Here is a 56,347-nt window from a genome sequence, read left to right as displayed (position 1 = left end):
TCGAGCTGCTGTTTGATCTGCGGTTTTACTTCTTCCAATTTAGGGGGCTCCTGTCCTTCAGCACCACCCTGGCTTGCATATTCCTCATAGAATTTTTGAATTTCAGCATCTGTAACATTCTCAGGTTTAATCTCGCCTTCGATGTATTTCGTATATTTAATATTGTTGGCAATTTCCGTCTCTAATGAATCGGGATTAAGGCCAGCCTGTTTCATTGCTGTTTCAAATTCCTTATCATTCTTGAATTGTCCTTTTGTTTCTTCGAGCTGCTTTTTGACTTCTTCATCAGAAGCTTTATAGCCTTTTTTATCAGCCTCCTGGAGAAGAAGCGTCTGGCCCACTAGACTGTCAAGTGTCTGCTTCTTAATTTTCTCTGCAGCATCTTTTGTAGTAGGGTCTTGTCCCATTTGCTGATACATCATTTGTGAAGAAGTAAGCACACTGTTATACTCACGTCCAAGAATTTCCTGGTCATTCACAATTGCAACTGTCTTTTTTTCATCAAGCTTTTGCTTATCCATTTTCTTTTGCATTTCTTCCATTTGCTTTTGCTGGTCCTGCTGATCGGTTTCAGCTGTTTTCGGTTCTTCTTTTTTATCTGCACTCTTGCTTTTATCGTCAGCTCCACAAGCAGCTAAAACGGCAGATATTAATACTAGTAAAAAGGGATACATTAGTTTCTTCATTGATATTTCTCCTTCCGTAACCCTGTATAGTTTGATTCAACTAACAAATGAATCATATAGAGGGCATTATAAAGCATATAATCATAAAAAGATACCTTTAAGGTACAAAAGCCGAATTTGTAAAGGGAATGTAATCTGGTTATAAAGCTCTTAACCTGATAGTTTCTGGATGAAATATAGGTATTGACTTTTATGTAGTAGTGAAGTATATTTTATATTGTCCCCAATAGAGGGAAATATTCATAACGATTCCGTAGCTCAGCTGGGAGAGCGCTACCTTGACAGGGTAGAGGTCGCTGGTTCGAACCCAGTCGGAATCATCTGTTAAAAGCCTAGAGCCTCAACGGTTCTAGGCTTTTTCTTTATTCTTAAAAATATAGAGTAAACCCCAATTGTTGACGAATTGTTGACGAAATTTTTAAATGCTATTTTTTTGCCGTGTAAATATTGAGTCTAATTTGTTAGCTGCTTCTTGATCTGCAGTTTGTAAAGCATGACCATATGTATCCATGGTTATACGGATATTGGAATGACCAAGTCTCTCTGAAATAATTTTTGCGTGAACACCCTGATTTATTAATAGGGTTGCTGAAGTGTGTCTCAGATCATGTAACCTGATAAATCGGACCCCAGCCCTGTTGGTAAATCGTCTCCACCAGGTAGTAGGCGTAGTGGGATAATAGTGTTTTCCGTTTTCATTGCAAAAGACAAATTCATGCTCATGTTCAATCCACAAATCTCTCATACGCATTTTTTCTTTTTTCCAGTGTATATAGTATTTTTTAAGCTCTTCGACCATCATAGGTGGCAAAGAAATAACACGTTTTGAATTCCTGGATTTTGGACCTTTTAAAATCGGCCTTCCACCAGTACCTCGACTAATAATCTGTTTGATTTGAATAATACCCTTCTCCAAGTCTATATGAGACCATTCCAGCCCTAATAATTCACCCCTTCTTAATCCAGCAGCAAGTGCAAGAGAAGTAAATACACGCCAGTGTATTGGTTCATCCTGGACTGCATCAAACAATACTGCTACCTCATTCTCATTATAAACGTTGATTTCTTTCTCTAGAATACCTCGCTGGCTAGGTTTGCTGACATCTGCTGCAGGGTTATATTTAATAATCTTCCAATCTGCAGCTCGCTGTAGAATGTTTCTAAGGACACGATATACATATTGAGCAGTGGAGACAGCCATAGGACTGCCATCTACTTTTTTTAATTGAGATAAAAAGTTAACGATATGAATCGGCTTTATCTGATCTAGTCGCATATGGCCAAGAGTGGGGAGGATGTGGTTTTTAAAGTGGGTGAGGTACACATCCAATGTTTGTTCACTTAGCCCACCTTTTTCGGCGTATTTTTTTTGCCAGTCTTTTACGAACTCTGCAAGAGTCATTTTTTCAGGAGAAATGTACTCGCCTGACTCAATTTCCATTTGGAACTTCACTAACTCTGACTGTAAGTAGTCATTTAATTTCTTTTTTGTTTTTAATAAAGATTGATCCTTTATTCGTATGGTTTTGGTTTTCTTCTTTCTTTTGCCTTTTGAATCATAACCGACCTCTACAACAAGCATAAAAGAGTTTGTTCCTCGTTTTTGAACGCTTGCCATTATTTTATCCTCCTTATTAATTTTATCAAGATTTTTGATGAGGGAATATATGTTCTGTTTGGTGTTATAATAAAAATGCCTAGCTCAACAGGCAACTTTTTAGGTGGATATTCAATTCTCTGTTCTAAAAAATAATTCCTAATGGTAATATTTAATTGAACGAATAATATGGAGTGAAGTAGTATGCTTACTGATTTTGATATCAGGGCGAAATTAATTGAAAAAATTCATAAAGAAAACCGTGGCAAACACTACAGGGTAATTGAAGAACTAGTTATTTGCGACGGATTGGCCCGTGCTGATGTTGCATTAGCAAACGGAATTTTTCATGGTTTTGAAATAAAGAGTGATCATGATAGCCTGGAGAGATTAGCAAATCAAATAGAATGCTATGATAAAACGTTTGATAAAAATACAATTGTTGTGGGTCAAAAATTCGAAGATCGAATTGCTGACTATATCCCTTCACATTGGGGTATACAAGTAGCATATGTAAATAGGTATGGTACTATTTCAATTAAGAAAATTCGATCAACCAAAATGAATAAAAAGATCTCTTTACACAATCTCTTAGACCTGCTCTGGAATGTTGAGTTAAGGTCTTACCTTAAAGAAAATAAGGTAAGAGGTTATTCAAAAAAAGACAGAACAGGTCTCAAAGAGATGGCAATTGAAAACATTACATTTAAACTATTAAAGGATTATACGAGAGAGACCCTAAAAACTAGGACCGGTTGGAGAGAAGATCTACCATGAGAGTAATATGGTGATTCTCATCTATTGATACCCAGCTTTGAAGATTACCTGGTCCAGTTGTTTCCCCTGAGAATCTATCATAAATCTCAGTGTCTCCCCATGAGAAGTCTGGACCCTTAAAGTGTCCGGACTTTTCAATTATTGCTTTACATCCTTCTAGCACTTTATCAATTTTCAACCCCCCTTTTTTTAGAGTCAGGCCTTTATAGATGAAATATTCATTTTCCGCTGCATAGCGGATCTTGAAGGACATCTGCATTCCGGGAATAAATTCGAAGTAGGAATAATGTGAAATTGTATAATCAGAAAAAATCGGTGCAATGTCTTTTTGCATTAAAGCTTTTCGGATGTTTTCGAATAATATCTTTTCAAACCTTTGAATGGATACTAGTTCCTCTTTAGGTACATTAAGAGTTTCAGGGATCGATCCACTGGCAATGATAATTCGCCTGAATGAGGCAAGTTTAGGAATAGTAGAAAGAGTACTTTTTAACACAAAAATCTGTGTATTCAATGTGTCATTATTAATATACTGTGCGTCAAGTATAAGATCACAATTTGAAAGTTCAATCTCTCTCAATATGTCAGAGAAAGAAAAATCAAAGTCTGGATCGGAAAGCTCATTTGTTGTAACTCTAATCGCTATTCCGTTAGCAGAAATTTCTTTAACCTTTGCAACTTTTTCAGAATCGTCAGAAACATGTACCACTGGAATCATATCGGTCAATACATCATCCATAATGCATTTATCAATGAGCTCGAAATATTTTTCATTATCGATTTCTAGGGCAGCATGCAAGTCAAAGTAGAACTTCCTACTTTTCCAAGCCCTTGTTATATCTGAGAACTTAGAAACAGTATCTGGTGCAACTTCAAATAAAGGAACAATTTTGTCTTTTACATCATCCTTTAATTGAGTTAGTGCATCCTTTTCTCCTGCTTTACACCTTAAAATTGGTACATACAACATTGAAAATCCCCCATTTTGTTAATATTTTTATATTAACAGGAGTAATTAGGTTAAATATAAATGCTGTTCATGCAGTCCCTAACTTCCTGGAATTTTGTTTAATTTCCAATAGAATTCCATGAAATATATGTTCGTTTAAAGTTGAAAAGAAAAGCCCAAAAGGGCCAATCATTGAATCTCTGAGCTATAAATTTTCCAATGGTAATTCAAATCGAAGTCCCCACGTGATTCTAAGGTGCCTTTGATTGTAACACTATCACCTGGTTTTAGATCGGTGAGGAGATTACTCGTAAAATCTGCAACAAAAACATTATAAGCTTCGTTACCTGATGTACTAACATCATCCCACGTTTGACCGGTGTACTCTCCTGCACCTAATACCCAAATTTGTGAAGAACCTATTTCCATTATAGTGCCTGACCAAGTTACTTCTTGACCGTATAGGTAATTATCCCATGTAGGCTTTTTTTCTTCACCGAGTTCTTTATAATTATTTATGAACTCTGGGAAGTTATTGAGAGAGTCAATAGTTTTCTGTTGTTGCTCGGATATTTGTTTTTCGGTGTCACTCGGTTCTTCTGCTTTTTCATTAACTTCATCAGTAGGCTTGTTTACCGGCTCTTTAGTTTCCTCTGTACCTGAACATGCCCCTAAGATAAAGCTTAGAGATAGAACAGAGATAACTAGTAAAAACTTGTACTTCATCTTATCCAATCTCCTTTTTAATAAATTTATGTATTTATGGATTAATTACCCATCAATACTCAATATAAAAACACGCAAATCTACGTGTCACATGGTTTGGTTTTATGGAAAAAACTATCTATTGTTTAAATTTTTTTAAGTGAGCAAGTTCTCTTGGCACACCATATATTTCAGCAATTTCATAGATTGAAAGATGTGAATCTTCATATTCACTTAGACTTTCGTCTGGAAGTAACAACTCTACAGCGAATTGACTTGCTTGCCTTTCGTATTTGCTTTCTGGAAAGAAAGTATTCTTTTTTAGGAATGAAGCATTATGTTTGGGGTGAAGAACCGAGTGACCTAATTCATGTCCCATGACAAAATTACGGACTTTGCCCAAATTGTTATTTATGAAAATAAATTTATTTTTTCTTTCATATTTGTACATTCCCTGGACTTCATCCGTAAAATCCCATGGTACGACATGGACACCAAGTTTCTCAGCGATTAGAAAAGGATCTCTTGTCTTGAATTTCTTAATTAATCGTTGAACTTCAGCAACAATTAAATCCTTCATCTAATCAGTCCTGATTATCACGATATTTCTTTGGAATATACTTTTTGTTAATCCTGGTGGCTTGTCTAATTGCATATTCCATGGCATCCATGATTGATTCCTTTGCTTCCTCGCTAATTGGTTCCCCCATTAACATATAGCCATCGTCTTCAGAAAGGTCTTGACGAATTTTCTCCATTCTTTTTGCGATGTCTTTTTCGTCTTTTGTGGAAGATGTGCTTTTTGTTGATGTTTCTTCCAAGTAACCTGCTACTTTCATTAATTGATCGTAATCCGTCTTTAGAGCTTCTGCAATTTTCTTTATTGTCGTTGGCTTTGGTACTCCTCTTTTTCCTGTCTCTATTCTCGATAATTGAGCAGCGCTGATTTCAGAATAAAGAGCAACCTGATTTAAGGTTAGGTTTTTTGATTCTCTAATTTTCTTTATATATGTTCCGAATTCAGTCATAAGAAATCATCCATTCAACATTAATTTCCATCGATAACTTTATATTAGAGTGTAGCATTACCAAAAGGCAATAAACTTAAAAAAAATATGATAAAAAGTATTGCCTTTTGGTAAAATTGGTGATATTTTATTACCATAAGGTAATGACTTAAAGGGAAAAGAGGTGATAACTTGACTAATTCAACAGATATCATTGTGAGAGCAGAATTCTTAAAAAAGTATTTACTTGAAAAAAATATGTCCGAAAGCAAATTTGCAGAAACTATTGGTGTAGCTCATAGTACAGTTAATCGTGTTTTAAATGGTAAAAGAAATCCTGGTAGTAAGTTTATTGCTGGTGTATTAAAGAACTTTCAGGATTTAAGCTTTGAAGAAGTTTTTTCTTATAAACATGAATTACCAAAAGGTAATAACAGGTACACAGCCTAATGAAGGCAAGCCAGACAATTTTAATTATTGAGGTGCAAAAAATGGATCTCAAAAAGCTAATAGCTCAGGATCATTTCAAAGTGCAGCGAAAAACACTCACAGCTCAGGAAGTGGCTGATTATATTGGTGTCCATCCTGACACGATTTATACGATGGTCCGAGAAAAGCAAATCCCCCATTTCCGGGTTAGGCGAAGAATTTTCTTTTCTCTGGAAACGATCAATGCCTGGATGCGTGACCAAGAACAAAAAAGTCTGGAGGCGATGTAAATGAATCAACTGCAGCCTATTTGCCAGAGAGGTAAGCGAGTATTAACTACCACTCAGCTTGCAGAAGCTTTTGGAACAGAAGCAAAAATTATTAACCGTAACTTTCAAAGAAATGCAGATCGGTATGTTCAAGGCAAGCATTATTTTGCCTTATCCGGAGAAGAATTACGAGAATTCAAAGGGTCACGTCAATTTGACGACAGCCTTAAATTTACTTCTATTCTCTATCTTTGGACCGAAAAAGGAGCTTGGCTTCACGCTAAATCACTTAATACTGAGCAGGCATGGGATGCTTACGAAAGGCTGGTCGATGAATACTACACCATTAAAGAAGACATTGTTCCTCTTTCAAAAGATCAGGCTCTTGTCACGGTGTTGAGAACAACTGCAGATCTTATGGAGGATACTCAAATCATTAAAGCTGAACAACACAAAATCAGAAAGCTTGTCTATGAAATTGATCATAAAGTTGAAGAGCATATCACTCTTAGCAGTGGCGAACAACGCCGTGTGCAGAAAGGAATTGCTCAAAAGGTATATGAGCTAGAAAGTAATCCAGATTTCCGATCAAAGCTCTTCAGGGAACTACATCGGGAAATAAAGGATCGTTTTGGTGTAGCAAGCTACAAAGACATTAAGAGAAAGGAACTTCAATCAGCTCTCAGCTACATAGAAAACTGGTTTCCTAGAAAAGTTTCATGAGCGAAGGCACCGAACGAAGCTGCCAGGCTCAAAAAAATTCGGTGCACTTCCTTTCATCTATTAATTTTAATAGCAATCTATTAATTTGTCGGTTCCATACTGGAACCTTTCCAAATTGGAACATAGAAGGGAGGGAGAAAGGATTGACTTTCGGCGCAGTATTGAAAGCATGCCGGGAGCGAGCAGGTCTTACCCAGGAGGAAATCGCAGAGAAACTTCATCGTTCACGGAGTTGTATTTCAAAATTTGAAACAGATAAAAAAACATTAGATGTCGCTACTTTAATCAAGTGGGCAGATGTTACCTCAGCTAAAGATGTGGCATGTGCCATTGTGACAGGGGTAGATCCAGTGATGATATTGCAGCAGTTAATGCCGTTGATAGGAGGAATAATCCAATGGTTCTAACCAGAAAAGAGAAGCTGGAACAATTGATTAAGAAATTAAAGAGCCAAGGAGTAAAGATTGATTGGGCAGTTAGAATACGTACTTCAAAGGAGGGTTCTTAAGTGGACTTGGGCTATGTCCTAGCTATGATTTTTGGAACCTACTTTATTTTTATCATGGGAATTTTAATTGGAGATTTTACTTCAAATCAAAAAGAAAAGCAGTAAGCTCACCACAGCTCACTGCCACTAAATATCGATATGCTTATTCTACCACCACTAGAATAGGGCGGCAAGAATCTTTGTTCCTGCCGCGATAAGTCGGAACAAATATCTACCATTCCCCCATCATCTACGTTTCGGCTTATCGCGGTGTGAATAAAGCACCTAATACATAGAGAGGAGGATAAAAATGAATCATCCTATGATTGACCAAATAGAGCGGTCCGGATATCCGAATATGGTAACACAGCCTGAACATGTAGGATTCGATTATTTTGGTGACGAAATCCTTGATGGTGACGACATAGTGGAATATGACGGTGAAATCATCTTGAAGGACAACTTGGATCGGTTCTTAACAGAAGTGATGGAATTTGAATTTAGAACAGCATAAAAAATGACTCCTGTTGGCGCAGGAGTCGGTAATGATTGGCTAATTATTTTGTACCGTCATTTTAGCATATAGGCTCTTGACGGTAAAGGGGGGACTAGAATTGGCGCTAAACAATGCAGTTCCTACAAAGGATATGAGCCGGTACGAATGGCTGCAAGAACGGGCTAAAGGAATCGGCGGGAGTGACGCTGGAATCATTCTTGGAGTTAATAAATTTCGTACACCTTTTGAACTTTGGCTTGAAAAAACAGGCCAAGTCGAACCACAGGAAACTGATAATGAAGCAATTTACTGGGGAAATCAAATGGAAAATGTGGTTGCCAAGGAGTTTGAAAAGCGTACAGGTAAAAAGGTACGCCGAACAAATTTCATGTACAGCCATTCCAAGTATCCATTTATTAAAGCAAACGTTGACCGTTTAGTTGTTGGAGAATCAGCGGTTTTGGAATGCAAGACAGCCAGTGCGTATCTCGCTAAAGAGTGGGAAGGCGAAGAAGTTCCGGCAAGCTACCTTGTGCAGCTCCAGCATTATCTAGGAGTGACTGAAAAGGAAAAGGGTTATATCGCTGTTCTTATCGGTGGCAACAAGTTCATCTGGAAGGAAGTAAAGCGAGACCAGGAGCTTATCGATATGATTTTCAATGCTGAAAAGCACTTTTGGGAATTTCACGTACTGAAAGGGCATGCTCCGGTGTTAGATGGATCCAGTGCAGCTGAGAAGTATTTAAAAGAGAAGTACGCTTGTGCTGTGAAGGATAAAGAAATGGTCCTTCCATCTGATTATAAAGACTTGCTGGTTCAATATGAGAAAGTGAAATCTGATGAAAAGCTGATTAAAACAGCAAAAACCGAAATTGAAAACAAATTAAGAGAAGTATTGAAGGATGCTGAAACAGGTATTACTGATCAATTTATTGTCACTTGGAAGAATCAGAGTAGAAAAAGTGTGGATTCGAAAGCACTGAAAGAAAAGTTTCCGGACATTTACAAAAAAGTTTTGAAAGAATCCTCGTTCCGAAAATTTGCTGTAAAGGAGATTAATTGATGGCGACTAATACAGAATTGAAAAATCAATTAGCTAATAGGCAGGAGACAGCAGCAAAGCAGGTATCAGCTCAATCACTTGGACTTAAAAGTTTATTAAATACGCCAACAATGCAAAAGAAATTTGAGCAGGTATTGGCCAATAAAGCTCCTCAATTTATGGCATCCGTTCTTAATTTATATAACGGAGATCCTGGTCTAAGAGAAGCTGAGCCTATGTCCATAGTATCCAGTGCAATGGTTGCTGCATCTCTCGATTTACCAGTTGATAAAAATTTAGGTTACGCCTGGATTGTTGCTTTTTATGATTCTAAAAAGGGGTATAAGACAGCACAGTTCCAGCTGGGATACAAAGGATACATTCAGCTGGCATTAAGAAGTGGCCAGTACAAGGCCATAAATGTAATACCGGTATATGAAGGAGAACTCCTAAAGTGGAATCGTCTAACGGAGGAAATTGACCTTGATTTGGATGCCAGGAAAAGTGATAAGGTCATCGGTTATTGTGGCTACTTTAGGTTGGTCAATGGCTTTGAAAAAACGGTTTATTGGACCCGAGATGAGGTCGAGGCGCACAGGATTAAGCATAACAAGGCAAAAGATAAGAAGTCACTTAATAATGTTTGGCGTACTGATTATGATGCCATGGCAATGAAAACAGTTCTTAGGAACATGTTAGGCAAATGGGGTATCTTGTCCATCGATATGCAAAAAGCATTCTCAGAAGACGAGCAGGAGCGTGAGGTAAAAGATATTACGGATGAGGCTAATGAGTTTGATGAGCCAATTCAGTACGACTCTCCAAGCAAGCAAGAGCATGTATCAGATGAAGAGCCTGAAATTATTGACACGGATCAAAAGAAGAAAAAAACTAGCAAAAATATGTCCGCCCAGGAATCATTGGACATAGATTTTGAAGATGCAGAGTAACAAAACAAATATCCTCCTTCCAGCATGGATCTGGGAGGAGGCTAAAGATAAAGAACACTTGAAAATGCTTGTTTTAGAGTATATGCGGCGGTATCCGGATTACAAAGTAAAAGGGGTTAAAAACGGATTTGCTGTCTGTGAGAGGGAGTGAGTCACATGCTTGTTAAGACCATTCGTATACCAAACGGAGATGTATTTTCAAAGTATTTTATATTCAAATGTGATAGATGCGATGAAACTATCGGGGAATCTGATCCACACATACCAGAGGAGCAAAAACATTATTGTTGGGAATGCAGTTTCATTTTAGGAAAGATAACGGAAGTGGAGTTCCTAAAATGTTCAGGGGTGTCCGTACCAAATTCTCATGCTTCGGTAATTGATGGGGAAATCTTGATATGGATAGGCAGTAAACCACCCTGGGAGCAGACAAATAAGGATATTAGGAGCTCCGGTAAATATAAAGAATGGCGAACTTTGGTTTTGGAAAGAGACAAATACACATGTCAGCATTGTGGGCAAGTTGGGGGAGAGTTAAACGCTCATCATATAAAACCGTTTGCTAAATATGAGAATTTAAGATTCGAAGTTTCAAATGGTCTAACCTTATGCGTGCCATGTCATAAAAATGTCCATAGGAAGTAGGTGATACGGTGCCCGAAAGTTATCCATTTCCGACCTATTCAGGATTATTAGAGCCGAAACATTACAAAAAAATTGGATCAGCATTGTGGCTTTTTCTCTGGTGCGTCAGCTCCACTACAAAAGAAATTGAACGAGATGGAGTAACCTGGGGCATCGTGTTAGGAAATAAGCCATTAAAACGCTCCGAGTTGGCAGAACCTTTTGGAGTGAGCGAAAGAACTGTTCAAAGGTGGCTGGATGATCTGGAAACACATGGTTACATAAAGATCACCCGTGCTCCTTATGGCTACATTTTAACTGTGAAAAACTCCAAAAAATACAATAAAGAGAGAGTGGACAAAAATGTCCAGTCTGATGGAGACCGGACAAAAACGTCCAGCCCAGAGTGGACAGAAATGTCCAGTTATGTGGACAAAAGTGTCCACTCTAATAAAGATATTACAAAGATAAATAATACTACTATTACTATTACTAAAGAAAATGACCCAGTAGATATTATTGCTGAAAGATTCATAGAGTTACGAACGATACAAGAAGGACGTTCTGTTTACCCAACAACAAAAGATTATGAAGCAATCGCCCGGATTGTCGCCCGTGGTATGCCGTTGTCACAAACAATCAAATTGCTTGAACAGTGTTTTGCTGAATATAAAGAACGTCAGCCAAATGGAGCCATTAAAGCCTTCGGTTACTGTGAAAAATACATCATGGATCATTATGATGCCTTAGTAGCAAGAGAACAGGCAAAAGAAGCAGCTAAAAACGTTAAGCCTTTTAAAAGCAATAATTCTTATAAACCTAAGGGTATGCGATCCAAGCCAATACGGACGGAAATGCTGCCAGATTGGTTTTCTGATGGAAACCTACAGGATGAAAAGCCTAAACTTTTAAAGAATGAGCAGCAGGAACTTGCTAAGAAGAAAGCAGATTTGCAGGAAAAACTTAAACTATTAAGATCAGGGAGTTGATACTATGGGGATCCTTTATGAATCCGTTATGCAGCAGAAAAGGAATATCCTCATCAAAAGATTGTCAGAATTGAATATTTCTAAGGCTCAGTCAGGAAAGAGTATTAACGATTGTGATTACGAAGAACTGAAATATGAGCTTGTACTGGCATCCTTTCGGGAGATTGATGCGGAGGCTGCACCAAATAAATGGTTTTGAAGGGAGATATGAAAAATGACTATCACAAATGTTAAGTTAGTTACTCGCTGTCCAAAATGTCTGGCCAAGGGGACTGTGATCGGCCATCGAAATAACCTCTTATTACTTGAGTGCAGGGACTGTAATAAACGTTGGAATACTTACTCCAAGACTTGCAAGATTTGTGGAAAGCCAAATTACTTCTACGTTGAGGGTCCCTGCGTTAAATGTTATTCAGAAAAACATAATGCCGTCTGAAGTTAATAAAATCGGTATGCAGAAGTTTTAGAGTGATGAGCAGATATAATGGCTTTACACTTAGGGCAGGTGACATTATCTACTTTTTTAAATTGAATCTTCTTAAAATCACTTCTTGTAAATGTAGAAAAGACATGGTATTTAACGCCACATAAGCAATAGTTTTGATCCTTAATTATATGTCTTAGACCAGGCTCTTTACTGTATACTGTCGGGAAAATCATGAATTTCAACACCCTTTCTTTAGTTAAAAAAATAGGCAAACTAGAAAGGTAATGTATTGGTAATATATTGTGTGCAACTCGGCTGCCATGACAAATAAGCTGTTTTAGGCCCGTGGCTTTGCGTCTTTTACTTTCGTAAAATTTGCCCAGAGGAAATACTAGCATAATTTAGGTATAATGTCATATTTTGTAGGTTTTTGTAACAAAAATGTAATGATGTTTACGAATGGGAAAAATAGCATTATTAGGGGGACTAGGCGGTGAGGGAATGAAGCAATTAGATTTATTTTCCTTCGCCCTTGAGGATCAAATCGCTGAACTAAAACAAGGCGAAGAGTTGGAGTTTTACAGAGGGATGGAACGGCTGCTGATCCGTCATCATGAAAAATACAAGGGCGTTTGTCATTATCAGGGACCTGATTTCTCTGGTGTAGCATTTCATCTTGATGAAAGGGAAGGATTAGATTTGTTTGTTGCCAAGATAAATAGGTGGCTGGAAGAGTAAGACAAGGAAGCAAAAGAGTAAACTAGGTATTCTTTCGAATTCTAAAAGTATACTCCCTGCATTTTTTGTAAATGTTAAGAGAAAAACAAGGGAGGATTTTTAGTTGGAATGGATTTTTTATCTATACCTGATAAATACGTTTTTTATCTTAATCATAGCAATTCGGGATGTGCGTAGGCCTGCCAAGGCTTTGAATTGGATAATAATCGTCCTTCTTTTTCCTATCATTGGTTTCTTGCTTTATCTTAGCATATCAAATCCTAAGTTTATTCATCGGAAAAGATTGACCTCTTCTAAAAGTGAATCTAATAAATTACCTGATACATTTGGTGATTCAGCATCGGTAATCGCCGATGCTTTACGGCACTTCACTGTGAATGGGCTACGAACGGGCCAAGTCCAAGTATTTGACAATGGAATAGCAAAATATGAACAGCTCATTGAATCCCTCCAAAAAGCCCAAAAAACGATTGATCTGGAATATTTCATATTTAGGAATGACCAAATTGGTAGTAGCATCACGGAACTACTAATCGAAAAAGCAGTAAACGGAGTGCGGGTTCGTTTTATGAGAGATGGTTTGGGGAGTTATAAATTTCCGCGTGAAAAAATCCGACAGATGGTCGAAGCAGGGATAGAATGCAGGACAATATTTCCTTTACGATTTCCTTGGATCTTTTCTTATTGGAATTATCGGGATCATTGTAGAATTGTCACAATTGACGAAAAAGTAGCTTTTACTGGATGCATGAACGTAGGATATGAATATACAGGATTGAAGCCTGACGTTGGCTTCTGGCGGGATACCCACTTGCAAATCATAGGAGATGCATTGGTCGATTTACAGACTGTCTTTGATGTTCATTGGAATATGGCAGTGCCGGAAAAAATAAAATCAAAAACTAACCCGAAAACAAAGTCTGATGTAATCAATCCAATCGGAAGAGAAGATCATGTCGGATGGTCAGCCGAATTGGGATCGGAGTTGAGCACCCTAGATTATAATGAGATAGACATATCGCCAAAAACAAGGACATTGCAAAAAGCGTATATCCATACGTTGGAAGGAAACCCTGGAATTCCTACCCCATTTATTCGTCAAACTTACTTTATATGTATAACACAGGCGACTAAGACTATTGATATAACAACACCCTATTTTGTACCGGAAACAGATATTATCATGGCATTAAAGACAGCAGTAGCTCGAGGTGTGAGCGTAAGATTGCTGGTTCCTCGCCACAATAATCAAAAAATCGTGGAATTTGCAAGCCGTACTTATTATGGGGAACTTATAGAAGCTGGTGTACAAATCTACCAGTACGACAAAGGAATGATTCATACCAAGGTGTTGACTATAGATGAGGAGATTGCTGCCGTAGGCTCAGCAAACTATGATATGAGAAGTTTTCGCCTGAATTATGAGGTATGTCAAGTCTTGTACAGTACTGATGTGGCGAGGGAACTCACAGATCAGTTCGAACGTGATCTAATGGACTCTATTCCATTAAATATTGAAGACTTGCTGGAACGCCCCCTGACCGAGCGCATTGTTGAACAGAGTGCCCGCCTGCTTTCTTCATTATTATAAGTTGATGTATTCTGTTTTTATTGTTCTATCTTAAATCTAGATTTAAAAAATTTCATTGTTTTTATCATTTGAAAAAAGTCGAAAACCCGTGTTAGAAGAACTTTCAACATGGGTTTTTTTCTTATTTACGATGGAATTCATTACTAAAAAACGGTAATACTAAAAAGGCAGTTCAAAGAGTTTGAATTCAAAAATATCTGTTACCTTTTAATTTAAATATAGGGGTGATATCAATAGATAATATATTTGAAAATCTTAATGAAATACGTTTATTAGAAGATAAGCTGTATCATTTAGAATTAAATGGTTGGCTAAAAAATGAGTTTTTAACTTGGGAATGGTGGATACTAGTCGTTTTTTTAGTTGTGCCTTGGGTTATATGGGCTAAACTTGTTAAACGAGACAATATTTTAGAAATTTTGTTATTTGGTACCATAATTATCTTGACAACAACCTTATTAGATGTAGTTGGTGCACAATATAGTTTTTGGGATTACCCCATTGCATTCCTACCTTTTATTCCTCGGGCCTTTCCTTTTGATTTTTCAATGGTACCTGTAGCTTACATGTTGTTATATCAATATTTTAGAACATGGATGCCTATATAGGTGAACCCTTTTGCGAGTGGGTCAAACTTGTTAATTATTTAGAGTGGAGATACAGATATTCATTCATATATTACATCATTGTTGGAATTGTAACTCGAGCTTTAATACTAAAACTAGCCTCTTTATCTAAACCTCAAGATCTTACAACTAAGTAAAATTTAAATTGGAGGAAAAAACTTTGGAAGAAGTTAATATTGGTTTACTGACGATCAAAGTCATCGTTGGTTTTGCAACTTTATTTTTTATCATTATCATAACAGGCAGAACATCCATCTATCAGTTAACCCCGTTTCACTTAGTTTTTGTGTTAGTACTTGGAGATTTTTTAGGAAATACCATTTATGAAAATAAGGTAGGGATTTTTCACTTTTTATATGCCATCGGATTGTGGACGCTTCTCATGTTGGGGATAGAGTTCTTGACTCTAAAAAATAAATCGACACGTTCTCTCTTATTGGGCGATCCTAACATCATTATTCGGGATGGTGTAATGGATAGAAAGTTACTTAAAAAGAACAAATTGGATGTAAATCAAGTATTAAGTATACTTCGACAAAATCAGGTTTTTTCTGTTCGCGAAGTCAAATACGGTATATTGGAAGCTAATGGGCAAATAAGTATATTATTACAATCGAAGTATCAAAAACCAGACAAGCAAGATCTCAGTCTTCTAGAAAGTTCAGTATACCTCCCAACAGCGTTAATTATAGATGGGGAAGTATTAAGGGATAATTTACATGAACTCGGATTTGATCAACAGTGGTTAGATAATCAATTAACTACCAATGGCTATGATAATGTTAAACGTATACTCTACGCAGATTGGCGAGAGAATGAAGGAATTCATATTAGTCCATTTTAAAATTCTATTAGGATATTAGCATATGTTTGTGAATGGCCATTTGGATTTTAAATATTAATTAGTGTTTTTATAAAAAATGAAACAGAGAATTTGTATCTCGACTCTTATTTGAAATTTAAAATGTTATCTGCATTTTGATTGATACTTGAAAATTAATTTATCAAGAGATTGACTGTTTCTTATAGTTTCAGGGTCATCTAACCCTTTTCTTAATCCGGTTTCCAAAAGCACTTTTCTATAAAATTTAATCTTTTTTCTAAGCTCTCGGCAGAAACGACACATTATTTTGCTCCTTTAAATAATAAAAGTCCAGGAACCATTATTACAGATAAAGGAAAAACATTAAATGATTTCGACAAAACTTGTCAAAAAACGACAAAAATTAGTAATAAGAAAAAGCCAGGATTTCTCCCGGCCGACCTAATATAATTTTAACACATGGGAGGGGTTCCTGGTGAAAACCAATATAGAAAAAATGACAGCTGAAATCGATTTAATGAAAAATGCAGTGTATATCGTAAAAGACGGCCATCTAGTATTAGCCGATACCCCGCCAAAAGGGTATGGTAAACAAGTGATTTCCTGGCAATCAGGGAAGCCTTCTCATTATGAATTGAATTATTCGATCAAGTTATAGGTACAATTTATTTACCCCATAACTTTCTAAGATTAATTGGCACAATTTCAGTACCGTTTATTTGTTTATGTATTATTGGGTTTGCAAAGGGATCGTGTGTGAAAGTATTATCTAGTTCATTGCTGGAACGGGGGCGTACATCAACACCAAGGACACTTCGAATCATTTTGTGGTATGTCATAGCTGTTCATCTCCTTTGTATTTATTAGATTTATTATTTTTAATTGCTCAATAAAAAATTCATAAAAAAACAAAATAAGTCTACTGGAACAACCAGGGGCACTGAATGGCGTATTAAGCGTTGTTTGGTGTCCATTTTTATTTTATCCAAAGGAGTGTTTTTAATGAAAGAAGCTGCCAGCAAACAAATAGAATCCATTCTTAAGGACTATCATTGGATGATAAACTCAATTAAGATACTCAGGGACTCAATGAAAGGTGCAGGAGAAGGGCTCACTGCTCAATATGGAGATGCAGCTGGGATGCCAAAAGTTCAAGGCACCACAAGCGACCCTGTTTATAGAGAGTGTGTACGCAGGGAGAAGCGATTTTCAGTTATTCATAAGTACGAAGAAAAGATTTCTGTTATTCAGGATCGGATGCATCTTATTACGGATGATAGGGAGATCGAGGTTCTTCATTGGCTGCTTGAGGGGAAAAGTTATCGTTGGATTGCTATGCATATGGGGCTGTCACATACCCACATCGGACGTATTAAAGATTCTATTGTTAAGAAAATGAGTGAATGTGTTCCAAATGTTAAAAATGGTACAAATGATACGAAGTTGCTAAAACATAAATCTGCTTGCTAGACTTGAAGGCAGGACGGGGAGGCGGTAATAAGCTGCTTCCTCTATATTTGTTCGATGATACATATTCAAGTGAATTATTTACAGGAAAATATCTCCTTTTGTCGAATAGTGGTGTAAAGGGGGGTGTAATAGATGAAAAAATTCAAAGTAAGATTTAGCTTCGACCATGAGAATTCTAAAACTTTAGAAATAGAAGGGGAATCTGCAGAACAATTGCTTAACAAGTTAACCAGTCATTCTGGTTGGTACATTGATAGTAAAGCAGAGACTGCAATCAACATGAACCTTGTGACAAGAATAAGCTTTGCAAAACCTGCAAGAGCCTCTGCAGTTAGTGGCTTGTAATCGTGGTAAATATAGCATCCTTCGGGGTGCTTTTTTTCTTTATTCAAAACAAACACAAATACCAGGAGGTGGCGGGTGATGTAGCATGGCTGAGAAATATGTTCAAGCTGAAAAAGATTACGTCAAAGGCATGAAGTACAAAGACATTGCTGAGAAATATCAGGTGTCACTGAATACTGTCAAGTCGTGGAAAAAGAGATATGGCTGGAAACGTGAAAGGGGTGCACCAAAAGAAAAAGGTGTGCACACAAAAAAGCGAGGTGCTCCAAAAGGAAATATCAATGCAAAAGGCAACAGAGGAGGAGCTGCACCAAAAGGAAACTCAAATGCAGTTACTCATGGATTGTTTTCTAAGTTCCTTCCAGATGAATCATTAGAAATCATGAACCATTTGCAGGAGCATTCCCCAGCTGATTTAATCTGGGATCAAATACAGATTCAATATGCTGCTATTATTCGTGCACAGAAAATCATGTTTGTTGAAAACAAAGACGATATAACTAAGGTCTTAAAAAAGAAAAAGGACTCAAATTTTGGCGAGGAAAGAGAATGGGAATATCAATTCGCTTGGGATAAGCATGCTAACTTTTTAAATGCTCAGTCCAGGGCTATGGGTGAGCTGCGTTCCCTTATTAAGCAATTTGATGAGATGGCACACATTCATGATGAGCGCAGGATGAAACTTGAACTTATGAGGGCTAATATTGAGAAAACTAAAGCTGAAATCAAACAAGAGGGTGGAGATGCCAGCAAGGTCGTTATTGTTAATGACAAAGAAGCAATGAGGAAGGCGTTAGAAAATGACAGTCAACACAATTAATGTCATGGATCTAATGAACGTCAATTTCTATTCCCTCTGGCTTGCTGAACAGTCTCATATAGTCGCAAAAGGCGGCCGTTCCTCAATGAAATCCTCAGTGATTAGTCTTAAGCTTGTGGTTGATTTTTTGGAAGATGACCAGGGCAATGTCGTTTGTTTAAGGAAAGTAGGAAAATATCTTTCTACCTCTATTTATGAGCAGATTAAATGGGCCATTTACATGCTTGGTGTTGAGGATGAGTTCTATTTCGGAAAGTCTCCCCTCATAATTCGTCATAAGGCCACCAATACAGCCTTTTATTTTTATGGCGTTGACGATCCAATGAAGATTAAGTCGGCCAAAATAGCAAAAGGGTATGTCATGGCCCTCTGGTTTGAGGAAGCTGCTGAATTTGCAGGTGTGGAAGATATTGATATTGTAGAAGATACCTTTATCCGGCAGGAGATTGAAGGCAAAGAGGTTAAGGTATATTTCTCATACAACCCTCCCAGAAATCCTTATAGTTGGATTAATGAGTGGTTAGAAACTAAGGCCAGGGATGATGATTATTTCATTCATCATTCAACGTACCTTGATGATAAAAAAGGGTTTTTATCCGAGCAGATGATCCGGAAGATTGAGAAGTACAAAGAGAATGATGAGGATTACTGGCGTTGGATGTATGCCGGTGAGGTTATTGGTCTTGGTGACATGGTGTACAATATGGCTCATTTTAAAGAGATCGATGAGCTGCCGAAAGATGACGATATTGTTCTTATCGATATTGCCATTGATACAGGGCACCAAGTTTCTGCGACCACATTCTTGGCCTTCGGATTTACGAAAAAACGGAATGTAATTCTACTTGATACCTTTTACTATAGCCCGGAAAATAAAGTCGTAAAAAAGGCTCCGAGCGAGCTGTCAAAGGATTTAAGAGAATGGATGGATAAAATCCAGCAAACCTATCATCGGCACTTTGATCAGCAAACCATCGATTCTGCAGAGGGAGCTTTGCGGAACCAATTCTTTAAAGATTATGGAATACGTCTTCATCCGGTAGTTAAGAAAAAGAAAATAGATATGATCGACAACGTCCAGGACTTATTAGCTCAGGGGCGTTTTTTTGTGCTTAAAACAGCAGCCAATGAGATTTTCCTGACTGAACATAAAAAATACCAATGGGATGCTGATACCTTACAGAGCGATGATCCGAAGGTTATAAAGATTGATGATCATACCTGCGATGCATTCCAATATTATGTTCAGGATAATTTGAGGAAGCTTGGATTGAAATATTAAGGCGGTGACAACCGATGTTTAAAAACATGCTGGCCCGCATAAGGCAGGTGATGTACAGAATGGGATTAATTAAAGGTATTCAGAAGCTGGCTGATCACAAGGATATCCAGATTAATGAGGATTTCTACAAAGATATTGGGAATTGGAAAGCTCTCTATAAAGGGTATTTTAGCGAATGGCATGATATCAAATATACAACGATTTCTGGGCAGAAAAAACGCCGTATGGCTTCCTTGAACATGCCAAAGGTGGTTTCACAGGAGCTAGCCACATTAATCTTTAATGAGCGCTGCGAGATAAATATTTCAGACAAGACTTTGTCTGAGAACATTCATGATGTCTTTAAGAATAATAATTTCGTTAAGAAATTTCAGGATTACTTAGAATACCAGTTTGCTATGGGTGGCATGGTGATCAAGCCTTATGTAGAGGATGGAAAATTAAAGCTCTCCTATGTAACAGCTGATTGTTTTATCCCGATTAGCTGGGACCATAACACCATTCGAGAGGCTGTTTTCATAAATGAATTCTCTAAGAAAGGAAAGAAATACACTCACCTGGAATGGCACCTGTGGGATGGGGAGACCTATCTAATCCGGAATGAAGTCTATGAAAATAATCCAGGTGAGGAATTAGGGGTTAAGGTTCCACTGAAGCAATTTTTCCCGAATCTTGAAGAGGAGATTAGGATATCCAATTACAAGCGACCGGGTTTTGTCTACTTTAAGCCAAACATAGCCAATAACTTGGATACTACAAGTCCATTAGGTATTTCGATTTTCGCTAATGCACTTGATACGCTGCACTCCTTGGATATCGCTTTTGACTCCTATCAACGGGAATTCAAGCTTGGGAAAAAGAGGATCTTAGTACCGGATACAGCTATTCAAACCGTTATTGACCCACTAACTGGTCAGATGCACCGTTATTTTGATGCCGAAGATGAAGTTTACCAGGCAATGGCTCTTGGCGATATGGATGCCAATAAAATAGCAGACATTTCAGCAACACTTCGAGTAGAGGAACATATTTCAGCTATCAATTCCTTGCTCAATGTCTTGGCAATGCAAATAGGCTTCTCTTCAGGTGCATTCACTTTTGATGGCCAGGGAGTTAAGACAGCAACAGAGGTTGTTTCGGAAAACTCTAAGACTTTCCGTACGAAGCAAAGTCATGAAAACCTCATTGAAGCAGGCATTCAGGAACTAGTCGAATGTATCATTCAGGTCGCTGAGTTATATCAGTTATTTTCTCGGCCAGAAGGAGAATATGAAGTCACAGTTGCTTTTGATGATTCTATAGCAGAAGACCAAAACGCAGAGATTGCAAAGCAGGTTCAGCTGGTTACCAATCAACTGACTTCTAAGAAAAAGGCGATTATGAAGATCCATGGTTTTTCAGAAGAAGAAGCTGAGCAATTACTGAAGGAAATTGCAGAAGAAAATGAAACAGCAACGGCTGAAGCAATTGATTTCTTTGGTCTTAACAAAGATAGACAAGACCAGGGAGGGACCTAATGGAACCACTAAGGCAGCAGCAATTAACAATGCCTGTTATCGAAGTCTTTCTATCTATTGAGGAAGAAATCCTTTTAAACATAGCCAAGATCCTGAAACAAGGAAAAAGCCTGCTGGAAGAAGATGTAGAAAGGTGGCAAACCGAGAAGCTTGGACAATTAGGAAAATTAACACAGCAAAATATTATAACCATAGCAAAATACGCGGAACTTTCGGTAGAAACTGTAACAGCTATGCTTGAGGAAGCTGGATATGAGGCTGTCACTGATTCAGAAATGGAACTGATAGAAGCTGTTGCTCAAGGAATCTTGCTGCAACCTCCTTTACCTAAAGAAAGCCCTGTTCTTGAAGCGGTATTAGTGTCTTTTCAAAGGCAAGCAAGGGAATCTTTCAACCTGATCAATACAACTATGTTAAATCAGTCTCAGCAAATATATTTAAATATCTTGAATGAAACAACAGGAAAGGTCTTGGCCGGCACAAAAACACCAAGACAAGCGCTGGCAGAGACAGCTGCAAGATGGGCAGAACACGGAGTTCCTGCTCTTATTCGAAAAGATGGGGCCAAAATGTCAACGGAAGCCTATGTATCTATGGTTACAAGGTCAATGTCAAACAGTGTTGCCAATGAAATGCAATTTGCTCGAATGGAAGAATACGGCGCAGATTTGGTTGAAGTCAGTTCCCATATAGGAGCAAGGCCAAAATGTGCAAAGTACCAGGGGAAAATCTTTTCAAGATCAGGGAGCAGTAATAAATACCCTCCTCTTTCATCTACTAGCTATGGCGAACCCGATGGACTTAGGGGGATTAATTGCCGGCATGTTTTTTATCCCTTTATTGAAGGTTTTTCAAAGCGTGTCTATAGGCCTTACCCAGCTGCAGAAAACAGGAAGGCCTACGAGGAAAGCCAGAAACAGAGGCACTTAGAAAGGGAAATCAGGAAAGCTAAAAGACAATTAGCCGTTGCTGAAGCCCTGGGTGAATCTGAAGCCATTGATGCTGCTAAAAAGAAAGTACGGCAGCGACAAGCTAACATGAGAGATTTTATTGACGATACTGGCCGAACAAGGCGGTATGAGCGAGAAAAGGCTTATTAATAGTAGTGCGTCTTTTTAAAGGTTAGACGCCATAAAGAAACGGAACCTTTTGCGTGAGGTGTGACACGTTAAAAAACATTAAAAAGGAGATTAATATAGATGGATTTAAAAGAATTACTTGGTGAAGAACTTTATAAGCAAGTCATGGAAAAAGTGGGAGATAATAAGATTGCGATTGTTTCTGATGGAAATTGGATCCCGAAAAGCAAGTTTGATGATGCCCTTGATAACGCAAAGGATCTTAAAAAACAGCTAAAAGATCGCGACTCTCAGCTTGAAGATCTTAAAGCCAAAGCTACAGGCAATGAGGAATTAACAGCCAAGATTCAAGAACTTACCGACTTAAATAAAAAGACTGTTCAAGACTATGAAGCCAAGATCCAAGATCAGGCTTTTAATTTTGCCCTTAAAACGGCATTAACGGGTGCAAAGGCCAAGAACCCTAAAGCAGTTGAAGCTCTTTTAAATAAGGATTCTATCAAGCTTGATGGAGATAAGCTCCTTGGCTTGGAAGATCAGTTGAAAGCATTGCAGAAAAGCGATGCTTATTTATTTGAAACAGAGCAGCAGGTAAGTAAGCCAACATTCTCTCAAGGACAACACCAAACCACTTCAGGTGGTGAGCCTAGCACTCTTTTAGATGCACTAAATCAAAGGTTTTCAACAACCAATAATTAAGATTAGGAGATGATTGCTCATGCCAATTACTTTAGAGCAAGCAAAGGTTGGAATGGCAGACCATATTGACCAGCAGGTTATCGATGAATTTCGTCGTGCTTCCTTCCTATTAGATCAGCTAACATTCGATAATGCTGTTTCACCTGGTACAGGTGGATCAACTTTAACATACGGTTACACCCGTTTAAAAACTCCTTCAACTGCTGGTTTCCGTGAAATTAATAGCGAATACACAGCAAATGAAGCAGACCGCGAAAACCAATATGTGAATCTTAAAATATTTGGTGGAGCGTTTAAAATTGACCGTGTAATTCAAGATACTAGTGGTCAAATCAACGAAATGAATTTTCAAATGCAGCAAAAGATTAAAGGTGCTGCCAATCTGTTTCATTACACTGTAATTAATGGAGATTCAGCTGTCGATTCCAAAGCGTTTGATGGGTTAGACAAGGCGCTTACTGGTTCTAATACAGAATTAAACACTGATTCTGTAATTGATATCTCAGATGAAGCAGGATTAGAAAGTAAGAAGTTTGCTTTGTTGGATGAAATCGATAATTTCTTAGCGGAACTAGATGGCCGGCCAACGATGCTGATGGGGAACAGTAAATTAATCACCAAAATCAAATCGGTTGCCCGCCGGGCTGGTTATGCTACAAAATCTGAGGATGGCTTTGGACGCACAGTAACAGGGTATGATGGAATCCCACTGGTTGATCTTGAGTATTTCTATGACGGTACTTCAACAATTCCAGTTGTTCCAATCATTAATCGTACGGTTGGTACCGAGCAAACAGGATTAACAGATCTTTATGCTGTTTCCCTTGGAATGGATGGATTTCATGGTGTATCACCTACCGGTAATAAAGTAATTCGTACTTTCTTGCCTGATTTCAACTCTCCAGGAGCGGTTAAGACAGGCGAGGTTGAAATGGTGGCTGCTGTAGCCCTTAAAGCTACCCGAAAAGCCGGTGTTCTCCGAAATATTAAAGTTCAATAAAGAAGGGAGCTTTTTATATGGTTAAAATTAAAAGCCCTAACCCTAATTACAATGGGAATAGCGCATCCCTTCAATTTGTTAATGGAGAGGCTGAAACCGATAATAAATGGTTGGTCGAGTGGTTTAAGAATAAAGGTTATACAGTTGAGGAATCTAAAGAGCCTAAAAAGAAGAACCAAGGTCAAGCTAAAAAGCCTGAAGGTAAGAAGGATGAGTAGTCATGCCTTATATTGATCAGGCTTTTTATAATGATGTGTACAAAGGTACTCCCATGGATGCTGAAACCTTCACAATGCTTGAAGAAAGGGCTTCAGATGTCGTTGATATGATAACAAATTATCGGTTAGTCAGAGTAGACCTTTCACATAAGCCAGAACTAATTAGAAACAATGTTAAAAAGGCGGTTGCAGCCCAAATTGAATTTATGTATTCAGAAGGTGGGGAATTGTCAGTTCATGGCGGTTCCCCTTCTTCAGTTAGTGTAGGGGGCTTTATTTATACCAAAGGATCCGGTGTGAAAGTAGTTTCTGAAATGGCCCGCAGTTTTTTAAGGCCAACGGGATTGCTGTACATGGGAGTTGAGGTTAGATGCTAAGAATAAGGCCGATTCCCCGGAATCTATTAATCCATGAAGCTACTTATGAACAGTTTGAAGAGAATGGGCGGTATGGTGAAACTTATTTGCCTGCCGTCACCCTAAAAAACATCAGGATCAACTTTGAAAAAAGCTTTAGCCGGGCAGGAGATACAGAAAGCAAAAGTGTAAAAGCCCTATTATTCTTTGACCAAAATAATTCAAGTTCCTCTGGCATATTTGAATTCAAGGAAAAATCAAAGGTGACATTCCAGGGCGTACCGATGCAAGTTCAGCGGGTTAATCCTCTGTATACCGACACCCTTCATCATTATGAGGTGGAGTTAATATGATCAGTTTCAGCGTGAATTTGGAATTGGGGAATATCCAACAACGGGTTGAAGAAGCGGTAGATGCTGGACAGACACAGCTGGATCAGGAAGTTTTGAAGGGTTCAAACTATTTCATTCCCAAAGATACCGGGGAACTTGAACGTTCAGGGATTCGGGCTTCACAAATCGGAAATGGAAAGATTATTTGGGATCAACCATATGCCAGAAAGCTTTATTACAACCCGCAATATAACTTCTCCAAAGATGCAAACCCAAATGCACAAGGGCTATGGTTTGAAGCTGCAAAAGCCAGGTTCCTTAGTGATTGGGTGCGCATGACACAACAGGCCATTAATCGGCACTTGTAAGAAAGGGATGATTTTTCCCAATGCCTTCAGATTTTATTGATGACATGGCAAATCACTTGGAAGAAAACTTTTCTTTATTTGACTCTCTGTCAGTTGATGTTCTGCCAGAGGATTTAAATGCTATCACAATCAGAAGAACGCCAGCTGCACCTTTGGAGCGATATTTGGACGATTCAAGGGATTGGATCATAGCCTTTCAAATCCTTGTTAAACATCAAAATCAAGGCCAAGCCATCGATACTATGAATCAATTAACCATTTACCTTGATGAATTGGGACCGAATGCGGTTACTTCTGCTGAAGGATCCTATCAATTTATTAAGTCAGAGATTTATACAATGCCTATTTTGGTTGAGAAAGACAGCCGGGGCAGTTATATCTATTCAGCATTATTTAATGCCACTATAACTAAAAATTAGGGGGGGATTATGAATGGCGGGTTTTGAACTCAATTCAGCACACAAATTTGAAATTGATACAGCACAGGATATAAGCGGAACTGCTTCAACTTATGAGCGGGTTGCAGCTGGTATCAACACATTCGATCCACAATGGAATGAGGAAATTGATCAAACTCCTTATTTTGATGGTGATGGGTTCGGTTCTTCTGATGTAACAAGTGCACAATTAGTAATTGCCTTTGAGGGCCACAGAAAATATGGTGATGCTGCTCAAGATTTTATTGCTGGCCTTCAAATTGAAATGGGGGAAGCACGAAAAACTAATTTCCGTTGGACTGAACCTGACGGGGGATCATTTGAAGGTTGGGCAACTATTGCAAATATAGTTGCAGGTTCAGGAGCTGCTAATGAAAAAAGTACATTCAGCTTTGAGGTGCATTTCAATGGAAAACCAACTTACACGCCACCAACAACAGGTGCTTAATTAATCAAACCTACCTGACAAAGGGGAGCAAAACAATGGCAATCAAAATTGATGTTCAAAAAACTTATGAAGAAGTTAAGATTGCAGACAAGATTTATAGAATGTATCTCAATGATGCGAAATTGAGGGAATATGACAAGGTCTTTAGAAAGTTCCGTAAAGAATCCGTGAAAATGAGCGAAAGGGATTATTCCAAAATGACGGATAAAGAACAAAAGTCAGCGGAAAAAGAGAATTACGAAATTATGTTTAGCGTTGTGGAACTTCTTTTGGGTGAAGGATCCTTTGAAAAGGTCTATAAAGATACTGGGAATTCATTGCTTGTTATGGCTGATATTATCATGCAGCTGATGGAAGTAGTCGGAAAGAGAATGCAGGCCTTTAAAAAGAGAGAAAAAGCCTATTACACAGGGAAATAAAGCTTATGAAACTTACGGAAAGATTTATAGATGAAACAGAATTTCAAGGCCAAATAATTAAGCTAAATCTTGCCTTTGATAATGTTCTACGGGTTTCTGAACTCCTATCTGATGAAACGTTTGATGAAATAGAAAAGCTTGATATTCTATTTGAAATGCTTGTGAAAAATGCCTATGAATTGGAACTCTCTATTTTCGAGATAAGCCAATTGATAGGCTTTCTTTTTGACGAAATCCTATTTCCTAAGAAACCTGAAAACGGTGGAAAAAGCTATTTTGATTTTGAACAAGATACTGCCTTTATTTATGCTTCGTTCCTCCAAGATTACAAGATTGACCTTTTTGAAATGCAAGGCAAACTGCATTGGCAGAAGTTTTTGGCATTATTAGATAGCTTATCTGATAATACGAAATTTAAAGAGGTTGTGGCAATTAGAGCGCAGAAAATCCCTGCACCTACTAAATACAACCAGCAAGAACGGAACAGGATTATTGAATTGAAGCGGATTTATAGGCTCAAAAATGAATGGCCTTCCCTTGAAGAAGCTGATGCAACTTTAACAGCGATAGGTAACGCGTTAAAGAAATCCTACAAAAAGGGTAGGTGAAAACATGGCTTCGAGTGATGGGCGCATTGTCATCAATACAGAAATAAACACAAATAACGTGGAGTCAGGGCTTCAGCAGATTGAAAACCGGGTACAAGATGTAGCTGACAGAATGGGATCCATTGGGGAAACCATGTCCAAGGCCGTAACGGTTCCTCTTACTGCAATGGGAGCTGCTGGGATTGCTGCTGCAACTTCCGTTAGTGATGCACAAGCGAAAATAAGAAATAGTTTGGGACTTACCAAAGGAGAGGCTGAAAGACTAACCAAAACAGCCAAAAACATTTATACAGCGGGATTCGGTGAAAGCCTTGAAGATGTTTCAAACGCCTTGATTCAAACCCGGCAAAATATCAAGGGATTGGATCAAGAAGAACTTGAAACCGTAACAAAATCAGCCATGAACTTGGCCCAAACCTTTGATGCAGATGTAAATGAGGTTACAAGGGCTGGAGGAAACCTTATAAAAGGGTTTGGAATTTCTGCAGAAGAGGCATTTGATCTCATGGCACATGGGGCGCAGAACGGACTGAACTTCTCTAATGAAATGTTTGATAATCTCAGCGAATATGCGCCTTTGTTTGCTGAAATGGGTTTTTCTGCTTCTGAATACTTTCAGCTGTTAGAACAAGGCAGTAAAGCCGGAGTGTATAACCTCGATTACATCAATGATGCAATGAAGGAATTTCAAATCAAAATTAAAGACGGATCCAAATCAACTTCTGATGCTATGGGTCAAATGTCCAAAAGTACAAAGAAGGTATGGAAAGATTTCTTAGCAGGTAAGGGTACGGTTAAAGATGTTCACAATGCGGTCATAGCGGAATTAAAAGGAATGGATGATCAGGTTAAAGCTAATGAAATCGGTGTTGGTCTATACGGGACCAAGTGGGAAGATCTTGAAGCAGATGCCATGTATGCCCTTGGAAATATTGATGGAGGGGTCAAAGGAGTCAAAGGTTCCATGGATGAAATGAACCGGGTAACTGAAGAATCCTTTGGAACCAAGTGGAAGCAATTCACAAGGGAAGCTTTGATTGCCCTGGAGCCTTTAGGGAAAGTTCTTTTAGACTTTGCCATGGCAGTTCTCCCGTATGTCTCCCAAGCAATCCAATTTGTTTCTGATGCCTTTGCAAAAATGGATCCTGTTATGCAGGCAATAACTGTTGGAATTGGACTAATAGCGGCTGCAATAGGGCCGTTTCTAACCGTATTAGGGGCAATGATTGGTCCACTAACAACAGCGTGGCAATGGTTATCTAAAGTAAAGGCGATATTCCCATTAATCAGAACTGCAATGCTTGCACTCACAGGCCCTGTTGGTATCATTTCGGGAATTGTTGTAGCTTTAGCACTCTTAATCTATGAAAATTGGGATTCCATAAGCAAATGGACGACTGAAAAATGGGGCCAGGTAAAAAACTTCCTTTCTAACATGTGGAGTTTAACCAAGATTTTATTTGAGCAATCCCTAAAGTTCATATCTGATTTCATAGATAAAACTTGGAAAGCTGCCAAAACAGTAACAGAAAATACATGGAATGGTATAAAAACATTTTTCTCCAATACTTGGCAGGGCATGAAAAACACTGCAAGCAATGCAGCTGAGAATATACGAAGCTATGTTTCTGGAAAATGGCAATCCCTGAAGGAAAAAACCAATGAAATTTACAATTTCATAAAAACTAAAGTGCAAAATTCATTCAACGAAGCGAAAAATGCTGTCCAAAACACAGCTGAAGTCATTCGCATAACTGCCGTTGATAAGTTTGTTGCTTTAAGGCAAGGGATTCAAGAAAAGCTTTATGAAGTCAAACAGAAGATCATTGACATATGGAATCAAGCGCAAAAATGGCTTCAAGGTGTCAATCTTGAATCGGTAGGGCGAAACATCATAAGCGGGCTTATTCGTGGATTGTGGGGCAAATTCGGGGATCTTATGGACACTGCCAGAAGCATTGCGAAAAGTATTGCAAGCAAGATCCAGAGCGCTTTAGATATTCATAGCCCTTCAAGGGTAGCAATTGAATTGGGTTCATTCTTTACGGAAGGTTTAGAAGATGGACTTTTAGCAAGGGCTAAACAACTGATGAAAGCAGCTACCCAAGTAGGGGAAACTGTTGCAATCGGCACAAGGAAACCTTTGCAAGATGCCAGGTTAGACATTTCCAAGCAGAAAGTTCATTCTGCACAAACTGCTTCAAGTGCTGCAGCAGGAGTGGTCAATAAAACCATTCAGCTAATTATGCCTAATGTCCGAACTGAAAATGATGCAAGGTGCATTTCTCAAAAACTGGCAAGCTTAGAAAGCAGGTCTTTACGTGTAGGGGGTGTTAGCCCATGAGTTGGGGATTTTCCTTTAATGGGATTCATTCAACATCAAAAGGGATAAGAATCTCGAATATACAAGGTCGTGATACACTCCCGGAGATTGAAAGCCGAACGGCACAAGCGCCATCAAAAAATGGGGTTCATTACTTTGGTTTTCGGTTTATGGAGCGGAGAATAACGGTTGAAATTAACCTTTTCGGTGCTTCTCTTTTTAATTTCAGAACAAAAATAAGGGATTTGGCTTCGTGGCTGAATCCCAAAAATGGACCACAAGAACTGATTTTTGATGATGAAACTGATAAGAAATATTATGCGGTTGTAATCGAAAATACAGATTTTGAAGGGATCTTTGCAAAGCGGGTGGCAGAAATTGAATTCCTTTGCCCGGATCCATTTGCTTATTCCATAACAGAAAGTTCTGCAACGATTTCAAACGATTCTGCAACAATAAATAATACAGGAACGGCAGAAGCATTTCCTATAATCACTGTCGATTTTTCAGCTTCAGCTACTGAATTAAAGATTGAAAAGAATTCTAATGAATTTCTACGGATTGTGCGTAATTTTGTGGCTGGCGATGAAGTTGTGATTGATTGTCAAGTTGGCACAATTACTTATAACGGCAAAACAAACTTAATTACTGCACTTGATATTAATTCAGATTTTTTCTCTTTGGATCCAGGAGATACAACATTAACTGTTACGCCTGCTGGGGTTAGTACAGTAAGCCTTGTTTATGTAAGAAGGTGGCTATAAATGAACAAACTTTTTATATTGGATGGACAATCTGAAGGGCTTCTTGCTGTGTTACAAAATGACAACAGCAAGAAATGCCCTTTTTTTGATGCCATTCACACAGAGCAATTAAATAAAGATCATACTTTTGAGTTTTCAGTTCCCGCAGATCATGAAGCGGCTGCACACGTGAAAGAAAACAATCTTGTCACATTCAAAGACGAAGATGGAGATTTTCAGTTATTCCAGATTTACAAAATCGAAGAAGAACACAACGGAATTGAAATTGTCACAAAAGCTTATGCTGAACATGCTTTCTTTGAAATGAATGATGATATTATCGAGGACTTGCGAACCGTTGACGGAACAGCAGACAGCGCTATGACTGATGCCCTATCAAAAAGCCGGTTCAAAAAAGGAACTGTTGCGGATCTCGGCCTAAGAACAACAAATTTTTACTATGAATCTGCCATTTCTTCAATTCAGAAGATCATCAGTACATGGGGCGGGGAACTAAAGAAACGCATAAACTTTGACGGTTCAGCCATTATAGGGCGTTTTGTGGATCTTCTTGCAAGGCGGGGAGCTGATACCGGGAAGCGGTTTGAATTCACAAAAGATCTGGTTTCCATTAAAAGAACTGTTGATACTTCTAACCTGAAAACGGCCTTATATGGGCGTGGGAATGGCGAACAGACAGAAACGGGAGGATATACAAGGCGTTTAACTTTTGCAGATGTTGTTTGGAACGGTTCCGGACTTGATCCTGTTGATAAACCTTTAGGCCAACAATGGGTTGGGGATCCGGTGGCCCTTGAACAATTTGGGCGAATAGATCCAGACACAGGAAAGAAAATTCACAGATTCGGAGTCTTTGAGGATGGGGAAGAAACAGATCCTGAAGCTTTATTGGACAAAACATGGAATGCCCTGCAAAGCACAAACACACCAAGAATCACTTATGAAATGAATGTTTTAGACTTGGAGCAAATCACAGGACTTTCACATGAAAAAGTTCGCTTGGGTGATACTGTTTTTGCCATTGATAAAGAATTTACACCTGAATTGAGAGTTGAAGCCAGAGTAATCGAAATCAAAAGGGATTTAGTAAATCCTGAAAACACAGAAATAATTCTTGGGAATTTCCTTCCCTTGTTTACTGATCTTGCATCAAGGCTGAAAAATATTGAAAGCAAGGTTGATGGAAGAACCGGGGTCTGGGATAATCCCGGAGAAATTGGCCCTATTGATGATACCGATTTTGCTGATATTACACCCCAAAAACCAAATGTAACTGCTTCAGGAGCCTTTTCAAAGGTCATTATTGAATGGGATGCAGATTTAAGTAGCTATGTGAAAGAGTATGAAGTTTACGTTTCAACAGTTCCTAACTTTACACCTGACATATCAAATCTAGTAGCCAGGGCGACGACAAGCGTATTTGTTTATGAAGGTGAGCCAAATCAGCAATATTACATTAGGGTTAGAGGGATGAACAGGACGGGAACTGCCGGGCCGTTTTCTGATCAAAAAACAGCCACAACAGCAAGAATTGTTGCAGGAGATATAACTCCCCAAGTGATAACAAATGATCTCATTGCGTTAAATGCCAATATTGACGGGGCGAAAATGGCTGATGCTTCAATAGGCAGGGCCAAGATCGGAAGTGTTAATGCTGACGTTATCGACACAGGGGTTTTAAACGCTGCAAGAATTGACGTTAGGGCACAGCTTGGGGCCAACATTTCAACAGCTGAAGAATTACTTTATGGATATATGGGTCATGGTTTCCTTGATATTGGGGACGGTGAAAATTGGTATCAATGGCTGCCGTATAAAAGTTATATATATCTTATGGAAGATACAACAGCTGACAAATACAACAGGCCAGCGCCTGAAGAAGGGGATGAAATAGCTTTTGATTTCCTTCTTTATGCGAAAAACACTTCAGGGGCAGCGCCAACATTAACTGCCACAATAACGGTTTATTTTGAAGGCGGGGGAAGTTGGACGGATCCATTTCAGATACACACATTTCAGCCTGTTCCCGCCAATACCCCTACAAGGGTACAGTTTTCAAGGAAGGTTCCTGAAGGTGCTTATTCAGGTAAAAAACCAAGCCATTTTGAAATGTCTTTCTATACAACGACTTCAGGAACGGAACTTTATGTAAGAGATACAGACGTAAGAATCAGGCTGAGAGGGAACTTAATCGTTCAAGGTGATATTGAAGTTAAGAACCTTAAAGCTTGGGAAGGTTTAAACGTCAATGATCAATTCATTGTTGATGAAAACGGAAATGTTAAATTTGCAGGAACACTTGAAGCGGGCGTTTCCATCAATTCACCTACCATTAACGCAGGGGAATTCTTTGGAGGAAGGATATACATGTATGGGGAACAAGCCATTTATTATACAGTGGATGATCCCGACAACCAAACCGAAAGAACAATTATTTCTAACGGTTCGATAAGCCAAGATAAATATGAAACTGCAGGAGATTACACTCGTGTTAGGTCTACTTTTCTTAGATCAGGGAGACTGGATTATTCAAATGGTGTAAACATCAGAGAAAGATTAAGAGAAGATTACATTACCTATAGTGTTAAAGGAAGTCTTTTGCCTTATGAATACAAGTATGAATTTGGCGATATGATCATAGATAATGGCTTGATTGCTGCTGATATTGTGGGAGTTAAAGATTCACTTGATGGAACTTCAACTGGTTGGCCTTTGTACCTTCATGTAGACAGGCTGGGAATCGGAAAATCTAAAGTGAATGAAACAGATCCTGAATATACAGGATTGCTTCTTGATATAAGAAAAGATAGGAATCTCGGCAATAGAACTTTGCTTTCAACTCCTGATGGAATCACATTCAAAAGCATAAACAGCGGAGAATTCGTTTTCAAGGATAAAGTTTGGATTGATGCTGATGCAGATTTACTTCAACTTTATGGATCTACCCATTGTTATATAGAGTTTTTCAAAACAGGTGGTGCAAGAAGCGGATGGTTTGGATATGGAAGCCTGAACAATGACAATCTCAACATTTCCAACTCAATCGGAAGGGTTTTAATAAACACATCTGATGGCGGTGTAGCTGAGTTCATGGGCCTTAGTGGGCATGATGGATTAAGAATGGCGAACAGGGCCATTATAAAATGGCTTTCTTCTTCTGACACCATACAAATAAGAAATTCTTCGGATGGGGCATATGGAACTTTACAGGCTATTATATCCAATGCTTCCGACAGACGACTAAAGAGGAATATCCTCCCCTATGAAGAATCGGCGTTGGAAAAAGTGCTTGCAACTCCAATATACACTTACAACATGGTTAATTATGATGATTCTAAAATTTTCATGGGGATGATTGCCGATGAAGCGCCTGAAAACATTGTCATTAAAGGGGACACGGCAGAAATGCCTGATGGTATTGATATATATCAAATGTCTTCTATGATATGGAAGGCTGTTCAGGAAATGGACGAAAAACTATCAAATGCTCTTGCTGAATTTGAAGAACTAAAAATGAAGCTTGAAAGGAACGGTATTCAATGAGCGAAGAAAAACAAACAATTTCTATAGACTCTTATTTTCAGAGTGAACTTGGAAAACTAAAATACGAAAATATTATCTTGAAGGCACAACATGATAATTTGGTTTCTCAAAATAAAGGATTGCAGCAGAAAGTCCAGGAACTTGAAAACAAACTAATTGAATCAAAGGAAGCAAATGGTACAAAAGAACCTAAGATTTAAGGGTTTTTTTTATTACCTTCAAAGGAGGTATTGTAAGTGACAAATGAGGCGGAAACAATGGATTTATGGAAGACATCTGTAAATAAAGACATTGAAGAAATGAAAGGTGATATTCGCCGGCTACAGGATAAAACACTCTTACAAGACCAAATAATCCAGAACATCCAAGGTGACCTAAAGGAAATTAAAGAAGATACTAAATGGCTAAAAAGAACAATTACAAATGCCATTATTATGTCCGTTTTCACTGCTATAATTGGCGGCGGTATTGCAATTATCTTTACAGTGTTTAAAGGTTAGTGAAATAAATTACTTTGTAAAAGAACTATTAATGCAAAGTGGAGATAGTTGCCGTTACTTGATGCAGAAGGTTTTCATTTACTACCTTATAGAGTGCTCAATGTGGAAAAGAATATAAATTTTAGCCACTTAAGTCCATGTAGCTGGACAAGCACAAGATATCCTTATAAGGAGGGTGGTTATCTTGAAGGAGCCGGTTAATGAAAATATATACGACAAAGAAATTGCAGAAATAAAAGGTGATCTTAGAAATATTGAGAATCGAGTGAATAACCTTGAAAAAATTACAACTAGACAGGATCAACAAATTTTTTCAATAAATGAAAAGCTAAATAAAATTGACGAAAATACAACCTGGATTAAAAGAACTATTACAGGAGCCATTATTACTGCGACTTGCACCGGTATTATCGGGGGAGCAATCGCTATTATCTATAATGTTTTAAGAGGGGGGCAATAAATTGATAAATTGGAAAGTACGCTTTAAAAATCCAATATTCCTAGCACAACTATTTTTAGCATTTTTTGCACCTATACTTGGTTATTATGGATTAACCGCACAGGACCTCACTACGTGGGGTTCTGTTTTTAATTTGCTAGTAGGAGCATTTTCTAATCCGTATATTTTGCTGCTAATAATGGTGAGTGTGTGGAATGCCTTAAATGATCCTACAACAAGGGGAATAGAGGATAGCCAACAAGCTAAACGCTATCAATGGCCAAAATAAGCTGCCCTTTGGGGTGGCTTTTTTTATTCATTGAAAGGGGTGTTAATCATGTGAGAAGGAAGGACAGCAGTGTAAGCAGTTAAATTTAAATGGGAATAAAAATAATATTAGAGGTGATTAAATATGGTAAAAGTATTTATTGATCCAGGACACGGCGGAACAGACCCAGGTGCAGTTGGAAACGGACTACAGGAAAAGAATTTAACACTTCAAATTGCTACACGAGTTAAAGACATTTTGACTCTTGAATATGATAATGTTTCAATCCGCATGAGTCGGACTGGAGATCAAACTGTTTCCTTGTCAGAGCGCACAAATGCTGCCAATGCATGGGGAGCTGATTTATTATTGTCAGTTCATATTAACGCAGGCGGCGGCACAGGATATGAAGATTATGTATACCCAGGAGTAGGGGTACCAACTACAACTTTTCAAAACAATATCCATTCAGAGGTATTGAAGCTAGTTGATTTTAATGATCGTGGCAAAAAGCAGGCAAACTTCCATGTGCTCCGTGAAACACGGATGCCGGCATTGCTAACTGAAAATGGTTTTATTGATAATGCCAATGATGCAGCAAAGCTAAAATCAAGCAGCTTTATTGAGAATTTGGCACGTGGCCATGTTAACGGTATTGTGAAAAGCTTCAACCTTCCACGGAAAAGTTCAGCTGTTTATCATACTGTTGTGTCTGGTGATACTGTTTATTCACTGAGCAGAACTTACGGAAGCACTGTACAGCAAATTAAGGATTGGAACAACCTTGATGAAAATTATACGATTTATGTAGGGCAAGTGCTTCGTGTAAAATAAATTGAATTAGCCCTTCTCATACAAGAGGGGCTTAAGTAATTCTATTAAGCTAATACGACGTAAAAATGAAAAATGAGCGCTAATTCTTATTCAAGAATAGCGCCCTTTTCCGTTGATTTCAGTAGAATTGGTTCAAAATACATACCTGTCACCTCATTATATGGTAAAACAAAATTCACTTAATCTAATTAGGAGCTAACAGGATATAGCATAGAATAAGCAAAATGTTAAAAACGTTACATATAAATATTTTACTATATTTTACTTTTTTTGAAAAATATAGTATTATTAAAATTGTCAGAATAATACCAAGAAAGGTAGTGAAGTAAATGAAAAAGTTTGTATCCTTATTTATGACCCTTTTGCTTGTTCTCAGTTCCTTTGGGACAATGGCCTCTGCTGCAAGTCAATCGTTCAAAGAGAAAGAAAAAATGGTAGAAGAAAGCTTTAATTATTCAATTAAGTCTGCTAAAGGTGATGAAAAGGAAAAGCTTAAAACTGACTTAGCAAAATTCAAAAAACTATCAAAAGAAGATAAAAAGAAGTTTATTAGTTACATGTTTGATCCAGAGGTAACAAGCACCATTGCAGAATCAATATCTGAAGTTGAACCAGGCGAAACAAAGGCACTAAAAAATGGTGACATTGTATTATCGGCTACATATGAAGAGTCTGACGTTGAGGCACCAGCCTTAGAAGAAGGGAACATTCAACCCTTAGCCACTACCTATTATAAAAAAGCTTGGTACAAAAGGGGGGTAAGCTTTTTAGGACTTACAGTCCTTGAAGTATACGCTCAAGTAAATTATACTCATAATGGAAGTAAGGTTCTATCTACATATGGATGTGATGCCTATACTTCCCGCAATCTAAACCCGACTGTAGATTATGAGTGGGGAAGATGTATCAGAAATCATAGTAGCTCCCAAGCTTGGGCAACTGCCTCGGTAAAATGGAGTGCAATTTATAGTGGATTAGGAATTGTTTATGCAAACCATGAGGTTAGAGTGTGGGGTAACTACAAAAACCAATCGGGAGGAAGTGTAACTAAACTATGAGTAGTGAAGGGGCAAACAGAATGTTTAAATCTAAGAGACTAAGAAATATTATAGTTGGAATCTTAATCGCCCTACTAATAGCAGTTATACTAGGAGCATTAACAGTTAACTCTTTATAGATATAAATAAAGTTGTTCCATGGCCAGCAGCTAATTACTGCTGGTTTTTTAATTAAGCTTATAAGTCACACTCTTTAATTCATTTTGATCTAATAATAATAATGAAAGTGTCATATCAAGGAACAATAACTAGAAGTGTCCAAGCAATTAGTACAAGTACGAAACTTCCTTGATTAAGTAAAACAACTATGTTTAATTTCCCTTTTTGCATTTTTTTCTTCATATTTGTTCAGCAATTCTGCTTTGTTTATTTAAAAATCATCATCTTAATTTAAGCATAAATGACAAACCAAGATGTTCCACTGGCCCGTTTGCTGAACAAGAATTTCTACATCTCGTACAGGATCTTTGATTATACTTTTCAAAGCCATAAAAGGACTACTTCTTAATTAATAGTTCAAAAATAAATTATAAAGCCCTTCTCAATTGAGAGGGGCTTTATAATTTATAAATGGTCCGATGGAGCGTTTTTATTTTCAATAAACCACCCGGCACCTATTTTGGTGATTTTACATCCGGGATACTGCTTTTCTAATCTTTTTCTTTCCTTCTTTTCCTTGATCTCCTTTTCAACCTCTGCGCGTTTTACATTTTCCATGGTTTCTTCCATTGATGCACCTGCTTTAACAAATCCTAACCTTGGCACGTAAACAGCTGAAAATTTGTCGCCAACCTTCATTTATACACTCCCTTTCACCTAAATATCAGGCAAATAGGCTGAAAGTCCTTGTGACTAATTTGTGAAAAATTTCAAATAATATCAATGTTTTAACCCAAGTTTCAATGTTGCGTATAAATTCTTCCCAGAAACAAAAACTAAAAGAAATGAGTAAAGGGTAGGTCACAAATGAAAAGCAAAAATGACTTCCTAGATTATCAGGAAATAAGAACCGTGCTTAATGACTCGCCAGATTTGATGTGTAGAAAAATGGAATTGGGAAGGCAAACTATTCAAATCGTTTTTATGAAGAATTTAATTAATCAGGAAGTCCTAAATGAATATGTTATTAAATACATGCAAACAATTCCAGAAAAACACTTAAATTACACTTATTTGGTTAATAACATACCAATTGAGGAAATAAAAACTGAAATCGAAAAGAATGAGTTCATCTCATCTCTTTTAAAAGGATTTTCTTATATTTATTTCTTAAATGAGAAAAAAGGTTTTATGGTAAATTGCAATAATACTCTTGAAAGATCAATTGAGAAGGCAGAAACAGAATCATTAGTATATGGACCTAAGATATCCTTTACAGAGTCATTATCATCAAATATCAAGATTATCAGGCAAAACCTTAATGATTATAATTTGTGTACTGATAGCTTAACAATTGGGGAACGTGTTAAGAAGGAAGTAAGAATCGTATATATAAAAGATATAGCAAATGATGAAACACTAAATAACCTTAAAGAAAGATTAGAAAAAATAAAACCAGATAATATTAATGACAGTTCAGTTTTAGCGCAATGCCTAGAAGACGATCACTATACATTTTTTCCGCAGCTTCTATTAACAGAATTACCCGATCGATTTATTTACTCGATTTTGAACGGAAGAATTGGTGTATTTATGGATGGCAGTCCAGTAGCTATTATTGGGCCAGCTAACTTTTTTTCGTTCTTTGAATCAACAGAAGATATCTATTTAAGATGGTCGCTAAGTACATTTATACGATTTACTCGAATTTTTGCTATGATAGTATCTTTATTTTTAACTGCATTCTATGTAGCTACAATGACCTATCATTTTGAACTGATACCTTCTAAATTGTTGATTATAATAGGAGAATCGCGCTCACAAGTTCCTTTTCCACCTTTATTAGAAGCTCTTTTACTTGAATTATTAATTGAATTACTTAGAGAAGCTGGTGCACGACTCCCTTCTAAAGTAGGTCAAACAATGGGGATTGTTGGAGGAATTGTTGTAGGCCAAGCTACAGTTGAGGCAGGATTAACAAGTAATATTTTAATTATTATAGTTGCCTTCAGTGCACTAGGGGCTTTTCTGGCTCCTATTTATGAAATGGGTACTGCGATTCGGATAGCAAGATTTCCATGTATTATTTTGGCTGGTTTATGGGGTTTGAATGGGATTATGATTAGTGTTTGTATACTAATGGTTCATTTGTTAAAGCTTACGTCTTTAAATAAGCCCTATCTTGCGCCATTATATCCGTTCAGAAAGGAGGATTTAAAATACTTTCTATTTCGGCTCCCCCACCATTTTTATACCAAACGCCCTGTAGTCAATCGCCCAAAAGATACAATTCGAATAAGGGAGAGGTAATAAAAAGTTCAAATTCACATGAAATTTGAGGTGGAAAATGAAGTCAAATACCATTGTCAATGCCTTTATGGCCTTTTTTATTATACACACATCTCAATTTGGTATGGGTATCCTTGGAGCTCCAAGAATCGTGTACTTAGAATCTAAGAAAGATGCCTGGATTTCGGTTTTACTGTCTGGTATAGCAATTAGCTTTATAACTTGGATAATGATATCCATACTTAAACAGAATGAAAATCGTACGCTATTTGAAATACATGAAAATTTATTTGGACGTATGTTTGGCAGCATCATTAATGTCGTAATTGTCGTTTACTTTATGGCAGTTCATTATTCAATCACCATAAGTTATGTTGAACTATCACTTACGTGGGGTTATGAAGGTCTCTATGAATGGGTCGGTGTCCTGTCATTAGTTTTGATAACAATTTATGGTGTGTCTGGCGGATTCAGAGTTGTTGCTGGTATTTGTTTTTTATCTTTTATTATTGTCATATGGATGTTATTCGTATTGTATCAACCTCTTCAAAGTTTAAATCTCGATAGAATATTACCCATTTTATCGACTAGGCCGACTGAAATTATGAATGGAGTCTACAAAAGTAGCTATACAATGTTGGGCTTCGAGGCGTTACTTTTTCTTTTTCCATTTTTCAAGGAGAAAAAAAAGGTCCACTTATACAGTCAACTGGCAATATGGTTTACAACATTTCTTGTTTTAATCATTACCATTTTCTCTATATTGTTTTTTAGCTCAAAAGAATTAGAGTTAAATATCTGGCCATTTGTCAGCATTATCAGTACTATGCGTTTTCCGTTTATTGAGCGCTTTGAATTTATAGTAGTTCCAATATGGATAATCGTAATTTTTCCTAACTTGTGTATATCGTTATTTTTATCTTCCAATGGTGTTAAACAGATTTTTCGCATAAAGCAGAAATATGGAATATGGATAATTTCAATTATCATTTTTATCTGCAGTTTTTTTATCACCAAAAGAGTTGATAATGATTATTTTATAGATAAAGTTGCTCAAATTGGATTTTATTTATGGTTTGTATACCCTGTAGTTTTATATGGCATCATTACCATTAAATCAAAAATCGTTGGTCGTTCATAAGGGGAGTTGAAATAATGAAATTAAGATTCTTTATTTTGGTTTGTACCCTTATCTGTACTTCATGTGTCCCTCCAAGCAAAATAATCGAGATGCAGGGTATTTCAACTATTCTTGGTTTCGACTTACTGGATGATGAGACTTACAAAGGCACAATAAGTCTTTTGCAATTTGACGGTTCACAGGGAAAGACAAGTACTACCATTTCTGCTGAGGGTTCTACCAGTAAAGAAATTCGACAAAGGCTGGAGCAGCAAACAAGCCATGACATTTCCTCTGGACAATTAAGAACCATCTTATTTGATAAAAAAATGGCTGAGGAAGGGATATTTTCATTTCTTGATACGATGCTAAGAGACACCAGCATAAATCCCCTCATATTCTTAGCGATCACAGAAAAATCGGAGGAAACGATAAATAGTAAAGAATATGAAGAGTTTCCTGAAATGGGTTCCTATATGTATCAGTTACTGGACAAACATGAGAAAAAAGAAATGTTAATAAACTCTAACTTGCATGACTTTGTTTCCGCATTATATGAGAGTGGCATTGATCCTACGCTGCCTATTATAAAAAATATTAAAGGTGAAGCACCTTTTATAGAAGCAGTAGCATTATTCAGGGATGATAAAATGGTTGGTTCTATTTCTTTAATCAAAACCTTCTACATAAAATTATTCACTAACAAAAATGCTTTCTTAGGGGATTTAACCTTAACGATACCTTCTGATAAATTAGAGAAAACTGGAGTACTTATCTCTGAGAATGCAGAAAATGAAAAGTATAAAATTACCTTACACCCTATCAATTATCGCGGGAAAATTGAGGTAGTTAATAATGAAATAGTAAACTTAAACGCGTCTATTTCAGTTTCAATATTAGAAACTCAGCCATCTACTTCCATAATTGATAAAGAATCAACAAGAAAATTAGAGCGCTTGATTGGTGAAGAACTTAATAATGAATTCGAGAAAATTCTTGAGGAATTAAAAATCTTAGAAACAGATCCCATAGGAATTGGAAGAAAAATAAAAAGTTTAAGGAAATATTCTCATTTAAGCAATGGAGAATTAAGTGAGAAGTATTCTGCAGTAAAGATAAAGCCAAATATAACTGTAGAAATTAAGCGGCCAGGAGCAGTTAATTAGGAAAAAAATTCGTTCCGACCCCAAACCGACCCCAAACTTGGAATTCAATGGTTTATGACTAATCAAATTGAATAAAATAAAAAACGCCAAACCCTTGATATACATGGGTTTCGCGCTTTTCTTTTGTAGCATCCCAATCGAGATTCGAACAAACGACTACAGCTCAGGAGGCAGACTATGATCTATCATTAATTTAATTTTACCATGAGTACATATTTATTAGGCAACTGTTATTATGTATTATTCAGGACTGGCAAGAGAGGTCTAAATTATGGGGTTGTTGACGAATTGTTGACGAACACGGTCAACAACGGTCTTTTTTAGACCTAAAGGAACAAACTTCATACCTTCTAAATCCTTAATATGCAAGGGATATTCAATAATAACTTTATTGCTTCCGTGACTGTTTGCTACTTTGACAGGGTAGAGGTCCCTGGTTCGAACCCAGTCGGAATCATACTTAAAGTGCTTGGCTGTAACTGCCCAGGCACTTTTTTGTGCATCTGGATAGGGTCTTTTTGAGCTGGAATTTCCTCCGATGTTTTAACGAAACAGTGATAGGGAATCGTTAAAATATAAAAATTCACAAAATAATTTTTATTGAAAATCTATGCTATAATTTTATTGTGAAATTACAAGAGTTAGGGGATATTTCTATGTTGAAAGATCTGTTTATAGGCCTTTCCCAAAACGAATTTCTGAATAGTGCCGCAAAGAAATATGGATTGAAACTAGGCGCGCAGAATGTAGTTGCTGGGACAAATCTATATGAAGCAATTCAGAGCATAAAAGAGCTTAATGCTCATGGCATCTCTTGTACTGTCGATAACCTCGGGGAATTTGTTTATAAAAAAGAAGAGGCGGCAGAAGCGAAAAAACAAATTATAGAAGTGATAGAGGCCATTCATGCAAATCAGGTGGATGCACATATCTCTTTAAAGCCTTCTCAATTAGGTCTTGATATTGACTACTCTTTCTGCCTTGAAAATGTCAGGGAGATAGTAGAGAGAGCAAGCCGTTATGGTATTTTTGTGAATATGGATATGGAAGACTCCAAGCGTTTGCAGCCTTCCTTTGACATTTTGGATGAATTATCCAAAGAATACAATAACTTCGGTACAGTTATTCAGGCATATTTCCTGGATGCAGAAGAAGATCTGAAGAAATATCAGAACTTCCGGCTGCGGATTGTAAAAGGAGCTTACAAAGAGCCTGAAGAAATTGCTTATCAGGACAAAAATGACATTGACGCTAACTTTATAAAATTAATAGAATGGCATTTGCTGAATGGCAAATTCACGTCAATTGCAACACATGACCATAATGTAATTAATCATGTAAAAGATTTTGTAAGGGCTAACAATATTCCTAAAGATAAATTTGAATTCCAAATGCTCTATGGCTTCCGCAAGGATATGCAGCTGAAGCTTGCTGGTGAAGGCTATAATTTCTGCACATATGTTCCTTTTGGACATGACTGGTATGGCTACTTCATGAGACGCCTGGCAGAACGGCCGCAGAACTTAAACCTTGTGGCCAAGCAGGTATTTACCAAGAAAACAAATACTGTCATTGGTGTTGCAGCAGGAGCTTTCTTATTAGGCAGATTGACAAAGAAACGGAAAAAATAATAATGCAGGAGCCTCCCTATAAATTTTAGTGGGAGGCTTTTTATCTTTTTATAAAGGAATTCTTGGCTATGGATGCGAATTTATTTTGAGTAATGATTTGGAAAGAGAGGAAAGATGACATGGATTTACAACTGAAACCTGTTACAGAGAAAAATTTTTTTGAGGTTATTAATTTGAAATCTGAAGAAGAGCAGGAAAAGAAGTTTCAAATTTTCGAAAGGTTTGTCGGTTCCAATGCTTTTTTCATTGCTCTGGCTTCAGTCAATGGCTGGACATGTAAAGCTATATACGATAGCGAATCATTAATTGGCTTTGCGACTCATGGTCTGGATAAAGAGCATGGCCGATATGAACTTGTCAGTCTGATGCTTGGACATCAATTTCAGGGGAAGGGCTATGGCATACCGGCAATTGAACTTGTAATTGAGGAAATGAAAGAGAAATATGGGTGCCATGAAATCTACCTATCTGTCATCAGGGAGAACGAGCCGGCTATTCGTGTATATGAGAAAGTTGGTTTTGAACCGACAGGTGAGGTTTTTCAGGCCTTTCATCCGGAACCTATCTATAAGTTAAAAGTGTAAAAAGCCCCTGACTGAATTGTCAGGGACTTTTGCTTATATTTCAATTTCCACACCATAATGATCTGAAATGATGGGTTTGTTTGTGCCATTAAAAATAACTCGGGAATATTTTGGATGGATCGGATACGATGATAAAATCAAGTCGATGCGCATCTCATGTTTATTTTCGTCCCAGCCGGCAATTTTGCCTTTAACCGTCACTCCTGAATCCTGCTTGTCTGCTAATTCAAAAGTGTCATAAAGCCCTTTGTCAATGAGAAAGTCATAACCTTCATTGCGGACATACGCCGAGCTGTTGAAATCACCCATAAAAATGGCGGGTTCATCTTTAGATGCATGTGCAAGAAGAGATTCAGCCTGAAATTTAAAGGATTCTTCTTCATCATCCCACCAGCCAAGGTGACAAGAATAAAAGGTAATTGGTCTGTTTTTGTAAACTAATTTAACGCCAATAATTTTTCGTGTCTTCCAGTGTGCCTGGTCTTTATTTTGGGTAATAAAGAAGGAAAAATCCTCCTTTATTTCATGCTTTGTCAATATGGCAAGACCCTCTTCATATATATCATAGCCAATATGTGAGAAATCCCATTTAAAAACGTAATCTTCCACACCTATTTTTCTCAATTCTTCAATTAACAGCAGTGCATAGTTATCTTTTTTGATATGGCCATCTATTAAAGGGGCTTTGATATGCTGGCTGACTTCCTGCAGAGCGATGACATCATAGCGGTTCTCCTTAATAGCCTCAGCAAGAATTTTAATTTTTTCCAGCTGCTGTTCCTCCTGCCATGAGTGACAGTTTAGAGTTAATAATTTCATTGTTAAGCTCCCAAAAGGTCTTGGATATCAGATTTAAGGACATCTGCTTTTGGTCCATAAATTGCTTGAACGCCTTTGTCCTTAACGATAAGACCTAAAGCTCCATTCTTCTTCCATTCCTGTTCATCAGCAACTGATGCAGTGTCCTTTACTGTGACACGCAAGCGGGTCATACAGGCATCAACGTCTTCAATATTTTCTTTTCCGCCTAATAATTTGATTAACACAGGAGCTAGTGAATTTTTCTTGACTGAAATATCTGAAGATGAAGCAGTATTTTCTTCTTCAATATAGTTTCCATTGCGTCCTGGTGTAGGGAAGTTAAATTTTCTGATCATAAAATTGGCAACCCAAAAGTTTAGTCCGAAGAATACCAGGCAGGCAATTACAAAGTTTACAAGATCCAGCCATAAACCAGCTTTTATAATCATTGGTGTTCTTGTAATCAATTCAATGATCCCAAAAGAATGAACACGGATATTAATAATATCAACGACTGCAAATGCCAGACCTGTCATAACTGCATACACGATATAAAGAAGTGGAGCAGCAAACATGAACATAAATTCAATCGGTTCTGTTACTCCAGTTAAGAATACTGCCAAACCGGCGGAGAAGAACATCGATTTGTATTTCTTCTTTTTCTCAGGATCTACATTGCGGTACATTGCAAGCGCAATTCCCAATAAGGCAGCAGCGGACAGAATCATTTGGCCTACTTTAAAGCGGGCAGGGGTAACGTCATTCAGCAATTGCTTATAGCTTTCTGTATCTCCTGCAGCCAAAAAGTTATTCAGGTCGGCAATCCATGCAAGCCATAGGGGATCTTGTCCAGCGACCGTTGAACCTGCGTTAGAGCCTGTCAGGATTTTGTAAGTTCCGCCGAGCTCTGTATAATTAATTGGGACTGTCAGCATATGATGCAATCCAAATGGAAGAAGCAATCTTTCCAGTGCGCCAAAAACAAATGGAGCGATAACTGGTGCTGTATTCCGTGATGTAGCAATCCATTGTCCGAAATCATTTAATAATCCTTGAATGAATGGCCATACAATTGATAAGACCAAGGCTGCTGCAACAGAGCCGCCGATTACAGTGAAGGGTACAAATCGCTTTCCATTGAAAAAGGAAAGTGAATTTGGCAATTTATCATAGTTATAATACTTGTTAAATAAATTTGCGCCAAGAAAACCTGAAATAATCCCGACGAATACTCCCATATTTAATGCGGGTGCGCCTAAAACAGAAGTGAAATAGTCCGGGACAATGAGATCTTGTCCAAACAGGGATTTTACCGTGGCCTCGGAATTACCTAACATGTCGGATTTTACACCGAATATGGCGCCTGTAATTCTATTAATCAGAATGAAAGCAATAAGAGCTGCAAACGCTCCGCCTGCACGTTCCTTAGCCCAGGAACCGCCAATTGCAACTGCAAATAAGATATGAAGATTTGTTATAATGGCCCAGCCGATATCCTCGAGAACTCGTGCAATCGCTTGCACAAATGCTATGTCAGTACCTGTCATGCCAACAAGCTTGCCAAGTGAAATCATAATACCTGCAGCTGGCATTACGGCCACTACTACAAGTAATGCCTTGCCAAACTTTTGCCAGAAATCAAAAGAAAATAATTTTTTCATTGTTCTTCTCTCCCTTATTGTATGGGCTTTCATTAAATGGACTAAAAAAGCATTTCCATAATTTCACGAAAAAAAATTTCGATGAATGCATGAATCTTTTCTATGAAAATACTATTTAGCTTTATTATTATCTTAAAATAACACGGGCAGAAAAATGATGCAACCGTTTGCGTAAAATTGTTTTAGACGTTTAAGAATATCGAAAGGTATCTATTGATAGATATTTTTTAAGTCATCCATCTAGAAGGAAATGTGGTTTTATGCATAAAAATAAATTTTTATTTTTAAAAATACATTTTTCTCTTGCTAAAGAAGTATTTCATCCTTTAGAATTTACTAAAAGAAGGATTACCTTCACATAAAAGAGTGGATTACTAAACGAAATATAAATAAAAATAATTTTGAATAGTGTAAAATCTTCTTGTTTGAGAAGCATTTCATGCTTTATAATTTGCGTAAGAAGTTTTTCCTTCACTATTCATGAGGAGTCGGCATGGATAAGAAAACAATGAACCAGATGATTAAAGAAAGCTATTCATCCCTCTCGCCAGGACAGAGGAAAGTAGCTGAATTTATTATGGAGCATGCTAATGAGGCGGTGTTGTTAACCGCATTTCAAGTTGGCAGAAATGCAGGAGTCAGTGAGACAACGGTCATTCGGCTTGCGTATGCACTGGGGTTCAGCGGTTATTCCCAAATGCAGGAACAAATCAGAAAAGACTGGCTAGCCGGGAAACAGCAGGCTGCAGAAGAAAATGACTCTTACATAATAAATGCAGCGAAAGAGAACCTGTTTAAGAGAGTCATTGATCAAGAGAGGAAAATACTTCGGCAATTGCTTGATCAGGTTGATGAAAGAGAGCTTTGGAAAGCAATTGATGCCTTAATTCAGGCAGACAGGGTTTATATTGGGGGGTTTGGCAGCTCATTTGCGGCCGCATACTGGTTCTATTACACTCTTAAACAAATGAGGATAAATGTTTATATCTCAGGCCCTCACGGTTTTCTTCCTGAGGATTTGTGTGATTTGACAGAACAGTCAGCAGTTGTCATTTTTTCTTTCCCTCGCTATCGAAAGGAAACCATAAAGCTGGCCTCATTCGCTGAGAGGAAGGGCTCCAGGATGATAGCCATTACAGACCGGCAGCTTTCGCCGATCGGGCAGATGGCTGCAGTCACACTTACTACTGATGAACTAATGGATACCGGACATCATTCAATTGCATCGGTTATTAGTTTACTGGAAGTGCTGATCGCGGGTATCGATGAACAGGATCGTGAAAGGATTGCCAAGAGACAGCAGGAACTGGAAATCTTATACGCTGATCAGGAGTTATTTGTTGAATAAAGCTGAACAGCAGGGGTGTTAAAAACAGAGTAATAAAAGGGGGCATACGAATGAGCAGTCTTTCAAAGAAATTCATTCAGCAGGAGGAAAGGGAAGCCTACACAGCCGGGGACTATTTAAAATTTTTAATTCCTTCTCTGATCGGGGTTTTACTATTTATGGTGCCGATTCAAGGAGAAGATGGGATTACGATCCCGGTTGCATATTTAGCAAATCAAATTAACGGGCTGCTGGGTGCTTCCATACCTGCGATTACTGTTACTATAATGGCTCTATCAGTTATTGGTTCACTGATAACAGCAGTTTTTAAACCGGGCTTTATCTTAAACAGCCCTTATTTGAACAAATTGCTAAATGTAAGTAAATTTTGGGTAGCAGCCCGTTTGCTTGGAACAGTTTTTGCTATTATTACTTTATTTGAGATTGGTCTGGAACCAGTATATTCAGAGAACACTGGCGCACTCTTAATCTATGATCTAATTCCGATCCTGTTTACTACCTTTCTTCTGGCAGGTTTATTGCTGCCGCTTTTATTAAATTTTGGCCTGCTCGAATTTTTTGGTGCATTATTGATTAAAGTGATGAGACCTGTTTTTAAGCTGCCGGGACGTTCTTCGCTTGATTGTCTGGCATCATGGGTAGGTGATGGAACAATTGGAGTCCTGCTAACGACAAAACAATATGAAGAAGGATATTATACAAAGCGGGAGGCGGCAGTTGTTGCAACTACCTTCTCGGTTGTTTCCATAACGTTTACGATTGTCATTATTCAATATTTAAATTTAGAGCAATATTTCATACATTACTATTTAACGATTATCCTTGCTGGTCTGGTGGCAGCTGTAGTAATGCCGCGGATTCCGCCATTGTCCAGAAAAGCCGATACTGCTTATGAAGGAACAGTGATGAAAGAGGAAACTTCTATTCCTTCACATACTACACCTGTTAAATGGGGATTAAATAATGCTATTAAGAAAGCGCGTACAAATAATAGTGCTGGTGCTGTTGTAAAAGAAGGTTTGGAGAATGTTTTAGACATGTGGATGGGAGTTCTGCCGATTGTTATGGCAATTGGAACGGTTGCCCTGGTGATTGCTGAATTCACCCCGGCTTTTACGATTCTTGGCAAGCCGTTTGAGCCAATCCTGGCTCTAATGCAAATTCCGGAAGCGGCAGAAGCGGCCCAGACAATGGTGGTTGGATTTGCAGACATGTTCCTTCCGGCAGTCATCGGCAGCGGCATTGAAAGTGAAATGACGAGATTTGTCATTGCCTGTGTCTCTGTAACACAGCTCGTTTACATGTCTGAAATGGGCGGCCTGCTTTTAGGGTCAAATCTCCCTGTCAGCATAAAGGATTTAATTCTTATATTCCTTCTCCGTACTATTATTACGCTGCCGATTGTAGCTGCTGTAGCTCATATTATATTTTAGGGGCTTTATCGCAATTTTAGGGAAAGGGGAAGGTTATGAAGCAAGTAGCATTAACATCACTGGCCATTAAAAACCTTCACACAGTTAAGGATCTCGAAGCAGTATACGAACTTGAAGCAAGAATATGGAGTGTGGAAGAAGCTGTGCCGGTTAATCATACAGTTGCAACGGTTAAAAATGGAGGGTTTGTGTTAGGTGCGTTCCTGGGAGAGGAACTGGTCGGTTTTCAATACAGCTTTCCCGGCTTTGACGGCACAAAGGTATATCTGTGCTCCCACAGCCTGGGGATTCACCCGGAGTACCGGGCGCTGGGGATTGGAGAAAAGCTGAAAAATGCGCAAAAACAGACTGCACTTAAGAAAGGCTATGATCTCATTTCCTGGACATACGACCCTCTTGAAACTGTAAATGCCAATCTCAATCTTCATAAGCTCGGGGCTGTATGCACTCAATATATAGAAAATGCTTATGGTGAAATGTCAGACCATATGAATGCAGGCATACCATCTGATCGATTTTTAGTGGAGTGGCGAATTCAGGATGATTTTCCTGAACGCCGATGGTCTGCTGAAGTTCTGCCAAGGGCAATAGAAACAGGGGCCGCTGATGGTTTGGCAGTCCCTGAAAAAGTAAATTTAGACTATGAAAATAAAAAAATTCTTATACCTGTCCCAGGTAATTTTCAGGACATAAAAAAGCGGGATTTTGAATTGGCTCTGAAATGGAGAAAGAGCACGAAAGAAGCATTTGCTCATTATCTCAGCAAAGGCTGGATTGTAACAGATCTTATAAAGCACGAGGCTGCGGAAAACCAATACTTATATCTCTTGGAAAAGGGATAATGCCGGGAGAATGGGAAAATGGAAATTAAAAGCATCATTTTAAGGCACGTGAAAATGGAGCTGCTGAATCCGTTTACTACAAGTGTCGGAACAGAAGTGGATAAGGACTTTATTCTGGTTGAAGTAAAATCAAAAAGCGGGCAGTCCGGCTGGGCGGAGTCGGTTTCCATTATGGAGCCAATCTACAATGAAGAAACAGTTAAAACAAATTGGCATATTATGAGTGATCATTTAATACCGGTCCTTTTTGCATCAGAGATTCGTCACCCTGATGATGTTTCAGAGGCTTTCAGGCCAATCAGGGGAAATTTTAATGCCAAAGCAGCGCTGGAGGGGGCTGTCTGGGACCTTTATGCAAGGGAGAGAGGGGTCTCGCTCTCAAAAGCTCTGGGCGGAGAAAAGGAAAAAATAGAAGTGGGCGTCAGTGTAGGTATTCAGGAATCAGAAATAAAGATGCTTAAGCAAATTGAAGGATATGTAAATGAAGGCTACCAGCGGATCAAAGTGAAAATTAAGCCTGGCTGGGATGTGCAGATCTTAAAAGCCATCCGTGCCGGGTTTCCTGATATTAAGCTTATGGCTGATGCTAATTGCGCCTATACACTTAATGATATTGGTCACCTTCAAAGGATGGAAGAGTTTAATCTGATGATGATTGAGCAGCCTTTGGATCATGATGATATTATTGACCATGCCAAGCTTCAAAGCCATTTGAATACACCAATTTGCCTGGATGAAAGTATACATACCTTTGAGGATGCCAGAAAGGCGATCGAGCTTGGAAGCTGCAGAATCATAAACTTAAAAATTGGCCGGGTTGGCGGGCTTACAGAGTCAAGGAAAATTCACGACCTTTGCAGAGATCATAACATTCCGATGTGGTGCGGCGGAATGCTTGAAGCTGGAATAGGACGTGCACATAATATAGCCATAACTTCCCTATCCAATTTTACACTTCCGGGTGATACAGCCCCGTCTTCCCATTACTGGAAAGAAGATATCATCGATCCTGAAGTCACTATGGAAGATGGGTTTATATTCGTGCCCCAGGAGCCGGGGATAGGCTATGAGCCTAATCGCTCTAAAATAGAAGATTTAACACTTTACAGCCGGAGTTTTACAAAATAATAACGTGAAACTTCAATCAGTGTGGGTCTTACTGCCCGTTAGACTGCGATTAAAGACCATACAGCGCCAGAGGGAACTCTGGCGTTTTACTGTATGAATTGCAGCTCGCTCCCTATATTTTTATATTGTGATACATATCACCGAAAGTTTGTCGGGGTTCTGATAAACTGATTGCAAAATTTAGAATTTTGCAATATAAGGAGTGTGCAGTTTGAAGGTAAAACGGCTGGCGTTATCGACCATTATTCTTACCTATATTTTAATTGTATTTGGCGGGTATGTCGCATCTTCGGAATCAGGTATGGGGTGCGGACCTGAATGGCCTTTATGCAATGGGATGGTGATCCCGGTATTGGAAGGAGATACATTAATTGAATTTACTCACAGAGTTATTGGTGCAGTACTTGGAATAATGACAGCTGTATTGTACTTTAGAATTCAAAAATCAAATCAGGTGCGGGAACTTGATAAAGCTTCTAAGGTGCTTATTCTGCTTTTATTAGTTCAAATTTTACTGGGGGCAGCTGTGGTTTGGATGGACTTGCCTGCTATAATTGTGTCTGTCCACCTGATGGTAGCGATGGTTTTCCTTGCTGCGCTAATCTGGATCTGGCGACGTGCTGATGAACAGCCATCATGGATTAAAACAAGAAGAGACCGGAGTGTTCAAAACAAATTTAAGACAGTTTTATTACTGCTGCTTGTTACTTTATTTCTAGGTGCTTATATTAAGCATGAATCATTCGGATTGGCCTGCAGCTGGCTTGAATGTACAAATGGCTTTATTCCAGTATTTTTTCCGGAAGTGATTCAGACCGGACACAGGCTTTTGGCAGGAGTTTTGGCCTTTTACATATTTTTTCTTACATATCTTTCATTTAAAAACAGATGGGAGGCTGGATTGCAGAATCGGCTTATGGCTGCCTCCCTGCTGGTTTTAGGTCAAATCTTAATAGGTATCCTCACAATTATAAGCTACATTGAAATATCCTGGGCAGTTCTGCATCTTGCTTTTGGAACAGCATTATTTGCAATTGTTTGTGAGGCTGGAGTATTTGCCTCAAATTCCAGCAGGATCAATAGGTTAGGGGAAAAGAGCAGTAATCCTTATTACGGATAATAGCAATACTCAAAAAAGGCAGTCAGGTGACATGCCTTTTTTGTTTTTTGTTATTTTTGCAGATCTTTTTTAGTAATTTCGCTTCGGATATCTGCTTCTCTTGAGAACTCTGCATCCTGCTTTTTATTATTTGGATATTTGTTTTTTCTTTCGCGGTTGTCATTTTTGTTGGTCATAGGTCTGCCTCCATTGTAATGTGCTGTTTAGGTGAGTGAAAGACCGGCCCTAGGACAGGGCCGGTATCCCAGCAAGCAATCTTACTGATTTTGCTGGTTTTTAAGCTGCTGCTCTGCCATCGCGACAAGTCGCTTTGTCATTTCCCCGCCGACAGAACCGTTTGCTCGTGCGGTTGTATCAGCACCAAGCTGAACTCCAAACTCATTGGCAATTTCCTGTTTCATTTGATCCAATACAGTTCCTGCACCGGGTACCAAAAGTTTGTTTCTTGCCATGATACATCACTCCCGACGATAATTTGAGCAAATAAATGCTCGTTTTTAACTTAACCGATTAAAGAACAGCAGATGCAACTATAAAATTGCCAATCCAAATAATTTCATTATGTAAGGTTTTATAACATAAAAATTATAAATCTTCAAAAAATTTATTGACATCGGTGTAAAAAAGAGTAAAATAAGGATTAAATTTAAATGATGTAAGGAAATATAACATGAATGTAATTATTATCCTTACATTAATAGAAAAAGGGAGGAATTACATTTGGAAGCCACATTTTTAATGAATAGTCTTTGGGTAATGCTGGGAGCCATTTTAGTCATTTTTATGCTTGGTGGTTTCGTTATGCTTGAAGCCGGTTCGACCAGGATGAAAAATGCGGGGCATATTGCCGGTAAAACGATTTTTACCTTTGGTTTATCATCATTGGTATTTTGGGCCATTGGCTTTGGTTTCATTTTCGGCGATGATGCAAATATATTGGTTGGGTTATCAAATTTTTTTTACTCAGGTGCTGAGCTTGAGGGAATGAGCTTATCTTCTTCTGTATTCTTCGTATTTCAGATGGCATTTGCCGGTATTTCCATTACGATTGCATTAGGCGGCTTTGCTGAACGTGCAAAACTTTCCGTTTACCTCATTTTTACCGTACTTTTTTCTGCTATTGTTTATCCTGTCGTCGCACATTGGATTTGGGGAGGAGGCTGGCTTGCTGAACACGGCAAGCAGGACTTTGCTGGTTCAACAGTTGTCCACTTAACGGGTGCTATGGCAGCGTTGGCAGCTACCATTTTACTTAAGCCCCGAATTGGAAAATTTAATAAAGATGGTTCCGCTAACAATATCTATGGCCATAACCAGGTATATACAGCTTTGGGTGTGCTGATCCTGTGGGTTGGCTGGTTTGGGTTTAACGCCGGCAGTACTTTGACTGTGGAAGATGGTTTTTTTGGATTTGTAGCTCTTAACACAAATCTTGCTGCCGGAGCAGGAGCAGTTGCTGCACTGATTATTTCATGGATGGTTATGGGTAAATCCGATGTTCCCACAATGCTTAACGGTGCCCTGGCAGGTCTGGTCGCAATTACGGCTTCCTGTGCTTTTGTTGATACATGGGCGGCTGTTGTCATAGGGTTTGTATCAGGAATCCTTGTATTCTACAGTGTGCGTTTCGTTGAAAAGCGAAAAATCGATGATCCAATCTTTGCTCTATCTGTTCATGGTGCTGCCGGGGTATGGGGAACATTATCTACTGGATTCTTTGCTGCACCTGAATTGGCATCAGTCGGTAAACCTGGGCTGTTTTATGGGGGAGGTTTTGAACAGCTGGGAGTACAGTTTATGGGTGTCGCTGTTTCCGGCCTTTATGCTTTTGCTGTTTCCTTCATAATTTTGGCAGCTGCCAAGAAGGTATTGAATGGACTTCGGGTAACAGAGGAAGAAGAAATTATGGGATTGGATTTAAGTGAACATGGAAGCTATGGATATCCCGAAGTCTTTATGGCTGATGAAAACAAAAAGTTAAGCTCGTAAGCAAGACTGGAGCTTCTTTTAAAGGAAGTGCCTGGATGGAATCAACATTTAACTCTTATCAATCCCTAAAAACGTGGAAAGAGGAACAGATCTTAAAATACCGCTCAGATATCAGCGCTCTGAATGATTTTCACGACATTATCATGAAAGCTGTTATTCGTATGGCGTTGGAAAGAACCAAAAAAATTGAAAGGCCATCCTCATGGAAATTTGCCTGGTTCACAATGGGAAGCTCGGGGAGAAGGGAGCAGGGCTTTCTGAGTGACCAGGATCACGGATTGGTGTTTGAATCAGGGGCTGCTGAAGCGGAAAAGTATTTTTTAGAGCTGGGGGAGGAAGTTTCAAAAGGTTTACAGGCTGTTGGCTATCCATTTTGCGAAGGAAATGTGATGAGCTCTAATCCGCTATGGTGTAAATCACTTTCTGAATGGAAAGAACAAATCCATGCATGGATGCAGGAGGAGAGTCTGCAGACGATCAGGAATCTCCATATTTTCTATGACAGCAGAGTGCTGGCAGGAGAGGAGGAGTATATAGCAGAATTGAAATCCTTTATTCACGTGAATCTCCAAAAAAGCCCGCATCTGCTGACCAGAATGGTGGAGACCAGCATGCATATGAAAAAATCAGTAGGTCCATTTGGCCAGCTTTTGGCAGAGGAAAAGGGAAGCCATCAAGGGGAGCTGGATCTAAAATACGCTGCATTTATACCTTATGTAAATGCGGTAAGAATTCTTGCTGTGAAGGAAGGTATCCTTGACACATCTACTATTGCCCGAATGAATAAGATTATGAACATAAATGGCTATGGGGGATTAGGTAAATATCGAAATAATTTTGCTGTCTTGTTAAAATGGAGGCTTCAGTCATACAGGCAAACAGATGCCTATGATGATACTCACTACATTCAGCTTAAAACCTTATCAATATCAGAGCGAAATGAACTGAAAGATATTTTAAAGGATGCCAAAAAGCTTCATCAATTTGTGGTCAGGACCATTCAAAAGGGTGCAGGTTAATGAAGTTCCATCCTTTTGTCCAATTTGTCAGAGGTATTCAGGGCAAACTTCAGACTAACATGTTAGGTGGAATGAATGGTCAAAATCCGCATCATTTAGCATTTATTAGACAAATGCAGAGGGAGCTGCAGAATGCTGATTTAATGCCTATCCCCTTAGTAAATTTGAATGTGGCTGTCTTTGATATTGAGACAACTGGATTTTATCCGGATAAAGGGGATCAAATTATTTCGATTGGTGCCGTTAAAATTATTAGCGGGAAAGTCAGTGAAGACAGTTTTTATTCACTTGTTCATTTTGATAAGCCTCTTTCAAGTGAAATAAAGGAGCTGACAGGTCTATCTGAGGCTGATTTAGAAAAAGCTCCTCCCCTCTCGGAGGTGTTGATTAGCTTTCTTGAATTTGTAAAGGAAATGCCGCTGGTTGCCCATCATGCGAACCACGAAAAAAGCTTTATGCAGTACAGCAGCTGGAAGCTTTTTCGCACTCCATTCAAGCACAGGATATTAGATACTTCCTTCCTTTATAGGATAACTGATCCTAATAAAGTATTATGGAAATTAGAAGATATCTGTAAATCTTATAACATCCCTGTTAAGGACCGCCATCATGCTCTGGGAGATGCAAAACTGACAGCTTTCCTGTGGTGCTGTTTAATCGAGGGAGTTCATAAATCAGGGTGCTCAAACTTAAAAGAGGTTTACGAGCGCCTGGCCAGGTTAAGGTAACACAAGGAAGGTTGGACGGGAGAAGATGAAGCCAACTGAGGTAACTTCGGACACAAATCAAGGTTAAAGGAAGTTTGAGTCTGAAGCAGGAGGAACTTCGGACACAAATCAAAGGTTAAAGGAGGTTTGAGTCTGAAGCAGGGGCAACTTCGGACAGAAACCTGATTGTTAAGGAGTTTGAGTCCGAACCCCGGTCCAGGCAGTCATAAAAACCCTTCCATTTAATCAAAATCAAAGCCCCAATCACTATGTGATATGCTCCCCTTTAGGTAGACAGATTAAAAAATAAAAATCTGGCTGCTTATGGGGGAGTATTTATTATGTCTA

66 protein-coding genes, 1 tRNA gene and 1 riboswitch (1 of these 68 cut by a window edge) are annotated in these 56,347 nt (G+C 38.3%); of the genes, 55 read left to right on the top strand and 12 right to left on the bottom strand.

What is annotated here, in order from left to right:
* A protein-coding gene (locus tag ACTHRG_RS08270; protein ID WP_076256749.1) for a SurA N-terminal domain-containing protein crosses the window boundary here: on the bottom strand, positions 1 to 686 show its 5' portion. 79 nt of this gene lie to the left of the window's left edge; only the first 686 of its 765 coding nucleotides appear in the window; its start codon is at positions 684 to 686; its stop codon lies beyond the left edge, outside the window.
* A 247-nt stretch (positions 687 to 933) separates the two neighbouring features.
* Between ACTHRG_RS08270 and ACTHRG_RS08265 the strand changes: the two genes are divergently transcribed.
* A tRNA-Val gene (locus tag ACTHRG_RS08265) sits at positions 934 to 1,006 on the top strand.
* Between the two features lie 98 nt (positions 1,007 to 1,104).
* Here ACTHRG_RS08265 and ACTHRG_RS08260 read toward each other — a convergent pair.
* Entirely contained in the window at positions 1,105 to 2,304 is a 1,200-nt protein-coding gene (locus ACTHRG_RS08260; protein WP_076256751.1) for a tyrosine-type recombinase/integrase, read from the bottom strand.
* Between the two features lie 183 nt (positions 2,305 to 2,487).
* On the opposite strand from ACTHRG_RS08260, the gene ACTHRG_RS08255 reads away from it, so the two are divergent.
* On the top strand, positions 2,488 to 3,060 hold the full coding sequence (locus tag ACTHRG_RS08255) for a sce7726 family protein (protein WP_076256753.1): 573 nt from the start codon (positions 2,488 to 2,490) through the stop codon (positions 3,058 to 3,060).
* Here the strand turns inward: ACTHRG_RS08255 and ACTHRG_RS08250 are convergent.
* From ACTHRG_RS08250 to ACTHRG_RS08235, 4 genes are all read right to left on the bottom strand, one after another.
* Positions 3,029 to 4,030, bottom strand: coding sequence for a beta family protein (locus ACTHRG_RS08250; protein WP_076256755.1), 1,002 nt, complete (start codon positions 4,028 to 4,030; stop codon positions 3,029 to 3,031). The genes ACTHRG_RS08255 and ACTHRG_RS08250 overlap by 32 nt on opposite strands.
* Before the next feature lie 168 nt (positions 4,031 to 4,198).
* Complete coding sequence (locus ACTHRG_RS08245; protein WP_076256757.1) at positions 4,199 to 4,735, bottom strand: hypothetical protein; 537 nt, start codon at positions 4,733 to 4,735, stop codon at positions 4,199 to 4,201.
* A gap of 118 nt (positions 4,736 to 4,853) precedes the next feature.
* Positions 4,854 to 5,294: an ImmA/IrrE family metallo-endopeptidase gene (locus tag ACTHRG_RS08240; protein ID WP_076256759.1), complete on the bottom strand. Its 441-nt coding sequence runs from the start codon at positions 5,292 to 5,294 to the stop codon at positions 4,854 to 4,856.
* A gap of 4 nt (positions 5,295 to 5,298) precedes the next feature.
* On the bottom strand, positions 5,299 to 5,742 hold the full coding sequence (locus ACTHRG_RS08235; RefSeq protein WP_076256761.1) for a helix-turn-helix domain-containing protein: 444 nt from the start codon (positions 5,740 to 5,742) through the stop codon (positions 5,299 to 5,301).
* Positions 5,743 to 5,913: 171 nt separating this feature from the next.
* Here ACTHRG_RS08235 and ACTHRG_RS08230 point away from each other — a divergent pair, with 171 nt between their 5' ends.
* From ACTHRG_RS08230 to ACTHRG_RS08165, 14 genes are all read left to right on the top strand, one after another.
* Positions 5,914 to 6,171 (top strand): helix-turn-helix domain-containing protein, encoded by a 258-nt coding sequence (locus ACTHRG_RS08230; RefSeq protein ID WP_083675288.1) that lies wholly within the window; start codon positions 5,914 to 5,916, stop codon positions 6,169 to 6,171.
* 80 nt (positions 6,172 to 6,251) lie between these two features.
* Positions 6,252 to 6,440 carry a helix-turn-helix domain-containing protein gene (locus tag ACTHRG_RS08225; RefSeq protein WP_026041684.1) on the top strand — a complete coding sequence of 63 codons (189 nt, stop codon included), beginning with the start codon at positions 6,252 to 6,254 and terminating at the stop codon, positions 6,438 to 6,440.
* Positions 6,441 to 7,142 carry an ORF6N domain-containing protein gene (locus ACTHRG_RS08220; protein ID WP_076256763.1) on the top strand — a complete coding sequence of 234 codons (702 nt, stop codon included), beginning with the start codon at positions 6,441 to 6,443 and terminating at the stop codon, positions 7,140 to 7,142.
* A gap of 143 nt (positions 7,143 to 7,285) precedes the next feature.
* Positions 7,286 to 7,549, top strand: coding sequence for a helix-turn-helix domain-containing protein (locus tag ACTHRG_RS08215; protein ID WP_009330644.1), 264 nt, complete (start codon positions 7,286 to 7,288; stop codon positions 7,547 to 7,549).
* A gap of 372 nt (positions 7,550 to 7,921) precedes the next feature.
* The gene (locus ACTHRG_RS08210) at positions 7,922 to 8,143 is read left to right on the top strand and encodes a YqaI family protein (protein ID WP_353615003.1); all 222 of its coding nucleotides are present in this window, start codon (positions 7,922 to 7,924) and stop codon (positions 8,141 to 8,143) included.
* Between the two features lie 133 nt (positions 8,144 to 8,276).
* Positions 8,277 to 9,188 carry a YqaJ viral recombinase family nuclease gene (locus ACTHRG_RS08205; RefSeq protein ID WP_175609053.1) on the top strand — a complete coding sequence of 304 codons (912 nt, stop codon included), beginning with the start codon at positions 8,277 to 8,279 and terminating at the stop codon, positions 9,186 to 9,188.
* A complete protein-coding gene (locus ACTHRG_RS08200; protein WP_076256769.1) occupies positions 9,188 to 10,117 on the top strand; it encodes a recombinase RecT in 930 nt (309 codons plus the stop codon). Before ACTHRG_RS08205 ends, ACTHRG_RS08200 begins: the two co-directional genes overlap by 1 nt.
* 156 nt (positions 10,118 to 10,273) lie before the next feature.
* Complete coding sequence (locus ACTHRG_RS08195) at positions 10,274 to 10,762, top strand: HNH endonuclease (protein WP_076256771.1); 489 nt, start codon at positions 10,274 to 10,276, stop codon at positions 10,760 to 10,762.
* A gap of 8 nt (positions 10,763 to 10,770) precedes the next feature.
* Entirely contained in the window at positions 10,771 to 11,730 is a 960-nt protein-coding gene (locus ACTHRG_RS08190) for an HTH domain-containing protein (protein WP_076256773.1), read from the top strand.
* A gap of 4 nt (positions 11,731 to 11,734) precedes the next feature.
* Complete coding sequence (locus ACTHRG_RS08185; protein WP_076256775.1) at positions 11,735 to 11,929, top strand: hypothetical protein; 195 nt, start codon at positions 11,735 to 11,737, stop codon at positions 11,927 to 11,929.
* Between the two features lie 530 nt (positions 11,930 to 12,459).
* Positions 12,460 to 12,547, bottom strand: a riboswitch (cyclic di-GMP riboswitch).
* Positions 12,548 to 12,658: 111 nt separating this feature from the next.
* The gene (locus tag ACTHRG_RS08180) at positions 12,659 to 12,895 is read left to right on the top strand and encodes a hypothetical protein (RefSeq protein WP_076256985.1); all 237 of its coding nucleotides are present in this window, start codon (positions 12,659 to 12,661) and stop codon (positions 12,893 to 12,895) included.
* 103 nt (positions 12,896 to 12,998) lie between these two features.
* The gene (locus tag ACTHRG_RS08175) at positions 12,999 to 14,486 is read left to right on the top strand and encodes a phospholipase D-like domain-containing protein (RefSeq protein WP_076256777.1); all 1,488 of its coding nucleotides are present in this window, start codon (positions 12,999 to 13,001) and stop codon (positions 14,484 to 14,486) included.
* Positions 14,487 to 14,710: 224 nt separating this feature from the next.
* Positions 14,711 to 15,094, top strand: a complete 384-nt coding sequence (locus ACTHRG_RS08170) for a CBO0543 family protein (RefSeq protein ID WP_286147815.1) — start codon at positions 14,711 to 14,713, stop codon at positions 15,092 to 15,094.
* 178 nt (positions 15,095 to 15,272) lie between these two features.
* The gene (locus ACTHRG_RS08165) at positions 15,273 to 15,956 is read left to right on the top strand and encodes a DUF421 domain-containing protein (RefSeq protein ID WP_019381529.1); all 684 of its coding nucleotides are present in this window, start codon (positions 15,273 to 15,275) and stop codon (positions 15,954 to 15,956) included.
* A gap of 123 nt (positions 15,957 to 16,079) precedes the next feature.
* On the opposite strand, the gene ACTHRG_RS08160 is transcribed toward ACTHRG_RS08165, so the two are convergent.
* Positions 16,080 to 16,238, bottom strand: coding sequence for an aspartyl-phosphate phosphatase Spo0E family protein (locus ACTHRG_RS08160; protein ID WP_019381530.1), 159 nt, complete (start codon positions 16,236 to 16,238; stop codon positions 16,080 to 16,082).
* Between the two features lie 172 nt (positions 16,239 to 16,410).
* On the opposite strand from ACTHRG_RS08160, the gene ACTHRG_RS08155 reads away from it, so the two are divergent.
* The 26 genes from ACTHRG_RS08155 (at position 16,411) to ACTHRG_RS08030 (ending at position 37,062) form a co-directional block, all read left to right on the top strand.
* Positions 16,411 to 16,593, top strand: a complete 183-nt coding sequence (locus ACTHRG_RS08155; protein ID WP_019381531.1) for a DUF3954 domain-containing protein — start codon at positions 16,411 to 16,413, stop codon at positions 16,591 to 16,593.
* Between the two features lie 344 nt (positions 16,594 to 16,937).
* A complete protein-coding gene (locus tag ACTHRG_RS08150; protein ID WP_076256778.1) occupies positions 16,938 to 17,405 on the top strand; it encodes a helix-turn-helix transcriptional regulator in 468 nt (155 codons plus the stop codon).
* A gap of 132 nt (positions 17,406 to 17,537) precedes the next feature.
* A complete protein-coding gene (locus ACTHRG_RS08145) occupies positions 17,538 to 17,750 on the top strand; it encodes a hypothetical protein (RefSeq protein ID WP_076256780.1) in 213 nt (70 codons plus the stop codon).
* Positions 17,751 to 17,835: 85 nt separating this feature from the next.
* Positions 17,836 to 18,570, top strand: a complete 735-nt coding sequence (gene terS, locus ACTHRG_RS08140; protein WP_076256781.1) for a phage terminase small subunit — start codon at positions 17,836 to 17,838, stop codon at positions 18,568 to 18,570.
* Positions 18,551 to 19,852 carry a PBSX family phage terminase large subunit gene (locus ACTHRG_RS08135; RefSeq protein WP_076256783.1) on the top strand — a complete coding sequence of 434 codons (1,302 nt, stop codon included), beginning with the start codon at positions 18,551 to 18,553 and terminating at the stop codon, positions 19,850 to 19,852. The genes terS and ACTHRG_RS08135 overlap by 20 nt, the downstream gene beginning before the upstream one ends.
* A gap of 14 nt (positions 19,853 to 19,866) precedes the next feature.
* Positions 19,867 to 21,369 (top strand): phage portal protein, encoded by a 1,503-nt coding sequence (locus ACTHRG_RS08130; RefSeq protein WP_076256784.1) that lies wholly within the window; start codon positions 19,867 to 19,869, stop codon positions 21,367 to 21,369.
* On the top strand, positions 21,369 to 22,469 hold the full coding sequence (locus ACTHRG_RS08125; protein WP_076256786.1) for a phage minor capsid protein: 1,101 nt from the start codon (positions 21,369 to 21,371) through the stop codon (positions 22,467 to 22,469). The genes ACTHRG_RS08130 and ACTHRG_RS08125 overlap by 1 nt, the downstream gene beginning before the upstream one ends.
* Positions 22,470 to 22,568: 99 nt before the next feature.
* Positions 22,569 to 23,147 carry a phage scaffolding protein gene (locus ACTHRG_RS08120; RefSeq protein WP_076256788.1) on the top strand — a complete coding sequence of 193 codons (579 nt, stop codon included), beginning with the start codon at positions 22,569 to 22,571 and terminating at the stop codon, positions 23,145 to 23,147.
* Between the two features lie 19 nt (positions 23,148 to 23,166).
* Positions 23,167 to 24,147 carry a major capsid protein gene (locus ACTHRG_RS08115; protein ID WP_076256789.1) on the top strand — a complete coding sequence of 327 codons (981 nt, stop codon included), beginning with the start codon at positions 23,167 to 23,169 and terminating at the stop codon, positions 24,145 to 24,147.
* Between the two features lie 17 nt (positions 24,148 to 24,164).
* On the top strand, positions 24,165 to 24,365 hold the full coding sequence (locus tag ACTHRG_RS08110; RefSeq protein WP_076256791.1) for a hypothetical protein: 201 nt from the start codon (positions 24,165 to 24,167) through the stop codon (positions 24,363 to 24,365).
* Between the two features lie 2 nt (positions 24,366 to 24,367).
* A complete protein-coding gene (locus ACTHRG_RS08105) occupies positions 24,368 to 24,742 on the top strand; it encodes a hypothetical protein (protein WP_076256793.1) in 375 nt (124 codons plus the stop codon).
* Positions 24,736 to 25,074 (top strand): putative minor capsid protein, encoded by a 339-nt coding sequence (locus tag ACTHRG_RS08100; RefSeq protein ID WP_076256794.1) that lies wholly within the window; start codon positions 24,736 to 24,738, stop codon positions 25,072 to 25,074. The genes ACTHRG_RS08105 and ACTHRG_RS08100 overlap by 7 nt, the downstream gene beginning before the upstream one ends.
* A complete protein-coding gene (locus tag ACTHRG_RS08095) occupies positions 25,071 to 25,421 on the top strand; it encodes a minor capsid protein (RefSeq protein ID WP_076256796.1) in 351 nt (116 codons plus the stop codon). Before ACTHRG_RS08100 ends, ACTHRG_RS08095 begins: the two co-directional genes overlap by 4 nt.
* A 20-nt stretch (positions 25,422 to 25,441) precedes the next feature.
* Positions 25,442 to 25,840: a phage tail terminator protein gene (locus tag ACTHRG_RS08090; protein ID WP_076256797.1), complete on the top strand. Its 399-nt coding sequence runs from the start codon at positions 25,442 to 25,444 to the stop codon at positions 25,838 to 25,840.
* 13 nt (positions 25,841 to 25,853) lie between these two features.
* On the top strand, positions 25,854 to 26,306 hold the full coding sequence (locus tag ACTHRG_RS08085) for a phage tail tube protein (protein ID WP_076256799.1): 453 nt from the start codon (positions 25,854 to 25,856) through the stop codon (positions 26,304 to 26,306).
* A 35-nt stretch (positions 26,307 to 26,341) separates the two neighbouring features.
* A complete protein-coding gene (locus ACTHRG_RS08080; RefSeq protein ID WP_076256800.1) occupies positions 26,342 to 26,725 on the top strand; it encodes a hypothetical protein in 384 nt (127 codons plus the stop codon).
* 5 nt (positions 26,726 to 26,730) lie between these two features.
* Complete coding sequence (locus ACTHRG_RS08075; RefSeq protein WP_076256802.1) at positions 26,731 to 27,333, top strand: Gp15 family bacteriophage protein; 603 nt, start codon at positions 26,731 to 26,733, stop codon at positions 27,331 to 27,333.
* Positions 27,334 to 27,337: 4 nt separating this feature from the next.
* Positions 27,338 to 29,677 carry a phage tail tape measure protein gene (locus ACTHRG_RS08070; protein WP_440230989.1) on the top strand — a complete coding sequence of 780 codons (2,340 nt, stop codon included), beginning with the start codon at positions 27,338 to 27,340 and terminating at the stop codon, positions 29,675 to 29,677.
* Entirely contained in the window at positions 29,674 to 30,420 is a 747-nt protein-coding gene (locus ACTHRG_RS08065; RefSeq protein ID WP_076256806.1) for a distal tail protein Dit, read from the top strand. Before ACTHRG_RS08070 ends, ACTHRG_RS08065 begins: the two co-directional genes overlap by 4 nt.
* Positions 30,421 to 33,963, top strand: coding sequence for a phage tail spike protein (locus ACTHRG_RS08060; protein ID WP_076256807.1), 3,543 nt, complete (start codon positions 30,421 to 30,423; stop codon positions 33,961 to 33,963).
* Positions 33,960 to 34,163: a hypothetical protein gene (locus ACTHRG_RS08055; protein ID WP_076256810.1), complete on the top strand. Its 204-nt coding sequence runs from the start codon at positions 33,960 to 33,962 to the stop codon at positions 34,161 to 34,163. Before ACTHRG_RS08060 ends, ACTHRG_RS08055 begins: the two co-directional genes overlap by 4 nt.
* Before the next feature lie 36 nt (positions 34,164 to 34,199).
* A complete protein-coding gene (locus ACTHRG_RS08050; protein ID WP_284522137.1) occupies positions 34,200 to 34,463 on the top strand; it encodes a hemolysin XhlA family protein in 264 nt (87 codons plus the stop codon).
* 184 nt (positions 34,464 to 34,647) lie between these two features.
* Positions 34,648 to 34,923 carry a hemolysin XhlA family protein gene (locus ACTHRG_RS08045; RefSeq protein WP_076256812.1) on the top strand — a complete coding sequence of 92 codons (276 nt, stop codon included), beginning with the start codon at positions 34,648 to 34,650 and terminating at the stop codon, positions 34,921 to 34,923.
* 1 nt (position 34,924) lies between these two features.
* Positions 34,925 to 35,191 (top strand): phage holin, encoded by a 267-nt coding sequence (locus tag ACTHRG_RS08040; protein WP_076256814.1) that lies wholly within the window; start codon positions 34,925 to 34,927, stop codon positions 35,189 to 35,191.
* A gap of 123 nt (positions 35,192 to 35,314) precedes the next feature.
* Complete coding sequence (locus ACTHRG_RS08035) at positions 35,315 to 36,004, top strand: N-acetylmuramoyl-L-alanine amidase family protein (protein WP_076256817.1); 690 nt, start codon at positions 35,315 to 35,317, stop codon at positions 36,002 to 36,004.
* 329 nt (positions 36,005 to 36,333) lie between these two features.
* Positions 36,334 to 37,062, top strand: coding sequence for a hypothetical protein (locus tag ACTHRG_RS08030; RefSeq protein ID WP_076256819.1), 729 nt, complete (start codon positions 36,334 to 36,336; stop codon positions 37,060 to 37,062).
* A 564-nt stretch (positions 37,063 to 37,626) separates the two neighbouring features.
* Here ACTHRG_RS08030 and ACTHRG_RS08025 read toward each other — a convergent pair.
* Positions 37,627 to 37,860, bottom strand: a complete 234-nt coding sequence (locus tag ACTHRG_RS08025; protein ID WP_076256821.1) for a hypothetical protein — start codon at positions 37,858 to 37,860, stop codon at positions 37,627 to 37,629.
* A gap of 168 nt (positions 37,861 to 38,028) precedes the next feature.
* On the opposite strand from ACTHRG_RS08025, the gene ACTHRG_RS08020 reads away from it, so the two are divergent.
* From ACTHRG_RS08020 to ACTHRG_RS08000, 5 genes are all read left to right on the top strand, one after another.
* Positions 38,029 to 39,471: a spore germination protein gene (locus ACTHRG_RS08020; protein ID WP_076256823.1), complete on the top strand. Its 1,443-nt coding sequence runs from the start codon at positions 38,029 to 38,031 to the stop codon at positions 39,469 to 39,471.
* Between the two features lie 37 nt (positions 39,472 to 39,508).
* A complete protein-coding gene (locus ACTHRG_RS08015; RefSeq protein ID WP_440230987.1) occupies positions 39,509 to 40,591 on the top strand; it encodes a GerAB/ArcD/ProY family transporter in 1,083 nt (360 codons plus the stop codon).
* Between the two features lie 14 nt (positions 40,592 to 40,605).
* Positions 40,606 to 41,736 carry a Ger(x)C family spore germination protein gene (locus ACTHRG_RS08010; protein WP_076256824.1) on the top strand — a complete coding sequence of 377 codons (1,131 nt, stop codon included), beginning with the start codon at positions 40,606 to 40,608 and terminating at the stop codon, positions 41,734 to 41,736.
* 656 nt (positions 41,737 to 42,392) lie between these two features.
* A complete protein-coding gene (locus ACTHRG_RS08005) occupies positions 42,393 to 43,367 on the top strand; it encodes a proline dehydrogenase family protein (RefSeq protein WP_440230986.1) in 975 nt (324 codons plus the stop codon).
* Positions 43,368 to 43,486: 119 nt separating this feature from the next.
* Complete coding sequence (locus tag ACTHRG_RS08000) at positions 43,487 to 43,951, top strand: GNAT family N-acetyltransferase (RefSeq protein ID WP_076256828.1); 465 nt, start codon at positions 43,487 to 43,489, stop codon at positions 43,949 to 43,951.
* Between the two features lie 33 nt (positions 43,952 to 43,984).
* On the opposite strand, the gene ACTHRG_RS07995 is transcribed toward ACTHRG_RS08000, so the two are convergent.
* Positions 43,985 to 44,770 carry an endonuclease/exonuclease/phosphatase family protein gene (locus ACTHRG_RS07995; protein ID WP_076256830.1) on the bottom strand — a complete coding sequence of 262 codons (786 nt, stop codon included), beginning with the start codon at positions 44,768 to 44,770 and terminating at the stop codon, positions 43,985 to 43,987.
* 2 nt (positions 44,771 to 44,772) lie between these two features.
* A complete protein-coding gene (locus ACTHRG_RS07990; RefSeq protein ID WP_440230984.1) occupies positions 44,773 to 46,413 on the bottom strand; it encodes a PTS transporter subunit IIBC in 1,641 nt (546 codons plus the stop codon).
* A 493-nt stretch (positions 46,414 to 46,906) separates the two neighbouring features.
* On the opposite strand from ACTHRG_RS07990, the gene ACTHRG_RS07985 reads away from it, so the two are divergent.
* From ACTHRG_RS07985 to ACTHRG_RS07965, 5 genes are all read left to right on the top strand, one after another.
* Positions 46,907 to 47,761, top strand: a complete 855-nt coding sequence (locus ACTHRG_RS07985) for a MurR/RpiR family transcriptional regulator (RefSeq protein WP_440230982.1) — start codon at positions 46,907 to 46,909, stop codon at positions 47,759 to 47,761.
* A gap of 50 nt (positions 47,762 to 47,811) precedes the next feature.
* Complete coding sequence (locus ACTHRG_RS07980) at positions 47,812 to 49,194, top strand: YjiH family protein (protein WP_440230981.1); 1,383 nt, start codon at positions 47,812 to 47,814, stop codon at positions 49,192 to 49,194.
* Positions 49,195 to 49,229: 35 nt separating this feature from the next.
* Positions 49,230 to 50,036, top strand: a complete 807-nt coding sequence (locus ACTHRG_RS07975; protein WP_440230980.1) for a GNAT family N-acetyltransferase — start codon at positions 49,230 to 49,232, stop codon at positions 50,034 to 50,036.
* 18 nt (positions 50,037 to 50,054) lie between these two features.
* Positions 50,055 to 51,164, top strand: a complete 1,110-nt coding sequence (menC, locus tag ACTHRG_RS07970; protein ID WP_440230979.1) for an o-succinylbenzoate synthase — start codon at positions 50,055 to 50,057, stop codon at positions 51,162 to 51,164.
* 211 nt (positions 51,165 to 51,375) lie between these two features.
* Positions 51,376 to 52,284: a COX15/CtaA family protein gene (locus ACTHRG_RS07965; RefSeq protein ID WP_440230978.1), complete on the top strand. Its 909-nt coding sequence runs from the start codon at positions 51,376 to 51,378 to the stop codon at positions 52,282 to 52,284.
* A 50-nt stretch (positions 52,285 to 52,334) separates the two neighbouring features.
* On the opposite strand, the gene ACTHRG_RS07960 is transcribed toward ACTHRG_RS07965, so the two are convergent.
* Positions 52,335 to 52,460, bottom strand: coding sequence for a hypothetical protein (locus tag ACTHRG_RS07960; protein WP_258750025.1), 126 nt, complete (start codon positions 52,458 to 52,460; stop codon positions 52,335 to 52,337).
* Positions 52,461 to 52,541: 81 nt separating this feature from the next.
* Positions 52,542 to 52,736: an alpha/beta-type small acid-soluble spore protein gene (locus ACTHRG_RS07955; protein ID WP_076256841.1), complete on the bottom strand. Its 195-nt coding sequence runs from the start codon at positions 52,734 to 52,736 to the stop codon at positions 52,542 to 52,544.
* Between the two features lie 268 nt (positions 52,737 to 53,004).
* Between ACTHRG_RS07955 and ACTHRG_RS07950 the strand changes: the two genes are divergently transcribed.
* The 3 genes from ACTHRG_RS07950 to ACTHRG_RS07940 are packed head-to-tail and all read left to right on the top strand — an operon-like array spanning position 53,005 to position 56,020.
* Positions 53,005 to 54,273, top strand: a complete 1,269-nt coding sequence (locus ACTHRG_RS07950) for an ammonium transporter (protein ID WP_076256843.1) — start codon at positions 53,005 to 53,007, stop codon at positions 54,271 to 54,273.
* Positions 54,274 to 54,308: 35 nt separating this feature from the next.
* On the top strand, positions 54,309 to 55,292 hold the full coding sequence (locus ACTHRG_RS07945) for a DUF294 nucleotidyltransferase-like domain-containing protein (protein WP_440230976.1): 984 nt from the start codon (positions 54,309 to 54,311) through the stop codon (positions 55,290 to 55,292).
* Positions 55,292 to 56,020 (top strand): exonuclease domain-containing protein, encoded by a 729-nt coding sequence (locus tag ACTHRG_RS07940; RefSeq protein WP_440230973.1) that lies wholly within the window; start codon positions 55,292 to 55,294, stop codon positions 56,018 to 56,020. Before ACTHRG_RS07945 ends, ACTHRG_RS07940 begins: the two co-directional genes overlap by 1 nt.
* Positions 56,021 to 56,347 lie beyond the last annotated feature (327 nt).

Origin of the sequence: Cytobacillus sp. SAFR-174, from assembly GCF_051964675.1 — a bacterium.
Taxonomy (GTDB): Bacteria; Bacillota; Bacilli; order Bacillales; family Cytobacillaceae; genus Cytobacillus.
This window is presented reverse-complemented; position numbering and strand designations above follow the sequence as displayed.

Coding starts and splice junctions, on each gene's coding strand:
- ACTHRG_RS08260 (WP_076256751.1), bottom strand. CDS start 2,304: ATGGCAAGCGTTCAAAAACGAGGAACAAACTCTTTTATGCTTGTTGTA.
- ACTHRG_RS08255 (WP_076256753.1), top strand. CDS start 2,488: ATGCTTACTGATTTTGATATCAGGGCGAAATTAATTGAAAAAATTCAT.
- ACTHRG_RS08250 (WP_076256755.1), bottom strand. CDS start 4,030: ATGTTGTATGTACCAATTTTAAGGTGTAAAGCAGGAGAAAAGGATGCA.
- ACTHRG_RS08245 (WP_076256757.1), bottom strand. CDS start 4,735: ATGAAGTACAAGTTTTTACTAGTTATCTCTGTTCTATCTCTAAGCTTT.
- ACTHRG_RS08240 (WP_076256759.1), bottom strand. CDS start 5,294: ATGAAGGATTTAATTGTTGCTGAAGTTCAACGATTAATTAAGAAATTC.
- ACTHRG_RS08235 (WP_076256761.1), bottom strand. CDS start 5,742: ATGACTGAATTCGGAACATATATAAAGAAAATTAGAGAATCAAAAAAC.
- ACTHRG_RS08220 (WP_076256763.1), top strand. CDS start 6,441: ATGAATCAACTGCAGCCTATTTGCCAGAGAGGTAAGCGAGTATTAACT.
- ACTHRG_RS08205 (WP_175609053.1), top strand. CDS start 8,277: ATGAGCCGGTACGAATGGCTGCAAGAACGGGCTAAAGGAATCGGCGGG.
- ACTHRG_RS08200 (WP_076256769.1), top strand. CDS start 9,188: ATGGCGACTAATACAGAATTGAAAAATCAATTAGCTAATAGGCAGGAG.
- ACTHRG_RS08195 (WP_076256771.1), top strand. CDS start 10,274: ATGCTTGTTAAGACCATTCGTATACCAAACGGAGATGTATTTTCAAAG.
- ACTHRG_RS08185 (WP_076256775.1), top strand. CDS start 11,735: ATGGGGATCCTTTATGAATCCGTTATGCAGCAGAAAAGGAATATCCTC.
- ACTHRG_RS08180 (WP_076256985.1), top strand. CDS start 12,659: ATGAAGCAATTAGATTTATTTTCCTTCGCCCTTGAGGATCAAATCGCT.
- ACTHRG_RS08160 (WP_019381530.1), bottom strand. CDS start 16,238: ATGTGTCGTTTCTGCCGAGAGCTTAGAAAAAAGATTAAATTTTATAGA.
- ACTHRG_RS08150 (WP_076256778.1), top strand. CDS start 16,938: ATGAAAGAAGCTGCCAGCAAACAAATAGAATCCATTCTTAAGGACTAT.
- ACTHRG_RS08145 (WP_076256780.1), top strand. CDS start 17,538: ATGAAAAAATTCAAAGTAAGATTTAGCTTCGACCATGAGAATTCTAAA.
- terS (WP_076256781.1), top strand. CDS start 17,836: ATGGCTGAGAAATATGTTCAAGCTGAAAAAGATTACGTCAAAGGCATG.
- ACTHRG_RS08135 (WP_076256783.1), top strand. CDS start 18,551: ATGACAGTCAACACAATTAATGTCATGGATCTAATGAACGTCAATTTC.
- ACTHRG_RS08130 (WP_076256784.1), top strand. CDS start 19,867: ATGTTTAAAAACATGCTGGCCCGCATAAGGCAGGTGATGTACAGAATG.
- ACTHRG_RS08125 (WP_076256786.1), top strand. CDS start 21,369: ATGGAACCACTAAGGCAGCAGCAATTAACAATGCCTGTTATCGAAGTC.
- ACTHRG_RS08120 (WP_076256788.1), top strand. CDS start 22,569: ATGGATTTAAAAGAATTACTTGGTGAAGAACTTTATAAGCAAGTCATG.
- ACTHRG_RS08115 (WP_076256789.1), top strand. CDS start 23,167: ATGCCAATTACTTTAGAGCAAGCAAAGGTTGGAATGGCAGACCATATT.
- ACTHRG_RS08110 (WP_076256791.1), top strand. CDS start 24,165: ATGGTTAAAATTAAAAGCCCTAACCCTAATTACAATGGGAATAGCGCA.
- ACTHRG_RS08105 (WP_076256793.1), top strand. CDS start 24,368: ATGCCTTATATTGATCAGGCTTTTTATAATGATGTGTACAAAGGTACT.
- ACTHRG_RS08100 (WP_076256794.1), top strand. CDS start 24,736: ATGCTAAGAATAAGGCCGATTCCCCGGAATCTATTAATCCATGAAGCT.
- ACTHRG_RS08095 (WP_076256796.1), top strand. CDS start 25,071: ATGATCAGTTTCAGCGTGAATTTGGAATTGGGGAATATCCAACAACGG.
- ACTHRG_RS08090 (WP_076256797.1), top strand. CDS start 25,442: ATGCCTTCAGATTTTATTGATGACATGGCAAATCACTTGGAAGAAAAC.
- ACTHRG_RS08085 (WP_076256799.1), top strand. CDS start 25,854: ATGGCGGGTTTTGAACTCAATTCAGCACACAAATTTGAAATTGATACA.
- ACTHRG_RS08080 (WP_076256800.1), top strand. CDS start 26,342: ATGGCAATCAAAATTGATGTTCAAAAAACTTATGAAGAAGTTAAGATT.
- ACTHRG_RS08075 (WP_076256802.1), top strand. CDS start 26,731: ATGAAACTTACGGAAAGATTTATAGATGAAACAGAATTTCAAGGCCAA.
- ACTHRG_RS08070 (WP_440230989.1), top strand. CDS start 27,338: ATGGCTTCGAGTGATGGGCGCATTGTCATCAATACAGAAATAAACACA.
- ACTHRG_RS08065 (WP_076256806.1), top strand. CDS start 29,674: ATGAGTTGGGGATTTTCCTTTAATGGGATTCATTCAACATCAAAAGGG.
- ACTHRG_RS08060 (WP_076256807.1), top strand. CDS start 30,421: ATGAACAAACTTTTTATATTGGATGGACAATCTGAAGGGCTTCTTGCT.
- ACTHRG_RS08055 (WP_076256810.1), top strand. CDS start 33,960: ATGAGCGAAGAAAAACAAACAATTTCTATAGACTCTTATTTTCAGAGT.
- ACTHRG_RS08035 (WP_076256817.1), top strand. CDS start 35,315: ATGGTAAAAGTATTTATTGATCCAGGACACGGCGGAACAGACCCAGGT.
- ACTHRG_RS08030 (WP_076256819.1), top strand. CDS start 36,334: ATGAAAAAGTTTGTATCCTTATTTATGACCCTTTTGCTTGTTCTCAGT.
- ACTHRG_RS08025 (WP_076256821.1), bottom strand. CDS start 37,860: ATGAAGGTTGGCGACAAATTTTCAGCTGTTTACGTGCCAAGGTTAGGA.
- ACTHRG_RS08020 (WP_076256823.1), top strand. CDS start 38,029: ATGAAAAGCAAAAATGACTTCCTAGATTATCAGGAAATAAGAACCGTG.
- ACTHRG_RS08015 (WP_440230987.1), top strand. CDS start 39,509: ATGAAGTCAAATACCATTGTCAATGCCTTTATGGCCTTTTTTATTATA.
- ACTHRG_RS08010 (WP_076256824.1), top strand. CDS start 40,606: ATGAAATTAAGATTCTTTATTTTGGTTTGTACCCTTATCTGTACTTCA.
- ACTHRG_RS08005 (WP_440230986.1), top strand. CDS start 42,393: ATGTTGAAAGATCTGTTTATAGGCCTTTCCCAAAACGAATTTCTGAAT.
- ACTHRG_RS08000 (WP_076256828.1), top strand. CDS start 43,487: ATGGATTTACAACTGAAACCTGTTACAGAGAAAAATTTTTTTGAGGTT.
- ACTHRG_RS07995 (WP_076256830.1), bottom strand. CDS start 44,770: ATGAAATTATTAACTCTAAACTGTCACTCATGGCAGGAGGAACAGCAG.
- ACTHRG_RS07990 (WP_440230984.1), bottom strand. CDS start 46,413: ATGAAAAAATTATTTTCTTTTGATTTCTGGCAAAAGTTTGGCAAGGCA.
- ACTHRG_RS07985 (WP_440230982.1), top strand. CDS start 46,907: ATGGATAAGAAAACAATGAACCAGATGATTAAAGAAAGCTATTCATCC.
- ACTHRG_RS07980 (WP_440230981.1), top strand. CDS start 47,812: ATGAGCAGTCTTTCAAAGAAATTCATTCAGCAGGAGGAAAGGGAAGCC.
- ACTHRG_RS07975 (WP_440230980.1), top strand. CDS start 49,230: ATGAAGCAAGTAGCATTAACATCACTGGCCATTAAAAACCTTCACACA.
- menC (WP_440230979.1), top strand. CDS start 50,055: ATGGAAATTAAAAGCATCATTTTAAGGCACGTGAAAATGGAGCTGCTG.
- ACTHRG_RS07960 (WP_258750025.1), bottom strand. CDS start 52,460: ATGACCAACAAAAATGACAACCGCGAAAGAAAAAACAAATATCCAAAT.
- ACTHRG_RS07955 (WP_076256841.1), bottom strand. CDS start 52,736: ATGGCAAGAAACAAACTTTTGGTACCCGGTGCAGGAACTGTATTGGAT.
- ACTHRG_RS07945 (WP_440230976.1), top strand. CDS start 54,309: ATGGAATCAACATTTAACTCTTATCAATCCCTAAAAACGTGGAAAGAG.
- ACTHRG_RS07940 (WP_440230973.1), top strand. CDS start 55,292: ATGAAGTTCCATCCTTTTGTCCAATTTGTCAGAGGTATTCAGGGCAAA.